This window comes from Enhygromyxa salina, from assembly GCF_002994615.1.
Taxonomy (GTDB): Bacteria; Myxococcota_A; Polyangia; order Nannocystales; family Nannocystaceae; genus Plesiocystis; species Plesiocystis salina_A.
This window is the reverse complement of the sequence record NZ_PVNK01000263.1, coordinates 1-57,671: the sequence shown is the minus strand read 5'-3', so window position 1 is coordinate 57,671 and position 57,671 is coordinate 1. Positions and strand designations below refer to the sequence as shown.

43 protein-coding genes and 1 pseudogene (1 of these 44 running past the window's edge) are annotated in these 57,671 nt (G+C 69.3%); 24 read left to right on the top strand and 20 right to left on the bottom strand.

What is annotated here, in order from left to right; all coding sequences use genetic code 11:
• Positions 1-574 carry the final stretch of an AAA family ATPase gene (locus tag ENSA5_RS30230; protein ID WP_106395183.1) on the top strand. It extends 4,490 nt beyond the left edge of the window, so only the last 574 of its 5,064 coding nucleotides appear in the window; the start codon falls outside the window, past its left edge; its stop codon occupies positions 572-574.
• 629 nt (positions 575-1,203) lie between these two features.
• On the opposite strand, the gene ENSA5_RS30225 is transcribed toward ENSA5_RS30230, so the two are convergent.
• Both ENSA5_RS30225 and ENSA5_RS30220 read right to left on the bottom strand, forming a co-directional pair.
• Entirely contained in the window at positions 1,204-1,422 is a 219-nt protein-coding gene (locus ENSA5_RS30225) for a hypothetical protein (RefSeq protein WP_106395182.1), read from the bottom strand.
• A gap of 559 nt (positions 1,423-1,981) precedes the next feature.
• Positions 1,982-2,614 carry a hypothetical protein gene (locus ENSA5_RS30220; RefSeq protein ID WP_106395181.1) on the bottom strand — a complete coding sequence of 211 codons (633 nt, stop codon included), beginning with the start codon at positions 2,612-2,614 and terminating at the stop codon, positions 1,982-1,984.
• A 497-nt stretch (positions 2,615-3,111) separates the two neighbouring features.
• Here ENSA5_RS30220 and ENSA5_RS39860 point away from each other — a divergent pair.
• From ENSA5_RS39860 to ENSA5_RS30210, 3 genes and pseudogenes are all read left to right on the top strand, one after another.
• Positions 3,112-3,357: pseudogene (locus ENSA5_RS39860) on the top strand (FHA domain-containing protein); the annotation flags it as partial.
• 1,182 nt (positions 3,358-4,539) lie between these two features.
• Positions 4,540-7,419 (top strand): WD40 repeat domain-containing protein, encoded by a 2,880-nt coding sequence (locus ENSA5_RS30215; protein ID WP_258183064.1) that lies wholly within the window; start codon positions 4,540-4,542, stop codon positions 7,417-7,419.
• Between the two features lie 285 nt (positions 7,420-7,704).
• Positions 7,705-8,079 carry a hypothetical protein gene (locus tag ENSA5_RS30210; RefSeq protein WP_146156265.1) on the top strand — a complete coding sequence of 125 codons (375 nt, stop codon included), beginning with the start codon at positions 7,705-7,707 and terminating at the stop codon, positions 8,077-8,079.
• A gap of 87 nt (positions 8,080-8,166) precedes the next feature.
• Here the strand turns inward: ENSA5_RS30210 and ENSA5_RS30205 are convergent, their stop codons facing one another.
• The 4 genes from ENSA5_RS30205 to ENSA5_RS30190 form a co-directional block, all read right to left on the bottom strand.
• Positions 8,167-8,700, bottom strand: a complete 534-nt coding sequence (locus ENSA5_RS30205; protein WP_146156264.1) for a hypothetical protein — start codon at positions 8,698-8,700, stop codon at positions 8,167-8,169.
• 88 nt (positions 8,701-8,788) lie between these two features.
• The gene (locus ENSA5_RS30200; protein WP_106395177.1) at positions 8,789-9,235 is read right to left on the bottom strand and encodes a hypothetical protein; all 447 of its coding nucleotides are present in this window, start codon (positions 9,233-9,235) and stop codon (positions 8,789-8,791) included.
• Positions 9,236-9,336: 101 nt separating this feature from the next.
• A complete protein-coding gene (locus ENSA5_RS30195) occupies positions 9,337-11,205 on the bottom strand; it encodes a hypothetical protein (protein WP_106395176.1) in 1,869 nt (622 codons plus the stop codon).
• 263 nt (positions 11,206-11,468) lie between these two features.
• Entirely contained in the window at positions 11,469-12,524 is a 1,056-nt protein-coding gene (locus tag ENSA5_RS30190) for a hypothetical protein (protein ID WP_106395175.1), read from the bottom strand.
• A gap of 411 nt (positions 12,525-12,935) precedes the next feature.
• Between ENSA5_RS30190 and ENSA5_RS30185 the strand changes: the two genes are divergently transcribed.
• Positions 12,936-13,841 carry an SDR family oxidoreductase gene (locus ENSA5_RS30185; RefSeq protein ID WP_258183063.1) on the top strand — a complete coding sequence of 302 codons (906 nt, stop codon included), beginning with the start codon at positions 12,936-12,938 and terminating at the stop codon, positions 13,839-13,841.
• Here ENSA5_RS30185 and ENSA5_RS30180 read toward each other — a convergent pair.
• Positions 13,819-14,658 carry a hypothetical protein gene (locus ENSA5_RS30180; RefSeq protein WP_146156263.1) on the bottom strand — a complete coding sequence of 280 codons (840 nt, stop codon included), beginning with the start codon at positions 14,656-14,658 and terminating at the stop codon, positions 13,819-13,821. The two genes, ENSA5_RS30185 and ENSA5_RS30180, sit on opposite strands and share 23 nt — an antisense overlap.
• 14 nt (positions 14,659-14,672) lie before the next feature.
• On the bottom strand, positions 14,673-15,941 hold the full coding sequence (locus ENSA5_RS30175) for a DUF5777 family beta-barrel protein (RefSeq protein WP_106395173.1): 1,269 nt from the start codon (positions 15,939-15,941) through the stop codon (positions 14,673-14,675).
• A gap of 102 nt (positions 15,942-16,043) precedes the next feature.
• On the opposite strand from ENSA5_RS30175, the gene ENSA5_RS36535 reads away from it, so the two are divergent.
• Positions 16,044-16,784: a hypothetical protein gene (locus ENSA5_RS36535; RefSeq protein WP_146156262.1), complete on the top strand. Its 741-nt coding sequence runs from the start codon at positions 16,044-16,046 to the stop codon at positions 16,782-16,784.
• Complete coding sequence (locus ENSA5_RS30160) at positions 16,781-17,284, top strand: low molecular weight protein-tyrosine-phosphatase (protein WP_106395171.1); 504 nt, start codon at positions 16,781-16,783, stop codon at positions 17,282-17,284. The genes ENSA5_RS36535 and ENSA5_RS30160 overlap by 4 nt, the downstream gene beginning before the upstream one ends.
• A 101-nt stretch (positions 17,285-17,385) precedes the next feature.
• On the opposite strand, the gene topA is transcribed toward ENSA5_RS30160, so the two are convergent.
• From topA to ENSA5_RS30140, 3 genes are all read right to left on the bottom strand, one after another.
• On the bottom strand, positions 17,386-20,400 hold the full coding sequence (topA, locus tag ENSA5_RS30155) for a type I DNA topoisomerase (protein WP_181198308.1): 3,015 nt from the start codon (positions 20,398-20,400) through the stop codon (positions 17,386-17,388).
• Positions 20,401-20,735: 335 nt separating this feature from the next.
• Complete coding sequence (locus ENSA5_RS30145) at positions 20,736-21,539, bottom strand: hypothetical protein (RefSeq protein ID WP_106395169.1); 804 nt, start codon at positions 21,537-21,539, stop codon at positions 20,736-20,738.
• Between the two features lie 82 nt (positions 21,540-21,621).
• Complete coding sequence (locus ENSA5_RS30140; RefSeq protein WP_106395168.1) at positions 21,622-22,455, bottom strand: hypothetical protein; 834 nt, start codon at positions 22,453-22,455, stop codon at positions 21,622-21,624.
• A gap of 114 nt (positions 22,456-22,569) precedes the next feature.
• On the opposite strand from ENSA5_RS30140, the gene ENSA5_RS30135 reads away from it, so the two are divergent.
• Both ENSA5_RS30135 and ENSA5_RS38535 read left to right on the top strand, forming a co-directional pair.
• Positions 22,570-24,843, top strand: a complete 2,274-nt coding sequence (locus ENSA5_RS30135) for a L,D-transpeptidase family protein (RefSeq protein ID WP_106395167.1) — start codon at positions 22,570-22,572, stop codon at positions 24,841-24,843.
• 44 nt (positions 24,844-24,887) lie between these two features.
• Positions 24,888-25,706, top strand: coding sequence for a hypothetical protein (locus ENSA5_RS38535; protein WP_181198307.1), 819 nt, complete (start codon positions 24,888-24,890; stop codon positions 25,704-25,706).
• A 181-nt stretch (positions 25,707-25,887) separates the two neighbouring features.
• Here the strand turns inward: ENSA5_RS38535 and mutY are convergent, their stop codons facing one another.
• Entirely contained in the window at positions 25,888-26,979 is a 1,092-nt protein-coding gene (gene mutY / locus ENSA5_RS30125) for an A/G-specific adenine glycosylase (RefSeq protein ID WP_181198306.1), read from the bottom strand.
• A gap of 157 nt (positions 26,980-27,136) precedes the next feature.
• Here mutY and murC point away from each other — a divergent pair, with 157 nt between their 5' ends.
• From murC to ENSA5_RS30110, 3 genes are all read left to right on the top strand, one after another.
• Positions 27,137-28,540, top strand: coding sequence for a UDP-N-acetylmuramate--L-alanine ligase (gene murC / locus ENSA5_RS30120; RefSeq protein ID WP_106395164.1), 1,404 nt, complete (start codon positions 27,137-27,139; stop codon positions 28,538-28,540).
• 10 nt (positions 28,541-28,550) lie between these two features.
• A complete protein-coding gene (gene murB / locus ENSA5_RS30115; protein ID WP_258183061.1) occupies positions 28,551-29,525 on the top strand; it encodes a UDP-N-acetylmuramate dehydrogenase in 975 nt (324 codons plus the stop codon).
• A 114-nt stretch (positions 29,526-29,639) separates the two neighbouring features.
• A complete protein-coding gene (locus tag ENSA5_RS30110) occupies positions 29,640-30,989 on the top strand; it encodes a class II 3-deoxy-7-phosphoheptulonate synthase (RefSeq protein ID WP_106395163.1) in 1,350 nt (449 codons plus the stop codon).
• Between the two features lie 270 nt (positions 30,990-31,259).
• Here ENSA5_RS30110 and ENSA5_RS30105 read toward each other — a convergent pair whose 3' ends face one another.
• The 3 genes from ENSA5_RS30105 to ENSA5_RS30095 form a co-directional block, all read right to left on the bottom strand.
• Complete coding sequence (locus ENSA5_RS30105) at positions 31,260-32,618, bottom strand: DUF1552 domain-containing protein (protein WP_258183060.1); 1,359 nt, start codon at positions 32,616-32,618, stop codon at positions 31,260-31,262.
• A 20-nt stretch (positions 32,619-32,638) separates the two neighbouring features.
• Complete coding sequence (locus ENSA5_RS30100) at positions 32,639-34,204, bottom strand: DUF1592 domain-containing protein (RefSeq protein WP_258183059.1); 1,566 nt, start codon at positions 34,202-34,204, stop codon at positions 32,639-32,641.
• A 131-nt stretch (positions 34,205-34,335) separates the two neighbouring features.
• Positions 34,336-36,273, bottom strand: a complete 1,938-nt coding sequence (locus ENSA5_RS30095) for a nucleotide-binding protein (RefSeq protein ID WP_181198305.1) — start codon at positions 36,271-36,273, stop codon at positions 34,336-34,338.
• A 372-nt stretch (positions 36,274-36,645) separates the two neighbouring features.
• Between ENSA5_RS30095 and ENSA5_RS30090 the strand changes: the two genes are divergently transcribed.
• Both ENSA5_RS30090 and ENSA5_RS30085 read left to right on the top strand, forming a co-directional pair.
• Entirely contained in the window at positions 36,646-37,509 is an 864-nt protein-coding gene (locus tag ENSA5_RS30090; RefSeq protein ID WP_146156259.1) for a TapB family protein, read from the top strand.
• 39 nt (positions 37,510-37,548) lie between these two features.
• On the top strand, positions 37,549-39,102 hold the full coding sequence (locus tag ENSA5_RS30085) for a CotH kinase family protein (protein WP_146156258.1): 1,554 nt from the start codon (positions 37,549-37,551) through the stop codon (positions 39,100-39,102).
• A gap of 137 nt (positions 39,103-39,239) precedes the next feature.
• On the opposite strand, the gene ENSA5_RS30080 is transcribed toward ENSA5_RS30085, so the two are convergent.
• The 4 genes from ENSA5_RS30080 to ENSA5_RS30065 all read right to left on the bottom strand — a co-directional run bounded on the left by ENSA5_RS30080 (position 39,240) and on the right by ENSA5_RS30065 (position 44,420).
• Complete coding sequence (locus ENSA5_RS30080; RefSeq protein ID WP_106395158.1) at positions 39,240-39,935, bottom strand: helix-turn-helix transcriptional regulator; 696 nt, start codon at positions 39,933-39,935, stop codon at positions 39,240-39,242.
• Between the two features lie 123 nt (positions 39,936-40,058).
• A complete protein-coding gene (locus ENSA5_RS30075) occupies positions 40,059-40,469 on the bottom strand; it encodes a VOC family protein (protein WP_106395157.1) in 411 nt (136 codons plus the stop codon).
• A 115-nt stretch (positions 40,470-40,584) separates the two neighbouring features.
• The gene (locus ENSA5_RS30070) at positions 40,585-41,991 is read right to left on the bottom strand and encodes a hypothetical protein (RefSeq protein ID WP_146156257.1); all 1,407 of its coding nucleotides are present in this window, start codon (positions 41,989-41,991) and stop codon (positions 40,585-40,587) included.
• Between the two features lie 245 nt (positions 41,992-42,236).
• Entirely contained in the window at positions 42,237-44,420 is a 2,184-nt protein-coding gene (locus ENSA5_RS30065; RefSeq protein ID WP_106395155.1) for a catalase, read from the bottom strand.
• 142 nt (positions 44,421-44,562) lie between these two features.
• Here ENSA5_RS30065 and ENSA5_RS30060 point away from each other — a divergent pair, with 142 nt between their 5' ends.
• From ENSA5_RS30060 to ENSA5_RS30050, 3 genes are read left to right on the top strand one after another with little or no spacing between them, the layout of a single operon-like run.
• On the top strand, positions 44,563-45,186 hold the full coding sequence (locus ENSA5_RS30060) for a DUF924 family protein (RefSeq protein WP_219906891.1): 624 nt from the start codon (positions 44,563-44,565) through the stop codon (positions 45,184-45,186).
• Between the two features lie 60 nt (positions 45,187-45,246).
• Entirely contained in the window at positions 45,247-46,170 is a 924-nt protein-coding gene (locus ENSA5_RS38530) for a hypothetical protein (protein WP_181198304.1), read from the top strand.
• 31 nt (positions 46,171-46,201) lie between these two features.
• The gene (locus ENSA5_RS30050; RefSeq protein WP_106395152.1) at positions 46,202-46,447 is read left to right on the top strand and encodes a BolA/IbaG family iron-sulfur metabolism protein; all 246 of its coding nucleotides are present in this window, start codon (positions 46,202-46,204) and stop codon (positions 46,445-46,447) included.
• A 92-nt stretch (positions 46,448-46,539) separates the two neighbouring features.
• On the opposite strand, the gene ENSA5_RS39450 is transcribed toward ENSA5_RS30050, so the two are convergent.
• Entirely contained in the window at positions 46,540-46,662 is a 123-nt protein-coding gene (locus tag ENSA5_RS39450) for a hypothetical protein (protein ID WP_258183058.1), read from the bottom strand.
• 610 nt (positions 46,663-47,272) lie between these two features.
• Here ENSA5_RS39450 and ENSA5_RS30045 point away from each other — a divergent pair.
• The 7 genes from ENSA5_RS30045 to ENSA5_RS30015 all read left to right on the top strand — a co-directional run.
• Positions 47,273-48,421, top strand: coding sequence for a metallophosphoesterase (locus ENSA5_RS30045; RefSeq protein WP_146156256.1), 1,149 nt, complete (start codon positions 47,273-47,275; stop codon positions 48,419-48,421).
• Positions 48,422-48,590: 169 nt separating this feature from the next.
• Positions 48,591-49,844, top strand: a complete 1,254-nt coding sequence (locus tag ENSA5_RS30040; protein ID WP_106395150.1) for a metallophosphoesterase — start codon at positions 48,591-48,593, stop codon at positions 49,842-49,844.
• 262 nt (positions 49,845-50,106) lie between these two features.
• Complete coding sequence (locus tag ENSA5_RS30035) at positions 50,107-51,390, top strand: TolC family protein (RefSeq protein ID WP_106395149.1); 1,284 nt, start codon at positions 50,107-50,109, stop codon at positions 51,388-51,390.
• On the top strand, positions 51,387-52,523 hold the full coding sequence (locus ENSA5_RS30030) for an efflux RND transporter periplasmic adaptor subunit (protein WP_106395148.1): 1,137 nt from the start codon (positions 51,387-51,389) through the stop codon (positions 52,521-52,523). Before ENSA5_RS30035 ends, ENSA5_RS30030 begins: the two co-directional genes overlap by 4 nt.
• Entirely contained in the window at positions 52,520-55,723 is a 3,204-nt protein-coding gene (locus ENSA5_RS30025; protein ID WP_106395147.1) for an efflux RND transporter permease subunit, read from the top strand. The genes ENSA5_RS30030 and ENSA5_RS30025 overlap by 4 nt, the downstream gene beginning before the upstream one ends.
• Positions 55,723-56,403 (top strand): response regulator transcription factor, encoded by a 681-nt coding sequence (locus ENSA5_RS30020; protein ID WP_106395247.1) that lies wholly within the window; start codon positions 55,723-55,725, stop codon positions 56,401-56,403. Before ENSA5_RS30025 ends, ENSA5_RS30020 begins: the two co-directional genes overlap by 1 nt.
• 16 nt (positions 56,404-56,419) lie before the next feature.
• Positions 56,420-57,671 (top strand): sensor histidine kinase (locus ENSA5_RS30015; RefSeq protein ID WP_106395146.1); only part of this gene is annotated, 1,252 nt, incomplete at its 3' end.

Sequence of the window (57,671 nt, the reverse complement as noted above, 5' to 3'; positions counted from 1 at the left end):
GAACGCGCTGCTGTACCGCAACGTGCTCGACATGAGTGCCGCGCAGGCCCGAACCAACGAGCTGCTCGAGCAGGAGGTCGAGTTGCGCACGATCTCGCTGAGGGAGGCCAACGAGCGGCTGTCGGCCGAGCTGCAAGAGCGCGAGCGGGCCGAGCGGGTCCGGGCCGAGCTCAACGAAAAGGTGATTCGCATGCAAGAGGCGATGCTCGAGGAGCTGTCGACGCCGCTGATCCCGATCACCGACTCGATCATGGTCATGCCGCTGATCGGGACCCTCGATACCCGCCGCGCCGAGCGGGTCCTGGAGACGATCTTGGAGGGCGCGCAGCGCCGGCGCGCGCGGGTGGTGATCCTCGACATTAGCGGGATGAAGACCATCGACACCCCCGGGGTAACGGTGCTGGTGCGCAGCGCCTCGGCCCTGCGGCTGATCGGTACCCGTGCGATGTTGACCGGCATGAGCCCGATGGTCGCGCAGATCCTGGTCGAGCTTGGTGCCGATCTTCGCAGCCTCGACACCTTTGGCAGCCTGCAAGCCGGCATCGCGTTTGCGCTCAATTTGCTCGAGAGCTAGCAGCCCTTCGCGGCGGAGGGCCCGAGCGAAGCTGAGGTCCTCCGCCTTGCTCGGCTCGCTCGCGGAAGAGCGGCCAGTACTGCTCGACGGTCTGGTGGAGCAGAGTCTCCTCGGGCCGACGGCGCTCGTAACCATCCCGGCGTGAGGCCGTCGAGCACGTTGCAGACGCATGAGCCACGACCACAGCTCCTCGGCCGTGGCGCGTTCGAGTTGCAGAACTTGTACGGCGTCAGCCGAGGTGGCCGGGAGCTGGGCCAACCATCCGCGCGTCGGTCGGCTCGACCTCGGCCTCGCCGTTTGACCGGCACGACCAACTCGCTCACAAGGGCGTGATGGGGACTCGCGTGCGCTCGCCCAGCGACGGCCAGCGACGGCCAGTCGAGCGTGACCCCGCGCATGCTGAAGTGTCGCTTGGCGCTCTGCCCCCGCCCCAGACCTGCACAACAACACACTCTCCACCACCCGAGGGCATCTTGCTCCTCCTCCGCCCCCCCCTGATGTGCCCTAACCGCACGAGCTCGCTGTCGGCGTCGACGCACTCGCGCTGGGCTTCGAGCTCATCGTCCGGAATTGCCCGTTCGGATGTCGTAGGCACCGGAGTTCGAGGATAAACTCCACTACTGAGGCACTCAGGGGAGCTTGACTCGCGTCTGCTGGTTGGTGTCGACACTCACCTCGGACATTCCGCCACCCGACCATCCGCGGACCACGAGGGAGGCCTTGGGCAGGCTCTGAAACTCGACGCTCTGCCGCGCGCCGTACAGGCTCGCCTGAGCGATCGGAAAGACGCCGCCGGGGCGATATAGGTCGAGCGCACGCCCATCCGCCCGGACAACGGTGCCGCTCACGCCGGTCGGACGATGCGGTGCTCGCTCACTCAAGGCCTTGCTCGGGCGGAGCTCGAAGCGAACGGGAGCCGGGGGCCCGTCGGGCTCGTCTACTCGATCGCTCGACTCGGTGTTTCCCCAAGCGTAATAGACCGCGATCGAAATGAGCGTAACGAGTACAACTGTGATGCCAATGCGCTTTTGCATTATGGATAAGCGCCGGAACGAGTATGTCACACACTCCGGCGCACAAGTGTTCAGATGCTAGCGATCAGGCCGGAGTGCACGAGCCTCCGCCCCCCGTTGGATTCCACTCGAAGTCCCCGCCCTGGCAAGCGCACCATGGGATCAGGGTGTCGTTACAGCTCTCGTAGCCGTCGCAGGTGAAGGAGCCTCCGCCCGTGGGGTCGGTGCCGATCCCGGGGCTCTCGCGTAGGAGAACGCCTGGTCGAGGGCGACCGGGACCGCGACCGAGACCAGGCGAGTCGCGCCCGCTTCTTGGGTCGGCTCCGTGAGCTCGGTCTGCTCCTCGCTGCGCTCGTCTTCCGCCAAGCTTCGACCTCGCTGAGATGCCCGCGAGTCAAGGTCGGCGATCGCCGGACGCCCGGGCCCGCTCGCGGGCCTGTGCGCGGGTCAGGTGCAATCCCTGCCACAGGCGGCGGGCGCTGACCAGTCGCTCGATCACACCGACCAGCGCGGCGACCAGGGCCAGGGTAAGCAGCCCGCGCCCGCTCCACCCCGCCCAGACCACCCAGAGGCTCGCCCCGCCGCCAAGCTCGGCGTCGACGCTCCGCGCGGCGCCAGCCAGGGCCGGCAGCAGCCCCCCGGCGACCAGGACGAGCGCCCCCACACACCAAGCCAGTCCCAGGCCGGGCGGGATCTCGCCGATCTCGGGGTCCACCCCCAGCTCGCGCCGGGACCGTCGGCGCCCACCGAGGACGACGACGGCGATCCCACCCCCTCCGAGCAGGGCGGCCAGCGCCGCGGCCAGGGGCGCTGGATCGGGCGGAACCGGGACCCGGCCCGCGAACGCCCCGTCGAGCGCGGCGCCGAGCCAGGCGGGCGCACCGGCCCCGAGACCGGCCAGCGGACCGAATACCGCCCAGACGATCAGGGCCAGGCCGGCCAGGACCAGCCCCCGCGAGCGCGGGCGGAGGCCGGCCGCCCGCGCGCTTCGCAGACGACGCTGGCTCGGAGGGACCCCAGCAGACACCCCAGGGTCCTCGCAGCCCCGCGGTCCAATCGCAACAAAACAGCCGTGAGGCGAGCGTTTGGGGGGAGCGGAGGGGCTTCGCCGCCGCAGCGAGGGGCCTCTTCGAAAGGCCTCTTCGAAAGGCCCCTTGAAGACGAGAAGATCTGGGTCGAGCGCGCAGCGCTTGATTCAGGGCGAGTACGAGCCGTGAGGCGAGCGTTTAGGGGGAGCGGAGGGGGCTTCGCCGCCGCAGCGAGGGGCCTTTTCGAAAGGCCCCTTGAAGACGAGAAGACCTGGGTCGAGCGCGCAGCGCTCGATTCAGGGCGAGTACGAGCCGTGAGGCGAGCGTTTGGGGTGAGCGGAGGGGGCTTCGCCGCCGCAGCGAGGGGCCTTTTCGAAAGGCCCCTTGAAGACGAGAAGACCTGGGTCGAGCGCGCAGCGCTCGACCCAGGTCTGGGAGGGCCAGTGACCCCGTGGCTTTGAGGGCGATCGCCGGGTTAGTCTCTCGGTTGAACGCCATGATTCGCATCTCGCTCAGCGAAGAGGGCAAGCCGCCACGGCTGCTGACCTTCGATCGGCCGGCCGTGACGATCGGACGCCGTGAAGGTAACGACCTGCGCCTCCAGACGGCCGGCATCTCCGGACGGCACTGCCAAATCAGCCGGGTCGGCAACGGCTTTCAGGTCCAGGACCTCGGCTCGACCAACGGGACCTATCTAAACCGCCAGAAGGTCGTGCAGCCGAGCCCGCTCAAGCCCGGCGACGAGATCGTCATCGCGCGCTGGACCCTGAAGGTCATCGCGGACCAGCAAGGCGCTGGCGCGAGCGCCGGCGCGATGGCGCAGCCGATCGTCAACCGCGGCGGACCCGGAGGGCCTCCGCCCAACATGCGCGGCCCCGGTGGACCTCCGCCCAACATGCGCGGCCCCGGTGGACCTCCGCCCAACATGCGCGGCCCCGGCGGACCTCCGCCCAACATGCGCGGCCCCGGCGGGGCCCCGCGCCCCGGCGGAGCTCCCAACATGCGAGGGCCGGGCGGACCGCCTCCCAACATGCGCGGCCCCGGTGGACCTCCTCCCAACATGCAGGGGCCCCCCTCCAACATGCAGGGGCCACCCTCGCTCGGAGGTGGACCTCCGGGACCCCCGAACCTCGCCGAAGGCCCCCCCAGTCCTCGACAGGGCGGCAAGACGCTTCCCCCGATGATGGGCGGCGGCGGCGGTGGTGGTGGCGGCGGGCTCCCGGCCGATGCCGGTCACACGGTGCCCCCCGCTCTCGGTGGAGCGCCCAAGCTCCAGGGTGGTCCTGGCCTCGGCGGGCCTCCCGGGCTCGGCGGCGGGCCTCCCGGGCTCGGCGGTGGGCCTCCCGGACTCGGCGGCGGGCCTCCCGGACTCGGCGGCGGGCCTCCCTCCCTCGGTGGTGGCGGGCCACCCTCGCTCGGCGGCGGCGGTCCCCCCTCGCTCGCCGGCGGCGGTCCCCCCTCTCTCGCCGGCGGCGGTCCCCCCTCTCTCGCCGGCGGCGGAGCTCCTTCCCTTGGTGGCGGTGCTCCTTCCCTCGGTGGCGGCGCTCCCTCCCTTGGTGGCGGGGCTCCTTCCCTCGGCGGCGGTGCTCCTTCCCTCGGTGGCGGTGCTCCTTCCCTTGGTGGCGGTGCTCCTTCCCTTGGTGGCGGTGCTCCCTCCCTCGGTGGCGGTGCTCCTTCCCTCGGCGGCGGTGCTCCCTCCCTCGGCGGCGGTGCTCCCTCCCTCGGCGGCGGCGCTCCCTCTCTCGGCGGCGCCGCTCCCTCTCTCGGCGGCGCCCCCTCCCTCGGCGGCGCCCCTTCCCTCGGCGGCGCCCCTTCCCTCGGCGGCGCCCCTTCCCTCGGCGGCGCCCCCTCCCTCGGCGGCGCTCCCTCCCTCGGCGGCGCCCCTTCCCTCGGCGGCGCTCCGCAGGGGGCATCCGCGGGCGGCATGCCGAGCCTCGCGGGTGGCGGCCTCGGTGCGATGCCGGGCGCCGACGGGGGCTCGAAGATCCCGGCCCGCCGCGAGCGTCGCAAGCCCGGCGAGCCCGACGACGAGTACATGCGCTGGGACGAGCTCGCCAACGCGTGGGACGACAGCGGCCGCAGCGACAACATGTTGCTCGGCGGCAAGACCATCAAAGAGGCGGAGCTTTGGTACGCGCGCTCGCGCAACCGCGACCCCAAGCCCACGACCCTGCACCGCGAGTTCATCGAAGCGAGCAAGAACCTCAAGCGCAAGAAGGCGATCAGGATCGCGGGCTTCGTCGGCGCGGGCCTCGGGACCATCGCCCTCGGCGGGCTCGTGGCCAAGCTGCTGATCGGCAGCGGCCCCGGCGAGCCCGACAAGGACGACGACGACGACGACAAGAAAAAAACGACGATCCGCGAGGACGAGCCCGAGGTCTACGCGGTCGCCAACAAGGCCGCAGCCGACGCGATCGCAACCGCCGAGACCGATCCCCGGACCGCCGCGCTGATCGCCGCGGCGGCGCTCCACATCGTCGCGGGCACGCCCGTCGTCGCCGGCTCTGATCCCGACCGCGCGCTCCGGACCAGCCTCGGCCAGACCCGCGGCCGCGCGCTGGTCGACGAGCTCAACGCTGGCAGCGGCAAGGCCGTGACCGCCGTCGCGCTCTCGCCGACCGGCGACAAGGCCATCGCCACGACCGGCAAGGACGCCAAGGTCTGGGATCTCGCCAAGGGCAGCACCAAGCCCCTCAACCTCCGCGGCCACCAGGGCCCGATCGAGCTGGCCGAGGTCTCGCCCGACGGTCGCTGGCTGGTGACCACGGCCGAGGACCGCACGATCCGGCTGTGGGATCTGCGTGCCGACGACCCCGGGACCGACTCCCGCATCCTCCGCGCGCACTCGGGCAAGGTCGACGCGCTCGACTTCTCGACCGACGGGCGCTGGATGATCTCGTCGTCGAGCGAGGACGGGCGGCCGCGGATCTGGGATCTGCACGCCGCCGATCCAACCACCCCGACCGCCTCGCTCTCGGGCCACGAGGGCACGATCACCGACGTGGCGATCGCAGGTGACGGCAGCGCCGCGTACACCTGCAGCGACGACATGAGCGTCAAGATCTGGGCGCTCGACAACGGCCGCGTCGGCAAGCGGATCACGCTCAACGGCCACGAGGCCCCGGTCCTCGCCGTCGACGTCAGCAACGACGGCCACTGGCTGATCAGCACCAGCCAGGACATGACCGCGCGGATGTGGAACCTGAGCTCGGCGGCGCCGTGGCGCAACCCGATCGTGCTGCTCGGGCACAAGGGCCCGGTCAACAAGGTCGCGATCACCCCGGACTCGAAGCTCGCCGTGACCGCGTCGAGCGACAACACCTTGCGGATCTGGGAGCTCGGCGCCAAGGACCCCTCGGCCAGCGGCGTCACCTTCAAGGGCGGCCACACCCAGGGCATCAACGACCTGCGCGTCGACGCGAGCAGCAGCTGGGCCGTGACCGCGGGCAAGGACGCCAAGGTCATCGCCTGGAACCTGGCCAAGCGCGCGCTCGTGGTCGAGAGCGTCGAGTTTCCGGGCCACACCCGCGACGCCAAGGCCCTGGGCCTCTCGGCCGACGGCCGCTGGCTGATCTCGGGCTCGAGCGACGGCAACGCCTACGTCTGGGACTACCGCGGCGGCCAGGACTCGTCGAACGGCAACTACTTCGCCGCGCGCTCGCACACCGGCCCGATCAACGACATCGACGTGAGCCGCGACGGCAAGCGCTTCTTGAGCGTCGGCGGCGACAACCGGGCGGTCCTGTGGGAGTTCGAGCCCAGCGGGCGGCCCTACCCCCACGACGTCCTCGTCGGCCACGAAAAAGCGATCAACGCGGCCGCGCTCGCGCCTGGAGGCCGCTACGCCGCGACCGCCGGCCAGGGCCAAGACGTGATGGTCTGGGACATCGTCAAAGACAAGCCCAGCGAGACGGTCAAGAAGCTCGAGGGCCACGAGGGCGAGATCATGGATCTCGCGTTCACCTCCGACGGGGCGCGGCTGTTCTCGTGCGCGACCGACAAGTCCGTGCGCGCCTGGACCGCCGAGGCAGGCTGGGCCGGGACCGAGCTCATCGGCCACAACAGCGAGGTCGTGCGCCTCGCGGTCTCCCCCGACGACCGCTACTTGATCTCGGCCGACATCACCGGCCAGGTCATGACCTGGAACCTGGAGAAACCCCTCGGCAAGTTCGAGAAGGGCTACCAGCCTCACGAGGGCGAGATCTGGGCGCTGGAGTTCAGCGGTGACGGCAAGTGGATGCTGTCGGGCAGCGCCGATCGCAACGCGCGCTTGTGGACATACGGCGCCAACGGCCTCGCCCAGAAGACCGTGATCCTGCGCGGCCACGACGACACGATCAACAGCGCGAGCTTCTCCAACGACGGCAAGTGGGTCGCAACCGGCAGCCGCGACGGCACCGTGCGGCTGTGGGACCTCGCCTCCGAGCACCCCGAAGAGAAGCCGCGGATCTACGAGATGAGCAACTCCAACGGGGTCGAGTGGGTCCACTTCGGGCCCGACTCCGAGCGCCTCTACACGGGCAACGGCGACGGCACCGTGCACATCTGGTACCCCACGCCGTCGGTCGAGGGACGCGACGATCACCAGGTGCTCGAGGGCCACGAAAAGAAAGTCTCGGCCCTGGCCATGCCCATCGACGGCAGCTTCTTGCTGACCGGCAGCTACGACGGCACCGCGCGGGTGTGGCCAATGAGCGCGCCCGAGATGGTTCGGCTCGGCTGCTACGCGGCCGGGCGGAGCCCGAGCGAGCAAGAGTGGCAGACATGGCTGCCCAGTCAGCCCTACAACGCGATCTGCGGATAATACGCAGCTGATACGCAGCACCCGAGAGGGGCCCAGGGGCGCACTAAATTCGGCGCTCCCGAGCTGCGCGATCCTGAACTTTCGCAAGCGATGCTCGGGATCGCGCGTGAGCTTTCTATCATTTTTACTCAGAAGCACCCACGTAGCGCATCATTTTCGCCATCTTTTGATCGAAAGATCGAGATCCTGACCCCGGGACCAGTGTTGGGGCCTGCCAGCGATGCATTGATCCTCACCGCGATTGCTTGAACAATGGCTGGGCTCCAGCGGCGGGCTCCCCGGCACATGTACAAGCTGACCACATTCTTCGTCTTGCTGTTTGGACTGGCGCTCGCGCCGGTGCTCAGTGGTGGCGTCGAGGACAAGCGCGACGACTTCAAGCAGTCGGTCGGCCAGCCGGAGCAAGACGCGCACTCCGAGCAAGACAACTCCCCCTCCGCCTCCAACTACGCCAAGTACGCCGACTACGCCGACCACGCCGGGGCCGACAAGGCCCGCGCCTGCGAGTGGCAATGTCAGGCGTGCGCGTCCGATGAGGGCTGCAGCCAGACCTGCGTGGAGATCGGCGACTGTGGCAGCACCTGCAGCGTGGTCGCGCAGTGCGACGCCACGCACGTCTGGGACGAGGGCAGCTGCGCCTGCCTCCCCCGCCCCGCCTGATTGGTCTTTCGACCACGGGCTGCCTGTCAGACCACCCCGAGTCCCGGCCGCCTCGCCCGCCTCGCCTCGCCTCGCCCGGGTTGCGGGTCAGCTCGGCGCGTCGAGCCCGTCGAGCGCGTCGTCGAACGCGCCGAGGACCTGCTCCGCCACGCCGAGCAGCGCGTCTGCTCGCTGAGATGCATCGGCGACGACGCGAGCCGAGGCCAGCGTCCCCTCGAGCTCGACGAGTCGATCGCCGTCGAGCGCGAGGGGGTGGACCTGGCGCAGGAGCTCGTCGCTGAGTCCGCGCAGATCATCGATCTCGTCATTGAAGGCCTCGACCCGACGCGCGAGCGCCTCGTGCTCATCGGTTCCGGGCGCGGCGCCAAACAGCTGCAGCGCCACGGCCTCACGGCTGCACACGAGCTCCATGTGGGCTCGCTCGAGCAGCTTGAAGGTCCGGCGCCGACGGAGCTCCTCGTTCGGGGCCGTGACGATCGTGGTCCCCGGGTCGACGTCCGGCGCCCTGGTCCCCGGCACCAGGCGCGCGACCGCCCGCTCGGCCCGACGACGATCTCGCTCGGCCTGCCGCTGCGCCCGCCGCTGCGCTCGCGCGGCCCTTCTGGTCTGTCCCTCAGTCATGTCTTCATCGTCTCCAAGACTCGGGCCTCCGCCCCGACAACCTCGCTCCGCTCGGCCCCTAGGTCCTGAGTGTCGATACAGTACCGCATCAGTCGCCGCTCGAGGCCGTCCATGAGGCGCCCGCGGCGGCCGCTGCCTCGGCGCCGACGCGCAGGTAGAGCTCGACCTCGGCGCGCCTCGAGCCCTCGGCGAGGCGCTGAAGCAGGACCCGCAGCGACTCGAGCTCGTCGATGTGGCCGAGGTAGCCGGCCTCGATCTCGCGCCGCTCGACCTCGTCGGCCATCGTCGAGACGAAGCGTGGGTCGGCGTCCTCCTCGGTCTTCCTGGCCAGGTTCAGGAACGCAACGCGCAGGTACTGGAGCTCGTTCGGCCGATCCGCCTGGCGCCCGGCGGCCTGGGCCGCGATCTCTGCCTCAACGCGAGCGATGCGGCTGGCGGTCGAGCGCGCGAGCTCTGTGCGCAGCTGCTGTTGATGCTCGACGTCAACCCGCAGCTCGCCGACGGCGCCCGCGACGGCCGAAGCGCTGTCCCGCATCTGCCCTCGCGCGCAGCCCAGCGACGCACACAGCCCGACCCCGAACCAGAGCCCGAACCAGAGCCCGGGTCGTCGAGCCCCGCAAAGATGAGCGAGGCCACTCATGGGATGTAGACCCCCGCAGCGATCGCGGTGCCGAGCCCGACACCGACGACCGCGCCGACGATCGCCGCGAGGTCCTGGCCTTCGAGCCCGCCTGCGTTGAAGCGCTGGAGCGCCGCGACCGAGGCCGCGATGTAGGTGACACGGATCTTCAGCCCGGCCTCGGCCCGGATCAGCTCGGCCTCGTCGTGGCGACGGGCGACCCCGCGCTGGAGCGACTCGAGCCGCGGGACGACCACGGTCCACATCTCGGTGTGGAGGCTGACGAGGCGCTCGATCGGCTCGATGCAGGCCCCGTCGCGCAGCCAGCTTTGGAGCACGGTCCCGCTGCGTCGGCACAAGACCGCGCCGTGCTCGGCGATCAGCTCCGCGTAGGCGTCGCTGGCCGCGTCGAACCCCGCCTGCGCCTCGGCGACGCGCCGCGTGGCCTCGACGAGCTTGGTCGTGTTGCCCCGAGTCTTGGCCGCGGCCTCTGCTCGGGCTTCCTCGGCCTCGCCGAGCGCCGCCTCGGCCACCTGCAGCGCGAGCCCGCGCCGGTCGAGCTGCTCGCGCGCGGGGCTCGACGGACGCGTCGCCGGGATCCAGTCGTCGCGCAGGCGCGCGCGCAGACGCGAGAGCGCGAACAGCTCGGTCTCGACGGTCCCGAGCTCGAGCAGCACCCGCGCGTTGGCGAGCGCGAGCCGCCGGGAGATCGCGTCGATCTGCACGCGCTCGACCTCGGCCGAGAACAGCAGCGTGGTCCGCTCGGCCCGAGCCTGGAGCGACTGCAGCTCGACCCAGGCCTCGCCGAACACCGGCCCGAGCTCGCGCCCGAGCTCCTCGACGATCGTCCAGTCCGAGGCTTCGCCCGGGCCCTCGCCATCGTCGGCGCCGGGATCGTCGGCTCCGGGCGCGGCGTCCTCGGCGAGCGGCAGCGGTGAGGTGTAGATCTCGACCGGGACCGCGATCACGCGCACGAGCGCATCGTAGTGCTCGCGGGCGATCAGCAAGGTGCCCTCGAGGCCCAGATCGCTGTAGTCCCCTGCGCGCGCCCGCGCGAGCTCGAGGCCAAGCTCGCGCTGAAGCTCGTCGTAGGCGACGGCCTTGGCCGGGAGCCCGTCCGGGTCCGGGCGCTCGAGCTGGTCCCAGGTCTGCGGGCTCAGCTGTGCGACGGCCATGCGCAGCTGTCGACGATAGCGATCGCGGGCCGCGATCAAGCGCTGGAGCCGCTCGATCCGCCCGCGCAGCCCGGCGTCCTCCGGGAGCGCCGCGGCGACCCGCGCGAGCGCGAGCTCGTAGCCATCGCAGGCCCGCTCGAGCAGCTTGGCGTCCTCGTCGAGCGCGCTCGGAACCCGGGTTGGGACCGGGCACTGGGCCGCGGGCGCCAGCCGGATCGAGCGCCCCGCCAGCGCGCGCGCGCGATCGTAGGCGGCGAGCTGTTCACGCAGCGCCGCGCTCGCCCCCCGCAACCCGCCGAGCGCGTCGATCCACGCGCAGCTGTCCCCGCTGCAGTCGTCGAACACCAGCGCCCGGGCGCGCTCGAGCTCGGCGTCCGTGCCCGAGCCGCGACACGCTCGGGCGCTGTCGACCCCCTCGAGCAAGCAGGCCGCGAGCTCGACGAAGCCGAGCTCGAGCTTGGCCCACGAGCGCTCCCCGACCGACTCGTTGAGCACGTCGAACAGCTCCGCGTCACGGCGGGTGTGCGCGTAGCTCCATGACAGCTCGGCCTCGCGCTGGTCGAGCTCGTCGCGCTGCGCTCGATCGTTGGCGAAGCTCTGGCTCCAGTCGAGGCCCTCCGCCGTCGCCGCCGCACTGCTCGAGACCTCGTCATCGTGCGCTCGATACAGGTGGGCGCCGCACCCCAGCATCGGAGCGAGCAGCCCGAGCATCGCAACCACAGTCCTCAGCGACGCTCCTCCCCGAACAACCCCATGCACCTACTTAGTTAGTCCCGGCCGGGCCCAGCGCGCAAGCGCTCTAGGACCCCCGCAGGCGTCAGCGACTCTGCCACGCACTGCCGCAAGCGGCAGGTCGGTCGGTCGCTTCGCTCCCTCCCTCGGTGGGCTCGTATGTGCCTCGCAGTCGTCTGCGTGGCCCCCTAAAGGGGGCTATCTAGGACCCCCGCAGGCGTCAACAACTACGCCTGGCAAGCTCAGTGCGTGAGCGAGAGCTCGCCCTCGTAGGCCTCGACGCGATCCGAGCCCGGCTCGCGCCGGAGCGTCACCGTGCTGCCGAGCGCCGCGGCGTGGGCCAGGACCGGGCTGGCCGTGCCCAGCACCCACTGGACCTTGGGCAGCACCCTCCGCAGGGTCGCGGGCAGCTCGAGCTGAACCGAGGTCGATACGTTGAGATCGACGTCGTCGATCAATACGGTGCCCTCGCAGTGGCGCGGGTCGGCCCCGCGATTTGCGACCCACATCTGATGAACGGGGAGCGTGGCGAAGCTGACCAGCTGCCGGGCCTGGATCGGCAGGGCATCGAAGGGCAGGATCCCGCCGCCGGGGGTCTCGAAGCGCGGCTCGAAGGTTCGCGGTGACAGCCCGCGGTAGCTGTAGCCGATCAAGCCGAGCAGCTCGTCGAGGGCCTCTTGGATCACGACCCCGAGACAGCGCGGGTCGGCGCCGCTCTCGCCGCGACGGTCACCCGCGAGCGCGGTCGAGAGCCCCGCGTAGGCCAGGATCAGCTTGACCGGCCGTGTGAGCTCGACGCCATTTTGGTCCTGGAAGCCCGGAGCGCCCCGCGTATCCACCCGCAAGACCGTGCGCGCAGGGTCGCCGATGACGATCGTGCTGCGCGGAAACCGACGCGAGCCCGGAATCCCGACGAAGGCGAAGCCCCCCTTCTCAGCCAGCGCGCGGTCAAAGTGGACGACTTCGCGCCTGCGCAGCTGCTCGAGCTGATCGTCGGCCTCGATCGTGACCCCGGGGGTCGCGACCTTGAGCGGGTGCGGTCGCTCGGGATCCTCGGCGCCGAGCCGCCACTCACACAGGGCGTGCGGCTTGGTCCCCGGTCGCCGCCAGATCGAGGTCTGGACGACGTGGTTGGCCGGGCGCGTGGCCGAGATCGCCGACAGCAGCGAGGTCTTCCCCGTCCCTCCGTCGCCGTGAATGACCGTCAACAGGCGCGGCTCGCCCGGGCGATCGCAGAAGTCGACCTCGATGGTCTCGAAGGGCCCGAGCCCAACGACGCGTGTGCGCTCCAGGTACATGCCGGGTTCCAGGCTAACAGCGGGCCTCCAGACCAGCCAGCACACACTCGCTGATCCAAAGATCGCGCGCGCGCGCGCTCGCAGCGGCAGTGCGTAGCAGGTGCCCGGGGGCCCCCAACACCTCAGGCCTTCGAATCTTCGAGGGGCCTTTCAAAGAGGCCCCTCGCTGCGGCGGCAAAGCCCCCTCCGCTCCTCCCAAACGCTCGCCTTGCGGCTCGTACTCGACCGAAATCATTCAGCTTTTTAAATTCAGCGCTCGATTTAGGTCTAGGGGGCCACGCAACCGATTGCGCGGCACATCAGGGCCCACCGAGCGAGGAACGAGCGACCTGCCGCGCAGCGGCAGTGCGTGGCAGGGTCCAAGGAACCCCCGTCGACCCGCGTGACGCCTGGGACTATGCTCCCGTTCCCGTGGCTGACGTCGACATGAGCGGAAAGACCGTCCTGATCACCGGCGGAAATTCCGGCATCGGAAGTTTCACGGCGGTCGGCCTCGCGCGGATGGGCGCCAGGGTCGTGTTCACCAGCCGCAACCCCCGCAAGGGCGACGTGGCGCGAGCCGAGCTCCGCGAGGCCGCCGAGACCAAGAGCATCGACTACATGGCCCTCGACCTGGCGAGCTTCACCTCGATCGCCGCGTTCGCCGATCAGTACCTCGCCAAGTACGACCGCCTCGACGTCCTGATCCTCAACGCCGGCGTCATCCTCGACGCGCGGACCGAGACCAAAGAGGGGTTCGAGACCACCTTCGGCGTCAACCACCTCGGCCACTTCTACCTGACGCAGTTGCTGCGCGAGCGCCTCGAGGCGTCGGCGCCCGCGCGCGTGGTCGTGGTCGCCTCCGATGCCTATCGCGGCGCTCGCGAGGGCCTCGACTTCGACGATCTGATGGCGACGCGCGACTACAAGCCCCTGCGCGCGTACGCCCACTCGAAGCTGGCCAACATCTTGTTCACCAACGAGCTCGCCCGCCAGCTCGAGGGCAAGGGCGTGACCGCCAACTCTCTCCACCCAGGCGTCGTCCGCACCGGGCTCGGCCGCGACGGGGACGTCCGCAGCCTCCTCGGGCGCGTCGCGCTTTCGGTCATGCGCCCGTTCTTGATCAGCCCCGAGCGCGGCGCCCGAACTTCGATCTACCTGGCGAGCTCGCCCGAGGTCGAGGGCGAAAGCGGCGGCTACTACGTCAGCTGTCGCCCGGCCAAGCGCATCGCGCCGGCCACGGACGAGGGCGCGGCCCGGCGCCTGTGGCAGGTCAGCGAAGAGCTGGTCGCCGAGGGCAAGGCGACGGCCAAGGCTAAAGCTCGGCGCCCGTCGTGATCCACGCGTAGACGGCCTGGAGCTCGATCGAGCACATCGAGCTGCCAAAGGGCATCGTCGAGCCGCTGCCGCCCATGACCGTGGCCTGGGTGCCCGTGAGCTTGTGCCACAGGTAGCTCGAGTCCGGGGACATCGGCTCGACAAAGTCGAGCGCGGCCGCGCCCGCGGGGATGTCGACGAGGTTGTCGTAGGTCGTGATCGCGTCGGGCATCAGCGGGCCGCTGAGGTCGGCGTGGCAGCCCGCGACCCCGCAGCGGTTCTCGACGATCGGCCAGATGTCGGTCTCGAAGCTGGGCATCGCCGGGATCGGCGCCTCGATGTAGCAGGTCGGCGCGGGGTCGCCGTCGCCGTCCCCCGTGTCGCCGTCGCCCGCGTCGCTGTCGCCGTCGCCGTCGCCGTCGCCGGTCCCGCCGTCTTCGATCGGCACCCCGGCGATCCAGCCAATGATGATGGCCTGGTTGAGATCGTCGTTGTCGCTCTGGGGCGAGGGCGGCATCGTCGCGCCTGCGACCGTGGGGCCGCCGAGGATCTTCTGGGCGATGTACGAGGCCTCGAGATCGCCGAGGGTCACGAAGGGCCCGCCGCCGCTGCTCGACGTGCTCGTCAGGATCTGGCCGCTCTCGGGCGCCTCGAGCACGACCAGCGAGGACCCGACGGCGTGACAGCCCGCGCTCGTGGCACAGCTCTCGTCGAAGGCCTGCTGGACCGCGGGCGGGATGTCCTCGCCATCGCCGCCGTCTTCACCGACGGGCTCGAGGCCGCAGCCGAAGGCGAGCAGCGACAGCCCGAGCAGCGCAGAGGTCTTGCGTGTGTACATGGCTCGCTCCTGCATCACAGCTTCCACTTGCGGGTGATGTTGAAGCCGAAGAAGAAGTCACCGAAGGGCGAGAACGGGTTGGCCGTGTCGCCGCCCGGGGCGACCAAGTTGGTGTGAATGTTGCGGGTGTTGGTCACATACACCTGGAAGATGTGGAGGCCGGTTCGCGCCGACCAGCCCAGGCCCCACGAGCCGATCTTGGTGCCCGTCGGGTCGACGTCGCCGCCGTGGTAGTAGAACGCGTCGACGGGGATCGGGAGCTGGTACTCGAGGTCGATGCCGTGCCGCTTCTTCTTGCCCAGCCACACGGTGCTCGCAAGCCCGACCGAGAGCGTGCCGCGGTCGTCGGTCACCGGCTCGGGGCCGTTGCCCTCACCAAAGTCGTAGAGCACCGTCGGCGAGTGGTTGGTCAGCAGCGAGTAGTTGACCGTCAGCTGCGTGCTCCAGCGCTCGAACCACAGCCGGCTGAGCATGGCCTGGAAGTTGCCCGTGAGCCGGTTGACCGAGTTGGTCGGGAAGTCGGTCAGGGCCTCGAAGCTGGCGTACATGCCGAAGGACACCGCCTTGCCCTCCTCCTGGCGCACGGGCACGTACTTGAGCCCGAGCTCCCAGTCGAGGCGCGAGTTGGTCCAGCGCGCGAGCAGGTCGAGACCGTCGATGATCCCGTACTCGATGCCCATGCTGATGTTGGCGCTGCCAGCGAGGCCGAGATAGGTCCGATCTCCCGGGCCACCGACGAGCCCGAGGCGGTGGTGGATGCGATACGAGATGGTCTTCTTCCCGAGCGTCGTCGTGGTCGGGAGGTTCATCTGGAAGGTGCCGAAGAAGGGCTGCTTGGGCTTGCGCTTGGGCACCTTCGGCGGCTCCTTGACGGCCGCGCCGGTCCCGCCTTCGGCCGCTCCTTGTCCGGTCTCGCCCTCGCCCTCCCCGGAGGCGGCCGCGCCCTCGGCCGGGGGCAGCGCGGCGATCCACGCCTGGACCGCGCTGAGCTGATCGACCGGCAGCAGATCGTCGCCGAGCGGCATCGACTCCCCCTCGATGCCCTCGGCCCCGACCATCTTCAGATAGATGTAGCTCCCGTTCGGGTTGCCCGGGTCGACGAGCGGCGTGCCCGTCGTCGAGGGCACGCCGACCAACGCGCCGGCGTCCTCGAGGTTGAGCTCGGAGGTCGAGTCGTGACACATCGTACAGGCGTCGTCGAAGATCGCCTGGACAGCTTCGAGCTGATCGCCACCTTCGGGTGGCGCGAACGCGAGCGGGAGCAGCAAGGTCGCGAGGAGCATGGGCGTCGAGATCTTACGTCAGGTCCAGGACCAGGTGGGCGCGAAGTGGCGGTCGCTCGGGGCCGACTGGTCGGCCGCGCCCGCAGTGGGTAGCATCCCGGCATGCAACGCCTCCCGAGCGGCTTCGCGACTGTCCTCTCGATCATCACGCTGATCGCTGTCCCAGCCTGCAAGAGCGGGCAAGACGACGCCAAGGCCGACCGCGCAGGGGCCAAGTCGACCGACAAGGCCGCCGCAGAGGCAGGGGCGGCCGCCGAGGCGGGGGCGGCCGCAGAGGCTGGAGCTGCCGCAGAAGCGGGGGCCCCCGACGCCGATCCCGGCGCCGCAGAGGCCGGGGTCGCGGGCGCCGAAGAGGCCGGGGCCGCAGCCGGAGAGACCGGCGCTGCCCAAGCGGCCGCCGCAGAGGCAGGCGTCGCTGAGCCCGCCGCGGCAGAGACAGGCGAAGAGGATCCCACCGTGGCGCTGTTCGAGCTGGCCAAGAAGCTCGACACCGACGACGAGGCCGCGAACAAGGCCCTCGCCGACGCGATCGCGGCCGGGGCCCCGAAGCTCGACGCGGCCAAGATCGCCAACGAGCGCGGCGAGGCGCTGATGATCAAGGGTGAGAGCGAGCGCGCCGAAGCGTTCTTCGTCTGGTCCCGGGACGCCCACAGCCTCTACGCCGATCCGGTCTACAACCTGGCCAAGCTCGCCGCCTACGCGGGCGACCTCGAGATCGCCAAGGAGCACCTGCAAGAGCTCGAGAAGCGCGGCAACCAGAGCCTCATGAAGAAGGTCGGGGTCGAGCCCGCGTTCGCCCCCCTGCACGACGATCCCGACGTGCGCAAAATCTACGAGCAATGAGCGGTGCGCCCGAGCGCGTCGGCGTGCTGTTCGTCTGCTACGCCAACATGTGCCGGTCTCCCCTGGCCGAGGGTGTGATGCGAGCGCTCGCGACCACCCGCGGGGTCATCGATCGCCTCCACATCGACAGCGCCGGAACCGACGCGATCGAGGGCTGCGCTCCGCACCCGAACTCGTGTGAGATCGCCGCAGCCCACGGGATCGCCCTGACCGGCGAGGGCCGCCAGCTACGCCGCCACGATCTGAGCAGCTTCGACCACGTCGTGGTCATGGACCGCCGCAACTACGACAAGATCGCCCGCCTGTCTGGCTCGGCCTTCGGCGAGCTCGAGGGCTTCCGCGCGCGCCTCCGGACCCTGCGGTCGATCGCCAACCCCAAGGCCCGCGGCGCCGCCCTCGACATCCCCGACCCGATCGGCAGCGGCCCGGCCCGCTACGCCGAGATCTACGAGCTGATCGCCGAGGGTTGCACCGCCCTCCTCGACGAGATCGCGGGCTGACCCCCTGCGGACCGAGCCCCCTCAGGGGCCCGCGCACCGAGCGAGGAACGAACGAACGAGCGATCGGCCGCTCGCGGCCGTGCAGGGCGCCTGCGGGGGGATCAAACAGCCGCGGGTCGCGGACTGGGGACGGTGTCACCGAGCTCGGCGGCCGCCTCGGGGTGGATCTCGAGCTCGGCGACGCCCCCCGACATCAGCAGGTCCGCGACCGGCGTGCCCTCGGGGATCACCGTACCGTCGTGGCGCGCGATGGTCGGCAGCGGATGCTGCTTCTCGTGCTCGGCGAGCTCGGCTTCGAGCTCGGCCCGGCGCTCCTCCGAGAGCTTCTTCCAGCCCATGCGTCCGCGACACTTGGGGAAGCGCGAGCACCCGAGCCACGGGCCCTTCTTGCCCCGACGCAGGTTGAGCGCGGCGCCACACTTCTCGCACTTGATGCCGCCCTCTTCCTCTTCGACGGGGATCACCAGCGGCGGGATCGCGGGGTACTTGAGCTTGCCGCTGCGGTCGAGGTTGAGCACGAAGGTGCTGACCGGGTAGTTCTCCGAGGCCAGGAAGGGCCCGAAGCGACCGTTGCGGAGCTCCATGTTGGAGCCGTCTTCGGGGTTGCGGATGTCGACCCGCTCGGGCAGCAAGGGCCGCCCGCGGCGGTCGATCGGCGCCGCGTAGTCGCACTCGGGGTAGGCCGTGCACGACAAGAAGCGGCCGTTGCGACCGAAGCGGTAGCAGGTCCGCGAGCCGCACTTGGGGCACTTGTAGAGCGCGGGCTGGATCTCGGCCTTGGCGTGGGCCATGCCCTCGTGGGCCTCCTCGAGCGAGGTCGAGAAGCTGCCGTAAAAGCGCCGCAGCATCGCGACCCAGTCGACCTTGCTGTCCTCGACCTCGTCGAGCTCGCTCTCCATCTGGCGCGTGTAGCCGACGTCCATCAGATCGGGGAAGGCCTCGATCAGCTTGTCGGTCACGACCTCGCCGAGGTCGGTCGCGTAGAAGCGACGGTCACGCTGCTCGACGTAGTTTCGGCTCTGGACGACCTGAATGATCGACGCGTAGGTCGAGGGTCGGCCGATGCCCTCGGACTCGAGCGCCTTGACCAGTGAGGCCTCGGAGTAGCGCGGCGGCGGGTTCGAGAATTTTTGCTGCGGCGCGATGTCGAAGGGCGCGTAGACGTGGCCCTCTTGGAGCTCGGGCAGGGTCTGCTCGTCGCTCGCGGTCGGGACCCCGGTCGCGCGATAGAAGCCGTCGAAGGCCAAGACCCGGCCGGAGGCCTTGAGGACCGCGCCGGTCGGGCGGTCGCTGCGGCGCAGCAGCACCGTGGTCGAGTCCCAGCGCGCGGGGGTCATCTGGCAGCCGACGAAGCGGCTCCAGATCAGCTTGTAGAGCTTGTAGTGCTCTTCGGCCCGCGGCCCGTGGAGCCGGGCGCGGATCGTCTCGGGGTCGCGCGCGACCTCGTTGGGCCGGATCGCCTCGTGGGCCTCCTGCGCGTCCTTGTTGCTCGACGAGTACTGCTTGGCCTTCTTGGGCAGGTAGGCCTCGCCGAAGCGATCGTCGATGTACTCGCGCGCGACCTTGATCGCCTCGGGCGACAGGTGGGTCGAGTCCGTGCGCATGTAGGTGATCAGCGCGACCTGACCCTCGCCCGACAGGTCGACGCCCTCGTAGAGATCCTGGGCCAGGCGCATGGTTCGCTGGGCCGAGAAGCCCAGCTGCGTGGCCGCGGCCATCTGCAGGGTCGAGGTGATGAAGGGCGCGGGCGCCTTGGTGCTGGTCCGGCGGGTCTCGATCGAGGCGACCTCGTAGCGGACGTCGAAGTCGACGGCCCCGCTCGCGGTCCGGACGAAGCGCGCCGGGCCCTTGGCCTCGAGATCCTCGACGGTCTCGATCTGGACCTCGCGCATGCCCACGGCCTCGACCGCGGCCTCGACCTCGGCCGACAGATCCCGGGCCTCGTCGGCCTTGCAGCCGAGCTTGAAGCGCTCGCCGCCGAGCTCGTAGAGCTCCGTCGCGATCGAGGCGTGCTCGGCCATCCACTGGTTTTGGCGGCGCTTGTTGGGCCCGCGGCCCTTGTCGTCGGTGGTCGCGAGGAACTCCCGCCACTGCGTCGCGTGCTCGGGCGCGGCCGCGACCTCGCTCGCGAGGCGGACGTCGATCCGCCAGCTCTCGTCGGGCACGTGGGCCTCGATCGCGCGCTCGCGCTCGACGACCAGGCGGACCGCGACCGACTGCACGCGCCCGGCCGAGAGCCCGCGGGCGACCTTCTTCCACAGCAGCGGCGAGGCCTGGTAGCCGACGATCCGATCGAGGATGCGGCGGGCCTGCTGGGCGTTGACCTTGTCGACGTCGATCGCTCGCGGCTTGGCGAACGCGCGCTGGATCTCGTCGCGCGTGATCGCGTTGAAGACCACGCGCTTGGCGACCGTGGGATCGACGTCGAGGACCTTGGCGAGGTGCCAGGCGATCGCCTCCCCCTCGCGGTCGAGGTCGGTCGCGAACCACACGACCGTGGCCGCCTTGGCGTCGCGCTTGAGCTCGGCGACGGTCTTGACCTTCTGGCTGAGGATCTCGTAGGTCGGCGCGAAGTCGTTCTCGATGTCGACGCCCGGGACCGGCTGCTTGGTGCCCTTGGGCGCGCGGCTGGGCAGATCGCGGATGTGGCCGACCGAGGCCTTGACCACGAATTCGCCGCCGAGGTAGCGGTTGATCGTCTTGGCCTTGGCCGGACTCTCGACGATCACCAGCTGCTTGCCGGCCGCCGCGGACTTTCCGGGGGCCGCCCGCACGGTCTTGACCGTGGTCTTGCGCGCGGTCTTCTTCTTCGCCGCGGTCTTCTTCTTCGCCGCGGTCTTCTTTTTCGCCGCGGTCTTCTTCTTCGCCGCGGTCTTCTTTTTCGCCGCGGTCTTCTTCTTCGCCGCCGGCTTCTTCTTCGCCGCGGTCTTCTTCTTCGCCGCGGTCTTCTTCTTCGCCGCGGTCTTCTTCTTCGCCGCCGGCTTCTTCTTCGCCGCGGTCTTCTTCTTCGCCGCGGTCTTCTTCTTCGCCGCGGTCTTCTTCTTCGCCGCCGGCTTCTTCTTCTCCTCAGCCGCGCTGGTCTTCTTGCTGGGCTTCTTGCTCGCTTTTTTGGCCATGAGGGGCTGGGCTTTCGGCTAGCCGGAGGGGTAGCGTCGGTAGCGCCTCGGGTCACCGACTCGGAAGATTGCGCTTATTGCGCGGCCTCGCGCGCTCGTGAGGCATTAAAGAAGGTTCGAGCGCCGGGTCTCGGGCCGTGGGGGCAGCATCGATGCGCTGGGCGCTTGCCGCTGTCAAGCTGTTCGCCACCGTCGGCCAAAAATGCGGCGCTGTCGGCCAATCGAGGCAGGGCATATGGTTCGCCCAGACAACCTAGCGCGACTCACGCCCCCCCCCGACAACAAGGCGCGGAATGCGATCGGCGCTGCCGGCGCAACAGCGTACCCAGTACCGTCTAGCCGCAGCCGGTCAGACCCTGCTCGTCGTTTTTCTGTTCGCACGCGTCACGATAGGCGGGGTTGGCGAGCGGGCAGTCCATCGCGCCCTGACAAAAGCCGCGCTGATCGGCGACGCTGAGCTGTCGGAAGCAAGCGAACAGCGCCTTCTGGGAAGACAGTCCGGCCCCCGAGATCGCGGCGGCCTGGGCCGTGACGAATTCTTGGCAGCCACCGCCGCCGGGGTCTTGGTGGGTCACGTGGTCGCTGGCGCTCCAGTCGGACACGTCGATGCCCCCGAGACCCTCGATGTCGCCGCCGGTGACCGGGCGCCAGCAGCCAGCGTCGCCGAGGCTCGGGTCGAAGCCGCAGTCCGCCTCTTCGATCTCGACGCTCGCACAGCATGAGGTCCCCGCACCGCACACGGCCGAGATGTCGGCGCTGTCCCAGGTGGGGTTGCACGGCAGCGGGCAACCGAGCCCGGCGCCTGGCTCCTCGATCCCGGCCCCTGGCGGCACCTGTCCGGTGTCGATGCAAAAACCCGAGGAGCTCAAGTTGTTGTTGGCAGCCGCGAACAGCGGGATGCCCGAGCCGCCGCCGTAGTTCGGCAGCGCGGCCATGTCCGGGTCGGACAGGTCGAGGGCCGCGGGGTCGTCGGAGCAACACACGTAGGTGCCCGTGCCGTACTTGGTCGGGCAGTCGGGGCTGCTCGGGTCACAGCGAAAGGTCGTGATCCCGTAGCTAGGATCGCAGGCGGTCGCAAACACGGCAGCCGTTGCGAACGCGGAGACGTAGAGGGCAGCAGTAGTAAGCCAGCTCGGCACGGCTTGATCCTAACAGGATTCGAGTGAAGGTGAAGCGCCCGCATCGAGGACGGGCGATCAGTTTGAAGGCGCGTCGTGGGGTCTAGGGGAACTCGACGTCGCCGCAACCCTGAAGGAAGTTCGCGTCGTTGAGTTGCTCGCACGCGTCGCGGTAGGCCGGCTGGGCGAGAGGACAGACGTTCACCCCCGCACCACCGAGGCAAAAACCGCGCTGGTTGGCCACGGTCAAGCGACGCCAGCAGGCTCGCTTCACCTCCTGGGCCGAGATGTTGTTCTCGCTGAGGACCGATGCCGGCAGGCCCTGGACGAAAAACTCGCAGTTGGTCCCGCTCGGGTCCTGGTGAGTCTTGTGCGCAGTGCCAGCCCAGTTGGTCAGGTTGGTCGAGCCGACACCGTCGATGTCGGAGCCCGTGACCGGGCGATAGCACCCGTCGTCGCCGGCGCTGGGGTCGAACACGCAGTCCTCGGGCTCGAGCTCGGTGGTCTGGCAGCAGATCGTGTTGGCGCCGCAGACCGAGGCGATGTCGCCGCTCGACCAGGTCGGGTTGCAGGGCACGGGGCAGCCCTGGGCGTTGATGTCGGCGAGCGCGCCAGTCGGCGGGACGCTGCCGAGTTTGACGCACATGCCGGACGTGCTCAGGGGGTTGTTGCCGCCCGAGAACAGCGGCGTGCCCTCGCCGCCGCGGCCTTGGTAGTCGGGCGTCACGAACTCCTCGAGCTGCTCGAGGTCCAGGGCCGCCGGATCGTCGGAGCAGCACTGGTAGGTAGCCCCACCCTCGGTTGGGCAGTTCGGTGAGTCCCCGCCGGGCGAGCAGCGAAACGCCGTCGTCGGGTAGGTGACTCCACAAGATGACGACACGAGGATCGCGACGCCGAAGACTACAGTGTGACCGAGCAGTATGTTCAGAAGACGCAAGGCAACCGCCTCCTTGGGCTGCCGAAAAGTGGCACGTGGCCCCGCGCTTGTAAAGTTCTGCGTTTTCGGGATTTTGGGGGAGTTTTGGCCCGTCTAGGGCGCGGAGCTAGAATCATGGATGTGCCGACCAACGCCGACTCGAGGCCCCCGACGCCGAGCCGCCGCCCTACGCAGCCGAACTCGGCCAATTCCCAGAACCTGCGCGCCCGCGCAGGGCTCGATCTGAACCGACGCGCAGACCGAGGACGATCCCGCCTCGGCCTCGCCGCGCTCGCGCTCGCCGCGGTCTGCTCGGGTGCGTGCTCCAGCGACGGCGCGCGCGAAGATCCCGTCGATCCCGCGCACGGTGGCGCCGCCGAGCCCCCCAGCGCCGAGGCCGTCGCCGACACGTTCTGGGAGCAAGAGCTGGATCCCGGCCCGGTGACCAAGACCAGCCTCCGCGAGCACGAGCTCGGTGAGGCCTGGGTCATCGATCCCGACGAGCTCGACGAACCGCGCAAGCTGGCGATCGATCAGGCCGAGGCCCGCGGGTACACCGTCATCGACCTCGGCGACAGCTGGCGCCCCTACATCTTCTCGCACAAGACCCCCGGCGCCGAAGACCACAGCGACAACGCCTACGCCAGCCGCTACATCGATCTCGCCAACGACCGGACCGACCACGACGGCGACCCCCTCGCCGAGCACGAGCACAACTACCTCGAGCTCTACGGCATCCCGCCCTCGCTCTCGGTCGTGCTCGACGAGTGGCGCGCGCTCCCCGAGCTCGAGCAGTGCCTGACCGACGCCGGCTACGACGGCAGCAGCTTCGATCCCAGCATCGGATCCATCATTTACAAGAGGAACGCGGGCGGCAAGCGCCTGCGCAAGTGGAAGTCGGCGAGGTCCCGGCTCGAGAAGGACATGCGCAAGGCCAAGCTCGACGACGCCGTGGCCGCCAAGGACTACGCCGCCGCCGCCGAGGTCGAGGGGCTCGAGAAGCGCTACCAGCGGTTCGCGGCCATCGATCGCGAGATCCAGGTCATCCGCAACGCCCAGATCCGGTTCCGCTGCGAGGAGCTGTTCAACGAGCGCGACGGCCAGGGCAAGTTCGAGGCCGGCAACTTCGACAGCAGCACGACCCACGCCCTGGCCAACTTCGAGAAGAAGCACGACGTCATGGGCTGGGGCCACATCACGGCCGACAACCTCGCGGTCCTCGCCCTCTCACCGCGCGAGGCCGTCTACGCCCGGCTCGTGCGCGTGCTGACCGAGCGCGTCGTGTCGGCGGCCGGGATCGTCGAGGACGGCTCGGCCCGGGACTGGAAGCCCGACTTCCGCTACGAGGACGCCGAAGGCAACGAGCACGCGCTGCGCGACCTCGCGACCGAGTTCACCGCGGCCGCGATCGAGACGCTGACGCTGACCGATCCGGACACCGCCTTCGCCCAGCTCGAGCGCCTCGAGCAGCTGGCCAAGGACGACCCCGACCACCCCGAGGCCTTCGGCGAGCTGCTGGTGGCGATCAAGCTGCCCGAGCTCCCGCCCTACTACTCCGACGAGATGGCCTTCTCGACGGTCATCGACCGCGGCGACGTCTGGTACGACTTCCCCTGGGACGAAGAGGGCAACAAGAGCTCGCAGCCGCGCAGGCGCAAGCCCAAGCTCACGCTCTACGTCAGCTATGAAGGTCAGCGGATCCCGCTCGTGCACTGGGGCACGACGATCGGCTCGTGGCGGTCCGAGCTCCACGAGGGCAAGGAGTACTACGCGTACAAGAACTCGGATGTCGGCGATCGCGTGTGGCAGACGATCATGGCCGCGCCGGTCTGGATCCCGCCCGAGGGCACGCCGACCAAGTCCCTGACCAAGCGCAAGAACGTCGGCGGCAAGATGAAGCGGGTCGTCAACTACGACGAGACCGGCCCGGGCTACATGTCGGCCTACGGCCTCGTCGCCGGCTACCACGTCAAGCTCCACACGAAGAAGGACGGCACGGTCTCGGCCTTCGACAACCAGATCCGGACCCACGGCAGCGTCGACTACATGTCGATCCTGCGCCGCTACTCCCACGGCTGCCACCGGCTCTACAACATGAACGCGGTGCGCATGTTCTCGATGATCCTCCAGCACCGCGAGTACCGCCGCGAGGGCCAGACCCAGGTCGGGGCCGGGCGCAAGTTCGAGTACAACGGCAAGCAGTACTCGATGAGGCTGCCGACCCGCGGCTACAAGTACGAGCTCGTCGAGCCGGTCCCGGTGACCGTGACCGAGGGCCGGGTCCGCGGAACGCGGCAACACCCCTACAAGGAGATGATGCCCAAGCCCGGCGTCGACTACTCCGACGAGGATGACGCCGACGAGCCCCCGCTCGAGCCGGGGGAGGCGCAGGGCACCGCCGCAGAGTGAGCCCGCTGGCCCCGGGTCCATGCCTGCTATATAAGTCCCGGGCCGTGCCGAGTGACCACAGCAGGTTTCAACAGGCCTACAAGACCCACCTCCTGCCCGCGCAGCGCCGAGAGGTCTTGCGGGCAATCCGCGAGACCCTCGACTCGGAGACCACGCTCGGTGAGATCGTCGACGCGGCCGAGTCGCTCGGCTGGGGTGAACCCTTCGGTGACATGAGCCTCGCCCAGCTCGCCGACGCCCTCCTCGACGAAGCGAGCTCGCAGGCGCCGGAGCCCGCGCCCGCGCCCGCGCCTGCACCCGCGGACGACGAAGACGAAGACGCGGACGAGGACGCGGAGATCGCCGAGGCGGCCGAGCCCGAGCCCCGGCCGGTCGCCAAGAAAAAGACCTCCAAGCGCGTCGCCAAGAAGAAGACGTCCAAGAAGGTCGCCAAGAAGAAGACCGCGACCAAGAAGGTCGCCAAGAAGAAGACCACCAAGAAGGTCGCCAAGAAGAAGACCGCGACCAAGAAGAAGGCCGCGACCAAGAAGAAGACCACCGCGACCAAGAAGAAGGCCGCGGCCAAGAAGAAGACCGCGACCAAGAAGAAGGCCGCGGCCAAGAAGAAGACCGCGGCCAAGAAGAAGACCGCGACCAAGAAGAAGAAGGCCGCGACCAAGAAGAAGACCACCGCGACCAAGAAGAAGAAGGCCGCGACCAAGAAGAAGAAGACCGCGACCAAGAAGAAGGCCGCGACCAAGAAGAAGACGACCGCGACCAAGAAGAAGAAGGCCGCGACCAAGAAGAAGAAGACGACCGCGACCAAGAAGAAGAAGGCCGCGACCAAGAAGAAGAAGGCCACCAAGAGGAAGTCCCGCCGCTGAACGCTTTGCGCGGGTCACCTGCGCCGAGCGAGAGTCAGCTCGGCGTGCAGAAGATCCTCGGCAACAACAGCGGGAGCGGGTCCGACGCTGCGTCGACGGCGGCGCGGCGGCACCTCACCGCGCCACGAAAGCCGGCCCCAACCTTTCGCCCCTGACGGGTCCGGCCCCTCTGCTGTTCTCGTCAGCTCGACGCGCGCAGCAGCTTGCGTGTCAGCGTCGGCACGCCGCCCTCGGGCTCCGAGTCGGCCTCGAGCCACGCGAAGCTGCGCCCGTCGGCGCGGGCCTTGATCTTCACGGCCCGCCGCGCGCGACCGGACCACGGGAGCACGTGCCACACCCGATGACTGAACACGTGCTTGACCGCGGGCTTCGGCTGCTCGTCGAGGGAGATCGCAACCCCGATCGCCTCGCTGGCCGCGGCCGCGAGCGCCTCGCGTCGGGCGGCGAGGTCCCCTGCCCCGAGCTCGAACAGAGGCAGGCACCACAACCCCGCGAGCAGCCCTTCGTTGGGCCTGCGCTCGATCAAGATCCGCCGACCAAAGCGGAGCGCGAGCCCGTCGAGCTGGATCTCCGGCGACTTCTTCTTGACCTTCGCGGCCGGGATCAGCTCCGAGCGTCCGCTCGCGTGGGCGCGACACTGGCGACGGACGGGGCAGCTCGCGCAGCTCGGCGAGCGCGGCGTACACACGGTCGCGCCGAGCTCCATCAGCGCCTGGGCGAGGACCCGCGGGCGGCCGTGGCCGAGGACCCGCTCGACGAAGGTCCAGTGGTGCTTGGCCTTGGCATCTTGCGCCGCCGGCTCCTCGATCGCGGCCAGGCGCGAGTGGACGCGCGCGACGTTGCCGTCGACCAGCGGCGCGGGCTGATCGAACGCGATCGAGGCGATCGCCCCCGCGGTGTAGGGGCCGACGCCGGGGATCTCCCGCAGCCGCGCCGCGGTCTCGGGCAGCGCTCCGCCGAGCTGCGCGTGGACGTGCCTGGCCCCGCGATGCAGCAGCCGCGCGCGGCGGTAGTAGCCGAGCCCGCTCCACTGGTTGAGGACCGCGTCTTCGTCGGCGGCGGCCAGGCTCGCGACGTCGGGGAAGCGCTCCAAGAACCGACCCCAGTAGTTCTCGACGGTCTCGACCCGCGTCTGCTGGAGCATGATCTCCGAGACCCAGATCGCGTAGGGGTCGCGGGTCCGGCGCCAAGGTAGGTCGCGGGCGTTGGTTTCAAACCACCGACTCAGCCCGCGCGCGACGGCCTTGACGCTGCGTTCGTCGAGCTCGTGCACCGCGGCCAGCCTCGCCGATGCGGGCGCGAGATGGAATCTCAACCAAGCGTCGGCACGTCGTGTCCACGTGAGTCCACTCGACGTCTCTTTTCGCGTTCGTTACGAGCATGTAGAGTCCGCCGATCCGGCCCTCGCTGTGGCCGCCCTTCGACCCGGCATGTTCCGCAAGCGCCACACCCACATTCACTTCGTCGGCATCGGCGGCATCGGCATGAGCGGCATCGCCGAGGTCCTCGTCAACCTCGGCTACCGTGTGACCGGCACCGATCTCGCCGACAGCGAGACCACGCGCCGCCTCGTCGGGCTCGGCGCCACGATCCACCGCGGCCACGACCAGGCCCACCTCGGCGACGCCGACGTGGTCGTGACCTCGAGCGCGATCCCGGCCCACAACCCCGAGGTCATCGCCGCGCGCGCGCGCAAGATCCCGGTCATTCCCCGGGCCGAGATGCTCGGCGAGCTCATGCGCCTCAAGCAGGGCCTGCTCGTCGCCGGGTCCCACGGCAAGACCACGACCACGAGCATGGTCGCCGCGGTCCTCCACGAGGCCGGCCTCGACCCGACCGTGGTCATCGGCGGCAAGGTCAACAGCTTCGCGTCCAACGCCCGGCTCGGCTACGGCGAGGTCTTTGTCGCCGAGGCCGACGAGAGCGACGGCAGCTTCCTGGTCCTGTCGGGGACCCACGCGATCATCACCAACATCGACGTCGAGCACCTCGACCACTACGGCGATCTCGACCACCTGCTCGACGCCTTCGTCGGCTTCGCCAACCGCGTGCCCTTCTACGGCATGGCGGTGATCTGCGTCGACGATGCCAACATTCGAAAGATCCAGCCGCGCCTGAGCAAGCGGACCGTGAGCTACGCGATCGACCAGGCCGACGCCGACTACCGCGCCGTCGACGTCAGCATGGCCGACGGGCGCAGCCACTTCTCGGTCCTCGCCCACGGCGAGCGGCGCGGCCGCTTCGAGCTCGCGATGCCCGGGCGCCACAACGTGCTCAACGCCCTGGCCACGATCGCGCTGTGCGACGAGCAAGGCGTCTCGGCGGCGGTCTGTCGCAAGGCCCTGCGCGAGTTCTCGGGTGTCCAGCGCCGCTTCACCCTCCGCGGCGAGGTCGAGGGCGTGACCGTGGTCGACGACTATGGCCACCACCCGACCGAGCTCCGCGCGACCTTGTCGGCCGCGCGCGACGCCTACCCCGGCCGGCGGATCGTCGCGGCCTTTCAGCCCCACCGCTACACCCGCGTGCGCAACCACCTCGAGCAATTCGCGGCGTCCCTCGACGAGGCTGATCTGGTCGTGCTCACGCCGATCTACGCGGCCGGCGAGGCCCCGATCGAGGGCATCGACAGCGAGCACCTCGCGGCCCTGTGCCGCGCCCGCAAGCCCGCACGCGAGGTCCTGCTCGTCGAGGCGGGCGGCGATCCGGTGCCCGCGACCACGGCCCTGCTCCGCGCCCAGGTCCGGCCCGGAGATCTGACCCTCACGCTCGGCGCCGGCAGCATCACCAAGGTCAGCCACGCGCTCGTCGAAGCCATGGCCACGCCCGCAACCTGAGGAGCGCCCGGTGAGCCACGGTCAAGCCCTGCTCGAGCGCCTCGCGGGCGTCACCGGAGCCACGAACCTCGCGGCGATCGAGCTCGAGCCCGACAAGCTCGAGCTGCGCCTCGACGAGGCCATGGCCCGACACACGACCTTGCGCCTCGGCGGGCCCGCCGACATCTGGGCGCGCCCGGCCGACGTCCCGACCCTGGCCGCGCTCCTCGCCCGCTGCCAGGCCCTCGCGGTCCCGGTCCACTTCGTCGGCAGCGGGACCAACTTGTTGGTCCGCGACGGCGGCCTGCGCGGGGTCGTGCTCAACCTCGGTCGCATCAACCGGGTCTGGCGCCCCGACCCCGACCGCTCGCCCGAGCTCGTCGAGGTCGAGGCAGGCGCGTCGACCGGCCGCTTGCTCCGCCAGACCACCGCCTGGGAGCTCGGCGGCGTCGAGTTCCTCGGCGGCGTCCCGGGCAGCGTCGGCGGCGGGCTGATCATGAACGCGGGCACCTACCTCGGCGAGTTCACCGACGTCGTCGCCGAGGTTCGCAGCCTCGATCTGGGCGGCGCCGAGCTCGTCCGCGACCACGCCGCGTGCGGGTTTCGCTACCGCGACTCGGATCTGCCCAAGCACGAGATCGTCGTCGGCGCGCGCCTGCGCCTCAGGCCCCGCCCGCGGGCCGAGATCGACGCCGAGGTCGCGGCCCTGCGCAAGCGCAGGCACGAGCGCGAGCCCAAGAAGGTGCCCAACAACGGCAGCACCTTCAAAAACCCCACAGGCGAGCACGCCGGGCGCCTGATCGACGTGGCCGGGCTCAAGGGTGCGCGCCGCGGCGGGGCCGTGGTCTCACCCAAGCACGCCAACTGGCTGGTCGTCGATCGCGAAGTTGCGCCGCCGTGCACGGCCGCCGACATGCTCGAGCTCATCGAGTTCGTGCGCGCGGAGGTCGAGCGCGTACATGGCGTGCGGCTCGAGACCGAGGTCAAGATCGTCGGCGAAGGCTGAGGGCGCGCGCTCGTCCAACCCACGACCGCTCCCCGGGCCCGGGCCGAGCGCACCCGAGCTCGAGCTCGGACCTCGCTTCTCAGCCCAGAGGCCGGGCGCTATGCTCCGCGCGCCGTGACCGACTGGACCCCAAATTCCTGGCGCAACAAGCAAGCGACCCAGCAGGCCGTCTACCCCGACCCCGACGAGCTCGAGCGCGTGCTGGCCGAGATCGCTCAGCTGCCGCCGCTCGTGACCTCGTGGGAGGTCGAGGCGCTCAAGTCCAAGCTCGCTCGCGCCGGCCGAGGCGAGGCCTTCTTGCTCCAAGGTGGCGACTGCGCCGAGTCCTTCGATGATTGCCGCTCGGACGCGATCACGGCCAAGCTCAAGATCTTGCTGCAGATGAGCCTCGTGCTGGTCCACGGCGCGCGCAAGCCCGTCATTCGTGTGGCGCGGATGGCCGGGCAGTACGCCAAGCCGCGCTCGCGCGACAGCGAGACCCGCGACGGCGAGACCCTGCCCGCGTACCGCGGCGACCTCGTCAACCGTCACGGGTTCACGAGCGACGATCGGATCCCGAACCCGAACCTGATGCTGCGCGGCTACGAGCGCGCGGCCGTGACCTTGAACTTCATCCGCGCCCTGGCCGACGGCGGGTTCGCCGATCTCCACCACCCCGAGAACTGGGATCTGGACTTTGCCAAGCAGGCCGCGCGGGGCGAGGACTACGAGCAGATCGTCAACTCGATCCGCGACGCGATCGATTTTCTCAGGGTCGTCGCGGGCGGGGCCATGCCCAGCCTCCAGCGCGTCGACTTCTACACCTCGCACGAAGCCCTGGCCCTCAACTACGAGATGGCCCAGACCCGGAAGGTGCCCAACCGCCGCGGCTGGTACAACCTCTCGACCCACCTGCCGTGGATCGGCATGCGGACCGCCGCGGCCGATGGCGCCCACGTGGAGTACTGCCGGGGGATCCGCAACCCGATCGGCGTCAAGGTCGGGCCGGGCATGACCGCGCAGTGGCTGACCGAGCTGCTCGACCTCCTGTGCCCCGACGACGAGCCCGGGCGGATCGCGCTGATCCACCGCATGGGCGCCGAGAACATCGCCGAGCTGCTGCCGCCGCTGATCGAGACCGTGCGCAAGACCGGCAAGACCGTGACCTGGGTGTCCGATCCGATGCACGGCAACACCGAGACCACCGAGGATGGGATCAAGACTCGGCACTTTGACAATATCCTGAGCGAGCTCGAGCAGGCCTTTGATATTCACGCGAAGATGGGCTCGACGCTGGGCGGCGTGCACTTCGAGCTGACCGGGGAGAACGTGACCGAGTGCGTCGGCGGGGCCCGGGGGCTCGAGCCGGCGGATCTGGGCCGGGCGTATCTCTCGCGGGTGGATCCGCGGCTCAACTATGAGCAGTCGCTGGAGATGGCGCTGTTGATCGCGCGCCGCGCTGCGCGGGCGCGCGCGGGCTGCTAGCGCGGCGATCTCTTTGGAGTCGTTGATGAGGCTGTGTCGTGGCCGTTGGGGTCCGCGCAGGGCCGGAGAATATCCGAGTTCGGGGCGTCGCCTCTCCATCTGGGATGCAGAAGGCTCTTGGTGCCGCCCTGCCATGTCGCTCGGCTGGGCGTCGCAGGTACTTTTCGTACGGCGATACCCCGAACTCGGACATCCTCCGGCCTTTTTGCGCTCGGCTCTTTGCGGGGGGTGACCCCGCTTCGACGAGCAGGCCACAGTCGAGCGCGCTCCTCAGGTCAGCCCGGTCAGCGGTCCCGTACCGTAGACCGGGTTGCCAAACTCCTCGACCTCGACGCCCATGGAGTGGAGCAGCGTGATCAACAAGTGCGTGTGCGAGGTGTCGCCGCCAAACTCCACGTAGCGACCGGTCTTGAAGAAGCCCCCAGCGCTGCCAGCGATCACGTAGGGCAGGTCGTGGCGGTCATGGTTGTTGCCCCGCGCCTGCTCGTTGGTCCACACGATCACGGTGTTGTCGAAGACCGTCCCGTCTCCTTCGGGGATCGCCTTGAGTCGATCGATCAATGACGCGAGCTGGCTCGCGAACCAGGTGTTGACCAGCGTGTTGTGGTGGACCTTCTTCGTGTCCTCATCGCCCTTGTGGGCGAGGCCGTGGTGACCGTCCTTGATCTCGGGATCCACGAAAGAGTACACGGCGCCGGATGTCGAGTTGGTCCACATGAAGGTCGCGACACGGGTGAGGTCGCAGGCGAGCGCCATGGCCAACAGGTCCATCTGGAGGCCGCCGATGACCGGCATGTTCTCGACCTTGTTGACGTCGATCACCTGGCCGAGATCCAGCGGCTGGCAGGCGCCGTCGAATTGGACCACGGCCTTGTCGAGTCGATCCCGGATCGCGTCGATGCCCAAGAGGTGATTGTGGAGCTTCTCCCGGTCTTCGCTGCCGAGCCGGTCACGCAGCTTCTTGTAGTCGTCAGCGACCACGTCGAGGACCGACTCGCGCCGCGCGACCCGCTGCGCGATCTCGACGGGATCGCCGAGCGAGTCGCCAAACAAGCGCTGGTAGGCGGCGTAGGGGCTGTTCTCTGGCGGGAGGGGCTGGCCCGGGCCGCGGTACGCGATCCGGCCCCCGACGTTGGCGCCCATCACGGCGACGCCGAGCTCGAGCGAGCGATAGAGCGTGTCCTGGCCGATGTGCTTGGCGATCTCCTGGTCGACGGAGATGCCTCCGGCCCAACCCGCGGACTGCCCGCCGCCACCGAGGAAGTTGCCAGGTAGCAGCTCGGTGGCGGTCAAGCACTGACCGGTGCCCTTTTGGTGAGCGTCGCCGGGGTTGCTGCCGCCCTCGTTGGGCGCCATCGCCGAGAGCATGTCGACCCCGCCGACAATCAGCAGATCGTCCTTGTGCGCGGCGAGCGGGGCGAGGATCGGCGCGAGCTGAAAGTCGGTCTCCGATTTCACATTGGTCGGCCAGAAGTTCTTCGCGATCGTGCCATTGGGCGTGTACATGACGATGAATCGCTTGGGGTACACGGGCGCCCCGGCGCGGGCCGAAGACCCGCGCATGGCGTCGAGCAGCGGAAGACTAATGGCGAGGCCCCCGAGGCCCCGCAGGACCGTGCGTCGTTTCATGGGCTTACGGCGAATGAGGGTCATGGTGAGTCCTCCCGGACCGCGTGGCGGTAGCGGAACGCGTCGGTCAGCGTGAGCGCGACGATCAGCTCCTTGATGTCGTAGTTGGAGGCGGCAAACGCCGCGTGGATCTCGTCGACGGTGCAGGCGTCCTCCTCGGTCTCGAACCGGCCATAGCCAAATCGAAACCACTGGCTCGCCACGCAGTCCTTGACTTGATCGCTGCTCGCGAGCAAATGGGCCAGCTCGACGGCGCCGTTGAACGCGCCATCGACGTCGGTGCCCTTGAGCTCGCCGGCCGCGTCGACGGGCAGCCCCCACTCGGTCGCGCGGTAGCGACCGAGGCCGTCGAAGTGCTCGAAGCCAAAGCCGATCGGATCCATGAGCGCGTGGCAACCTGCGCAGACCGGGTTCTCGGCGTGCTCGGCGAACTGCTCCCGGGTCGTCTGGCTCTCGTCGACCGCGGGCGGCTCGGGCACGTTGTCCGGCGGCGGCGGCGGGACCTGACAGAGGATCGTTTCACGCACGAACTTGCCGCGGTGGATCGGCGAGGATCGATCGGGCTTGGCGAACAAGGCCATGAGCCCCGGCTGGGTCATGAAGCCCGCGTACTTGCTGGGGTCGAGCTCGACGCGGGTGAACTCGACGCCCGCCGGGCCGTCGATGCCGTAGAACTTGGCGAGCTCCGCGTTCATCATCGTGTAGGGCGCCGTGAACAGGGCCTCGACGTTGGCGTCTTCCTCGAACACCAGGTGATCGATGAAGGCCTCGGTCTCGGACCGCCACAGATAGGGCAGGCCATCATAGAACTCGGGGTAAATGTCGGAGTCCTTTCCGCTGGCCAAGATCACCGGCTCGATCTCGTCGAGGTGCAGCCACTGGCGGTGGAAGTTCCTGACCGCCTCGCGGGCTCGCGGCGTGTCGAGCATCCGTCGGGCCTGGGCCTCGATCTCGACGGGATCGCGGAGCAGGTCGGCGTCGGCGGCCGCGAACAAGACCGCGTCGGGCATGGTGTTCCACAGCAGATAGGACAAGCGCGAGGCGATCTCGTAGGAGCTCAGCTCGACGACCTCGCCCCCGCTGGGGTCGGCCATGCCGAACTCGACGCGATAGAGAAAGTTGGTCGACTGCAACAAGGCCGCGACGACAAGCTGGACCCCCATGCTCGGCGAGTAGGGCGCCTGGTCGAGGGCCGTGCCCTTCGCGAACAGGTTGACGTAGGTCTGGACCTCGTCTTCGGTCAGCGGGCGACGAAAGGCGAGCTTGCCAAAGTTGCGAACAAAAGCCTCCGCATCGACCGCGCAGGCGGCCTCGTCGACCCCGCCGCCCTGACAGTTGGGCAATTGCTGCATCAGGGTCGGCGTGTGGGTCGCGGCGAGGTTCTCGGCGGCGCTCAGGTAGTTCTCGGCGAGCAGCGGGCTGACCACGAGCACATCGGCCTGGTTGTCGAAGCCCCCGGCCTCCTCATCGGGCGGAAAGGCGTTGGCGGGCTGGCTGTTGTCGCCAAACAGCTGGTAGACCGTGTTGTTGTACTCGACCCGGGTCAGGCGGCGGATCGGCGCGGGCCCCGGGTCCAGAGACGCCACGCATTCCCCCGACACTCCGTCCTCCTGCTCCGTCTCTGGCTCCACGTTGCAGGCGAGCACGGGCAGCACCGCGAAGGTGAGTAGGGTAATTCGTGATACCGACATGGTCATGGCCTCTGGTGGTTTGAGGATCACAGCGGCGGCAACTTGACGATGAAGCCGTCGCTGCGACCGACGTTCTCGAGCAGCCCGGGCGCGCCAAAGTCAACGTGCTTGCCGCGGCTGCGCCCGACTTGGACCACGTGGCCCGAGTCGGCCACGGCGATGTCGAGCCCGAAGTCCGAGCCCGTACCGCCAAAGCTCCAGCCGCCGATGTAGTCGCCGCTGGCGCTAAACTGGGCGTGGAAGGCGTCGGGCTTGTCGTTCATGGCGACCAGCGGGCTGTCGCCGCCAAAATTGACGACCCCGTAGAGCGAGCCGCCGACGTGGATGTCGCCGTTCGGACCGAGGGCAAGGGTCAGCCAGCTCTCGGTCCCGTCGGTCTCGAACTGGTCGAGGGCGTCGCCGTAGCTGGCGCTCCACAGGTGATTGCCCTGGCCATCGAGCGAGGCCAAGAAGATGTCGCGCACGCCGGCGCTGGTCAGGAAGCCGCCGCCAAAGTCGACGCTGTCGGAGATCGCACCGAGCAGCACGATGTCTCCGTTTTGCTGGAGGCGCAGATCGTGGACCTCGTCGACCCCCGAGCCGCCGAAGGACTTGGCCCAGAGGACCTGGCCGGCACCGTCGAGCCGAGCGACGTAGATGTCGAGCTCGCCGACGTGGGTCAGCATCTGATCGCCGACCTCGAGCGACGCGCCGAAGCGACCGGCGATGACGACGTCGCCGTTTTGATCAATGTCGACGCCGAAGCCGTAGTCATCGCCTTCTCCGCCGATCTGCATGGCGAAGGTGGGCGCGCCAGTGTCGCGATTGAGCTTGGCGACGAAGGCGTCACGCTGGCCCAACGAGACGAACTCGTCCACGCCGAAGTCTGTCGTCCCCGTGAAGGTGCCGGTGAGGATGATGTTGTTTTGCGCGTCCAGGGCCATCCGCGCGGCCCGGTCGGGCTCGTTGCCGCCGAAGATCTGGCTCCAGATGTGATTTCCCTCGCCGTCGAGCTTGAAGACGAGGATGTCATTCCCGCCGGACGCGTGAAGCTTGCCGCCGCCGACGTCAATTGTGCCGTACATGCGAGCGAGACAGATGAGGTTGCCCTCGCCGTCCATCACCATTTTCAGCGCGATCTGGGTGCTGCTGTCTCCAAACCTGCGGCTCCAGATCGGATTTCCGTAGAGGTCGTGCTTGGTCACAACGAGATCTTGCTTGAGCGGCTCTGACGGCTCCGCGGTCAAGGGCTCGGCGCCGAAGCTGACGGTCCCCTCGAAATCACCGAAGCTGTAGATGTCGCCGTTGGCGTTGTCGACGACCACCGAGCGCATCGCGTCGTCGTCGGGGTCGCCGAAGCGACGGGCCCAGATCTCGGTGCACGCGGGGGTCTCACCGTCGCAGTCCTCGTCGATGTCGGCGGTGAAGCAGTTCTCGCCGAGCCCGCGGGTCTCGCCCTCGCACTCGGTCCAGCCGAACCCGTTCGTTTGACATGTGTGGGTTCCGCTCTTGCAGATGCCGACGTTGGCCGTGCCCTCGGGCCCGGTGTAGCAGTCCTCGACCGCGCCCGGCTCGCACACGCAGTCCACGCACTCTTCAGCCGGGGGCACCAGACCGGAGATCCAATACTCCATACACGTCAGCTCATCTTCGCTCAGGGCCTCACCATTCATCGGCATGAGCACGCCGCACACGGGCACGCTGAGCTTCGTGTAGAGCAAGCTCGCCCGGGGGTTGGCGGGATCGGCGAGGACTCCGTTGCAGTTTGTGCCCAACGCACCCGAGACTCGATCTTCGACGCCCGGCGAGACCAGATCGAGGCCAGACGCCGGGGTCACGCCGTTACCATGGCAGGTTTCACCATCGCAACGCTGGACGAAGATTTCGGGAATATCGCACTCGACCTCCGACTCCGGCTCGTCCGGTTCGTTCTCCGTCTCGGGATCGAACATTATCTGCTCGGCGTCGGGCTTGCAGCCGAGCACGAGCAATAAGGTCGCCACAGGTAGAGCGGGCCCCTTACTAGCACGAAGAATCGTCATCGTACCTATTGGTAGTATCAAAAAATATGGCACTCAAGCTCAAATTTTGCGCGAACAATCGCCGACTGCGCCACAAACCTAGGAGCCAAGGGCGCGAATGGCCGTACATGAAACCACGCATGATTGCGCTCAGCGCATTGTGTGAATTCAGTGTTCGGCCCGCGCGCCGACGGGCGGGGCGCGACCGCCGATGCGAGGCTGGCATGCAAGGAGCGCGCTTGCGAGCACCCGACCTGCAAGCTACGTTGCCACCGGTCAGGTTTCAACATCCATACGACTATGTGCAGCTACCCTCAAACAATCAACGGTTTCTTCATGATCACCCTCGCGGGCACCTTGGCCTGCAATCAGCCCTCGCCGCCGCCCGGCGCCGACGAGAGCACGGGCGCGGTAACCACAATAGACGACGACGCGACCTCGAGCGCGGACGAGGACGGCGACGAGTCGGACACTGGCGTTGAGCCCGACACCGGCGACGAGTCGGACACCGGCGCCGAGCCGGACACCGGCGCCGAGCCGGACACCGACTCGGGGGGCGAGGGCCAGGGCGAGCTCGAGCTCGGCGATTTCGAGGGGGTGATCTACCCCCTCGCCGACGGCGCGACCTGGACCTACGCCAAGCTGACGACCCAGGGCCAATTCCTCGGTGACGAGATCGTCACGGCGAGCGAGATCGAATGGGACGACGAGCCGGCCTGGATGCTGAGCGACAACCCCAACGGGGACGGCGAGTGGACCGAGAGCGTGATCATCCGCGACGAGGAGCTGACGGCGCGCGTCCACAAGGAGATCCAGACGATGAGCGCGACGATGTCGATCGTCGACTACGATCCGGGCTTCCTCCGCGCCAACGATGAGTGGCTCGACGCCGAGGTCGGTGACGAGGAGGAGTTCCTCTACGAGCGGACCGAGACCGACGGCGAGGGCGACAACGAAGAGACCGAGCCCCGCGGTCACGTCTACACGGTCATGGCGGTCAACGAGCCCGTCGAGGTTCCGGCCGGGACCTTCGACTGCGTGAAGGTCATGCGGGTGCGCTCGGCCGGCGGCAAGGTCGGCGAGATCGTCTACTTCTGGTACGCAGAGGGTGTGGGCAAGATTCGGGAGGAGCGACCGGCTGACACCCGGGTCGAGGAGCTCGTTAGCGTGCAGCTCCCGGGAGGAGTCAATCTACCGTGAGTCCGATCGTGGCAGGCGCGCTCAATGGATGACTGACATATGGCCAACCCCCAACCACAATCAAACAATCTGGCCTTTGCGTCGCTGGCCCTGTGCTGCGTGGTGGCCTGCTACGGTGGTGTCCCCGACTCGGAAGAAGGCCCGGTGTACATCGGCGACGGCTCTTTGAGCGTCACCAGCGGCGCGATCGGCGACGGCGTCGAGAGCAGCGGCGACTCCGACCCGAGCGACACCGGAGGCTCGACTGACAGCGCTGCGTCCACCGACACCACCGACACCGCCGACACCGCCGACGCCACCGACACCGCCGACACCGCCGATACCGCCGACACCGCCGATACCGCCGACACCACCGACACCACCGACGACCCGGTCCCCGACCTCCCCGGCGAAGAGGTCGATCCCAACGAGCAGATCCCGCCGGTCGACGAGGACGGCTGCCACGCGATCTACGCTCAGGATCTGCTGCCAACCTTCGAGCTGACCATCCACCCTGTCGTGTGGGATCTACTTCAGTGGCAGTGGGACAACGGCGACAAACTCTACGACATGGGGTTGAACCCGAAGGAGTATCACCCGCTCGAGGAATTTCGCTACGGCGACATCGTCATCACCGACGCCGAGATCCGCCTGCGCGGCAACGCGAGCAACTGGGATCCGCTGCCTGGCGACAAGATGCAGTTTCAGATCGGCTTTCACCAAAATGACCCGGAGAATGGCCACTTCCTGGGGCTCAAGCGCATCCTCTTCGACGCCCACACCTCCAACCATCACCTGCTCCGTGATCGCCTGTCCCTCGCGGTCATGCGCGACGTCGGCATCGCCGCGCCCTGTGCCAACAACGCGCGCCTGAACATCAACGGCGAGTACTACGGCATCTTCACCAACGTCGAGAAGATCGACGAGGTCTTCGTCGAGCGGGTGTTCGACGACCCGACCGGCGACCTGTGGAAGCGCCACGGCTGGGAGCTCAAGACCAACAAGGACACCGCCAACGACGAGCGCCTCGAAGCGCTCAAGGACGCGAAATCGACGGAGGAGGTCTACACCTACTTCAAGTTCGAGCAGGCGCTGCGCGTTTATGCGGCCGACGCGGTGATCCCCAACGCCGACGGAAAGTGGGCGGGCGGGCTCAACTTTTACCTCTACGACCACCCGATCGACGGAAAATTCTGGCTCCTGCCCTGGGACATGGACAACACCTTCGAGCGCTTCAACGACGATCCCGACGGGCCCTTCCCGCTCAACCCCGACCCCGTGGTCTGGCAGCGGGAGACGAGCCACGGCCGGCCCTGGTACGACGCGGCCATCGCGGATGACATGTGGTTCGAGCACTACCTCGCCGAGATCGAAGACGTGCTGTATCAAGCCTACACGCCCGAACAGATGCACGCGCAGATCGACGAGATGAGCGCGCAGATCGAGGACTCCGTGCTCGAAGATGAGAACAAACCGTGGACCAACGAGAAGTACTTTGACGAGGTCGAGGAACTGCACGATCACGTCGAGTCGCGCTACGACTTCCTCGAGGAGTGGCTGCAGTGCTGGAAAGACGGGGGCGAGAAGAACGACCAGGGCTACTGCGAGCCCTAGCAGCCAGGGCTACTGCGAGCCCTAGCAGCCCGGGGTGCAATGCCTCGCGCCGCCTCGCTTGGCCTTTTCGCCGAGGACTTTGTCGCCAAAACTTGCAGTCTAGCAGCCCGTGGTGTGACCCCCGCGGGCGCGGAGCGTCAGGCCGACGCGCCCGCGTCGCGGCGCATGGCCTCGACGTAGTCCTCGAGGGTCACCGGCGGAGCCAGCTCGAAGTGCTCGGCCTGGGCGTCTACGGCGTCGAGGCGATCGAGGCGAAAATTGCGGAAGTCCTCGCGGAGCTCGCACCACGCTCCGAGGGTCCAGGTCGTGCCCCAAAAATACAGACCGAGGGGTCGCACGACCCGCGCGCTGGCATGGTCGTCAACGTCGCGGTAGCGCAGCTCGAGCTTACGGCGCTCGCCGACGGCCCGGCGGATCGGGCCGAGCCACTCGCGGACTCGCTCGGGCACGCGAAAGGACCGCGCGAACAGGGCCGTGTCGTCGATCTGTGAGCGAAGCTTGGGCGGGAGCATGGCCTCGGTCTTGTCGAGCACGCTCCTGGCCGCGCGGCGCAGCTCGTCGTCGCCCCAGGTCTCGACCATGCGAGCCCCGAGCACCAGCGCCTGGATCTCATCGACGTTGAACATCATCGGCGGGAGGTCGAAGTCCTTGCCCAGGCGATAGCCGACCCCGGCCTCCCCCTCGATCGGGACGCCCGAGCCCATGAGGTCACGAACGTCGCGGTAGATGGTCCGCTCGCTGACCTCGAGGCGCTCGGCCAGCCACGCCGCGGTCACGAAGCGGCGGCGGCGAAGCAAGGAGACGATCTGAAACAGGCGGTCGGCGCGGCGCATTCGAGCTCCACGCCGACCCTAGCAGCCCGGGGTGCATGGCTTCGCGCCCTCGGCGAAAAATCCGGCGCGAGGCGACACGATGCATTGCACCACGGGCTGCTAGCAGTTCGGGTTGGGAGCGAGTCAGCTCGGCGCCACCGCAGGCGCGGCGGCGACGTGGAAGAAGTCCAGGATCACGCCGTTGGGGTCGCGCAGGGCGTAGCTACGCCACCCCCAGGGCTTGACCTCGGGCTTCGAGACCGGCGCGAGCCCGCGCTCGCGCGCGCTCGCGTAGTGCTCGTCGGCGTCGTCAACGGGGACGCTGACGACCACCCCGGCGCCCGCGAAGCTCGGCATCGGCGAGGGGCCCGCGTCGGGTGCCATGAACGCGATCTCCGGCCCCTCTCGCTCGGCGCTGCGGACTTGGAGGTAGGCCTCGGTGTCGTAGCTCGCGGTCCAGCCGAGCTTGTCGACATAAAACGCCCTGGTCGCGGCGACCTTGTCGGTGATGAACATCGGGAACAGCTTGGTGGGGTTTTGAAGCTTGGTAGCCATCGTGGAGGCAAGCTACGCCGAGGCTCCTGACAGCGTGGTGTCAGGAGCGCGGAGCGCGGCCCGAGGCTCCTGACAACGTGGTGTCAGGAGTGAGCGACTCGGCCCTCGCCGGCCGTCAGGGGAGCAGCGAGCTGAGCGGGACCGAGAGGCCGAGGATCCCGAGGCACATCTCGTCGAGGGTGTCGTCGCCGAGGTAGACGTCGACCGGGGCGTCGAGGCCCTGCTCGGCGAGGACCTCGGCGACGAAGGGGTTGCCGAGGCTGTTGTCGTAGTGACAGCGCATGTAGATCCGGTCGGACGCGCTGAGCTCGGGGTAGTCCTCGAACGCCGCGTCGTAGGAGTAGCCGCGCTGCCAGTTGAAGTCCCAGCGCGGCGTGTGGATCAGGCACTCGGCTTCGTTGGTCTCGGCGTTGACCCGGCCCATCAGCATCTCGGTGCCGACGTAGTGCATGTGGGTGCCGACCGACCACAGCTTGATCGGCCCGCTGCCGCCGATGGCGTTGAGCAGGCCCGAGACGTTGACCATCTGCTCCTCGATGTGGTTGGGCTCGCCCGCGGGGATCTCGAAGGGCGGCGACATCAGGCCGCTGCCGTTGCCGTCGAGGTAGAGCAGCGCGACGTTCTCGGGCGGGATTGGATCGCCCTCGTCGTCTTGCAGCCACTCGATGTCGATCGAGGTCGAGTCGTCGACCTCCGCGCCCCCGCCGGTCGGATGGTAGTGGACGTTGATCACGATCTGGGTGTCTTCGGGCACGGCCATGCCCATGCCGTCGGGGACGATCGCCGGGACCGAGCCGGGCGCCCACGCGGCGAGCAGGCCCGTGATGTTGCCGGACGGGGCGCCAAAGCAGTCGTAGCGCCCGTCCTCACCGGTGTCGGGCTGGTTGGTCGCGGTGTAGACGAGGACGTGGTGGACGACGCGGCTGTTGCCCGGGTTGACCTGAATGCCCTTGAGGAAGCGGTAGCCGAACAGCCCCTCGCTGAGCTCCGGATCGACGACCCAGCACACGTGCTGATCGTCGTTGCCGTCGACGGTGATCGAGCCCGGGATCGTGTAGCGGTCGTGCTTGGTCGTCAGCTCGAGCGAGGGCGGGGCCGGGAGCGGGGCCGCGGTCTCGGGGTCGCCCTCGGGCGCGCCGGCTTCGGCCCAGACGCGGAGCATCTCGAGCTCCTCGTCGCTGAGCGTCGGGTCGTCCTCGAAGCCGTGCGGGGGCGTGCACTCTTCGGTGGCCTGGGCGAGGAAGGGCGGCATCTCGCGGCTCTCGGTCGCGGTCACGATCGCGTCGGCGAACTGGGCCGCGCTCGCGTACTCGGTCAGCGCGAAGGGGGCGATACCGTCGGCGGTGTGGCAGCCCGTGCAGCGCTCGTAGATCAGCGGCGCGACGTCCTGGTGCCAGGTCGGCGGCGGCGCCTGCTCGCTGCCGGTCTCGGACTCCCCGGTCTCGGCGACGTTGGGCTCCTCGGCGGGTGCGCACGCGAGCGGAAGGAGCAACAACAACGCAGCCGGAAGTCGACGAGACATGGGCCTCATCCTACCGCCTCGTCGCGGCCAGACCAGCCCCTAGCAGCCCGGGCTGCAATGCCTCGCGCCGCCTCGCTTGGCCTGTTCACCGAGGGCGTTGTCGCCAAAACTTGCAGTACGCCCGGTACAGCGGCGTTTTGGCTTCGCGCCCTCGGCGAAAATTCCGGCGCGAGGCGACACGATGCATTGCACCCCGGGCTGCTAGCAGCCCGGGCTGCTAGCAGCCCGTCGAGCGCCCTGCCCGGTCACGCTGGCTTCCGCTTCCAGTGGCGCAGCTCCCGGCACGCGTCGATGAAGGTCGTCGCCGACGCGTCCTCGTCGAGCGGGCAGTAGCCATCGTCCCGCACGGCCGGACCGAGCCCGGCTTTGTCGAGCAGCTCCGTGGCCGCCGCGTCGTGGGCGATGAACTTGCAGTGATTGTGGGCGTCGCTGACGAAGGCACGCGCGGCGGGCTTCATGGCCATCCGCTTGGCCCCAGCCTCCGAGAGCACGAGCGCGATCGCGTCGAACAGCACCGAAGGGCCGCCCTCGAGCTTCTCGGCGATCTCCAGCGTGTTGCCCTCGCTGTCCTCGACGCCGCCGCGGGTCGGACCGACCAGGGCCACCTCGGCGCCCTCGTCGTTGGCCGCGCGCACCAGCGCCGCGAGCATGTTCGCGTCGCTGCCCTGGTCGACGAGCACGCCCACGCGGCGGCCATGAAAGCGCTTGGGCCCGTTCCTCACGATGCTCAGCGCCGGGGACTCGTCGAGGTCGTCGCGGGGCGGGACGGCGGGCGGCATCGCCTCGGGCACGCGCGCGAAGCCCAGCCCCTCAGCCACCCGCGAGGCGAGCTCCTCGTCGACGTTGACCACGCTGGCGACGACCCGCTCACGGATCTCGACCCGATCGACCTTGGACAGCTCGAAGATCATCGCGCTCGCGATGTGGGCCTGCTCGACCTCGGTCTGGCTCCGGTAGAACTGCCGGGCCTGGCTGTAGTGGTCGGCGAAGGACTCGGGTCGTATGCGCCGCTTGTCGCCCGAGACGCTCGCGCGAAACGAGCGGTAGCCCCGGCTCGGATCCTCGCGCGGGCCCCCCTCGGCGCCCCACGAGTTCGGCTCGTAGTTGGCGCGGCCCTTGGGGTTTTGCATGGCCATGTGTCCGTCTTGCTGGAAGTGGGCGAAGGGGCAGCGCGGAGCGTTGACCGGGAGGAAGGTGAAGTTCGGCGACCCGAGGCGTTTGAGCTGGGTGTCGAGGTAGGAGAAATTGCGCCCCTGCAGGAGCGGATCGTTGGTGAAGTCGATGCCCGGGACCACGTTTTGGGTGCAGAACGCGACCTGCTCGGTCTCGGCGAAGAAATTCTCGACGTTCTGATCGAGGATCATCCGACCGATCGGCCGCACCGGGACCTGCTCCTCGGGGATGAGCTTGGTCGCGTCGAGCACGTCGAACTCGAAGCGGTCGGCGAAGTCGTCGTCGAAGATCTGAACGCCGAGCTCCCACTCGGGCGGGTCCCCCGACGCGATCGCGTTCCAGAGATCGCGGCGATGGAAGTCCGGGTCGGCGCCGTTGATCTTGACCGCCTCGTCCCAGACCACCGACTGGAGGCCGTACTTTGGTTTCCAGTGAAACTTCACGAAGCTCGAGCGCCCGCTGGCGTCGACGAAGCGGAAGCTGTGGACGCCGAAGCCCTCCATGAAGCGGAGGCTGCGAGGGATCGCCCGATCCGACATGATCCACATGACCATGTGCATGGCCTCGGGCATCAGCGAGATGAAGTCCCAGAAATTGTCGTGGGCGGTCTGGGCCTGGGGAAACCCGCGGTCGGGCTCGGGCTTGGCCGCGTGGATGAGGTCCGGGAATTTGGTCGCGTCCTGAATGAAGAACACCGGGATGTTGTTGCCGACCAGGTCCCAGTTGCCCGCTTTGGTGTAGAACTTGACAGCAAAGCCACGGACGTCGCGCGCGAGGTCGGGCGAGCCCTTGTTCCCGGCGACGGTCGAGAAGCGAACGAAGACCTCGGTCACCTCCCCCGCGCGCTGAAACAGGTCGGCGCAGGTGAGGTCCGCCAGCGACTCGTAGGTCTCGAAGGTCCCGCGCGCGCCAAAACCACGGGCATGCACGACGCGCTCGGGGATCCGCTCGTGATCGAAGTGGAAGATCTTCTCCCGCATCACGAAGTCTTCGAGCAGCTGGGGTCCCCGCGGGCCGGCGGTGAGCGTGTTCTGATCGTCGGCGATCGGCGTGCCGACCTGGGTTGTCATCGGCTCCTCGCCCGCGGGGCTGAGCTGGTGGGTCTCCCCGCCCGCGCCCCGATGGACCTCGACCTCGCCGTAGCGCAGCTTGGTCAGCTCCGGCGGGGTCTCCTCGCCGCTCGACTCTTGCCGCTCGCTCGTGTCTTCGGACGCCTTGGCCTTGTTGGTCGCTTCCGTCTCGCTCGGTCGGGTCATCTCGCCCCTCCTGGTCCAGACCAGGGATTAGAGCACTCGAATCGACATGAGCAGCACCACGGCACGCGAGAATCCTGCCGGATGCGAGCGGAGGGGCGCGCAGGGGTTTCGATGCGCCCCGATCGGCGTGTATACGCAATCGGTGACCGACACCGACCGCGAGCAGATCAACACCATCCTCGTCTACTGGTTTGGACAACTCGACGGCCCGACCGACGTCGACACCAGCAAGAACGCGCTGTGGTGGGCCGGCGACCCGACGACCGACGCCGACATCCGCGAGCGCTTCGGCGACGCCGTCGCCCGGGCCCTCGATGGCGCCCTCGACCACTGGGCCGAGTCGGCCCGCGGCGCGCTGGCGCTCGTCATCCTCCTCGATCAGTTCACGCGCTGCCTCGGCCGCGGCAGCGCCGAGGCCTACGTTGGCGACGCCGCGGCGCTGTGCATATGTCGGGGCGCAATCGAGCGCGGGCAGGACCGCGAGCTGCGTCCGATCGAGCGCAGCTTCTTGTACATGCCGCTGATGCACGCCGAAGACCCCGAGGTCGCGCGCCAGAGCGTCGAGGCCTTCGCCGAGCTGTCCAAGGAGGTCGCCGGGGTCGAGGGCTACCCAGACTTTAGCTCCCACGCGCGCGGCCACGCCGACATTGTGCTCCGCTTCGGTCGCTACCCCCACCGCAACGAGCTCTACGGCCGCACGCCGACCGCCGAGGAAGAGGCCTTCCTCGCCGACGGTGGCCCGACCTTCGGGCAGCGCAAGCGCTGACGAGCTCGGCAGCTCCGATCGCGCTTCTGTCCGGGACCGGCCGCCGCTACCATCGCGCTGATGCCTGCGCACTCGTCGCTCCTTCGCGCCACGCTCATCAGCGCCAGCCTGATGCTCGCGCCGCTCCCGAGCCTCGCGGCGCCCGAGCCCGCCGAGACCGCGGACGCCCCCTCGCTCGTGGGTCCCGAGCGCCCCCCGCTCGACGCGACGAGCGAGCCGCCCCCGGCCAGCGACAGCGACAGCGACGAGCCCGAGCCCACGCCCGCCGCCGAGCCCGAGGTCCCGCTGCCCTCGGTCGATCCGAGCGCGGACGCCGAGCCGGGCATCGAGTTTGCCGTCCCGCTGGAGGCCGAGCCCGAGTCGGTCGCCAAGCCCGAGCCCGAGCGGAGGCCGACCTTCCCCGACCCCGGCATCGCCCCAACCGACGGCGCCAGCATCCTGACCCTCAGCGTCACGACGATCGCGCTGACGCTGGGCGGTCTCAGCGCGGGCCTCGTCGTCGGCCTCAATCGTCAGACCCCGCTCGAGTGGCTGCTGCCCACGACGATCGTCCCGACCGTGGGGCTGCTCGCGTTCTCGGGCGGCGGCCTCTACCTCGGGATCCAGCGCGCCCGCGCCTACCGGAGGTGGGAGATCGGCTACCGGGTGATCGGCAAGCCCCAAGGCGGCGGCCTGATGATCGGCGGCGCGTTCGGGCTCCTGGCCGCGATCGGCTTCATCCCGTCCGGCGCCTTCGCGTTCCAGTCCGGTCAGGTCGAGCTCGGCGCAACCCTGATCGCGATCGGCAGCGCCGCGGCCGTGGCCACGCCGATCATGTATGGCGTCGGGCTTCGACGCCAACGCGAGCACCAGCGCACGGGCGGCTGGAAGCGCAAGCCGGTCCCGCCGCTGCCGCCTGGGGTGTCCGGCGCTCGCCTGCAATTGACGCCGATCGTCGCGCCGCTGCCCGGGGGCCTCAGCCTCGGCGCCGCGGGTCGGTTTTGACGGACCAGGGCCCCGTGTCATCATCGCGGCCATGAGCGAGCAGATCGCCAAGCAGCTCCACGAGGCCATCTCCACCAAGATCCCCGACGCCGTCGTCGAGGTCGTGGTCGGCTCGCCCGGGCACTACTCGCTCGACGTCACCTCGACCGAGTTCGCGGGCAAGAAGCCCGTGGCCAAGCAGCGCCTGGTCTACTCGGCGATCGCCCATCTGATGGCCGGGGACCAGGCCCCGGTCCACGCGATCGACAAGCTGATCACCCGCGACCCCGAGGCCTGACCCCGTCGCACGAGCCTGCTGCTCGAGCGTGTCGAGGCGCGCCTCGAGCTCGCGGAGGCGCTCACGCGCTCGCGGTTCTCGCCGTCGAGCGCCTAGCAGCCAACGAGCCTCCGTCGGCGGTCGGTCCCGCCGACCTCGAAGGCCGCGCGGACGTCCTGGGCGCTCGGCCCAATGTGGCGGGCGCCCTGCTCGTCGGCCCTGTAGCCCCAAATCATTCTTTTATTTCAATTCAGCGCTTGATTGAGGGCTCGCTGCGCGAGCGCCCACTGCGGATCGACCGGGGTGACGTCGCGCTCGAACTTGCGATCGCTCATTGAGCACATCGCGCTGCAGAATTTGGCGCCGGGCGGGACGCGAGCGCGAACTCCAGGGCCACCCCCGATTTGAATGCGCCAAGCGCCGGCAATGGCTGGCACGCAACGCCAAGCCCCCGAGCTTTAGTTGTGACACCCGCGGGGTTTGCAAGATCGTGCTGGAGAACTGCCCCACTGATGCGATAGACCCCGCTCAGATGTCAGATAGGTTGGTGTGTCAAATGTCCCGCTATGCAAACGTACCAAGAATAGGCGCATTTGCTTGACTGAATCATGCGTCTATGCGAGATCGAATTTATATGCGCCAAATACGTCATTGGTCCCGGAGTGTCATTCGGACGGAGGCGCAATACGCATTTCACGCAATCAGCAAATCATGGCACCGAGCTCCAATGTTGCCATTTAGATCATGATACGCAACCCACGCATCCCCCACATCGCGACTCCGTTCATTCTCGCCAGCCTCGTCGCTTGCGGCCAAAGTCAGGACAAAGTCACGAGCTACACCACCTTGGGTGGGGCTGAGAGCACCGGGTGGGGCGCCAGCGAGAGCGGCGACAACCAACCCGGAAACGCCGACAGCGACGATGCCGCGGATGACGACAGCGGCGACGGCGACAGCGACGGCGGTGGTGGTGATGACGGCGGTGCTGACAGCGGCGACGCCAACGGTGACGGCGACGGCGACGGGAGCGGTGACGGTGACGGCGACGATCCGCCCCTGCTCGGGACCCCGACCAAGGAGAACCTCCGCGTCGCATTCATCGGCGATCAGGGCCTCGGCGGGGACGCGGTTGACGTGCTCGACCTCATCAAAGACGAGAACGCAGAGTTCCTCGTGATCGCCGGGGACTTCGACTACGACGACGACCCGAGCGCCTGGGACGAGCAGACCGTGGACAGCCTCGGCGAAGACTACCCCGTGTTCGCGGTCGCCGGTAACCACGACGAAGACAAGTTTGACGGCGCAAGCGGCTATCAGTCGAAGATCGTCACGCGCATGCAAAATGCGATCGACGACGGAGCGACCTGCACCGGTGAGCCCGGCGCCAACAGCTCGTGCACCTACAAGGGCCTGTTCATGGCCATGTCCGGTGTTGACGTCATCGACGGCAAGTCCGAGAGCGCCGACTACTTGCGCGGGCAGCTGGCCGCCAACGACGCGATCTGGTCGGTCTGCGTCTGGCACAAGAACATGAACGACATGCAAGCTGGCGGAAAGTCCGACGACACCGGCTGGGGCGTGTACCAGGCCTGCCAGGACGAGGCCGGCATCATCATCACCGGCCACGAGCACAGCTACTCCCGGACCCTGACCCTGACCGACCTCGGCAACGAGGACGCTGGCCACGGCGCGACCGGCACGGCTGATCTGATGGTCGTCGGCCAGGGCAGCACCTACGTCAGCGTCGTCGGCCTCGGCGGCCGCAACATCCGCGACTACGAGGCAGACAAGCACGACGACGACACCTGGTGGGCGTCGATCTACACCTCGAACCTCTACTTGAAGAACGGCGAGCCCGTCGACGACTGGGAGACCGAGTCTGGCGCGCTGTTCATCGACTTCAACGTCGACGGTAATCCGAACAAGGCCCACGCCTACTTCAAGAACATCAAGGGCGAGGTCATCGACGAGTACGACATCACCCGGGGGGAGTGAGGCACAAAGCAGCGGGCGCGAAGCGCCTGATGTAAGAAAGTGCCAAATGTCGCGCCATGCATTCGCCGTGGGTGCCAACACCTCGACTTGATTGGGCAGGCGCACATGTGAGTTCAGCTCGCACGTGCGCCTGCCGCCAGCGATTGCTTACACCACGGGGCCCTCGGAGATGTCCCGCAATCCACGCACTCACGAGTTTTTATGTCCGCTCATCGTCATTGGCCTTCTCGCTTGCAGCGAAGCCGAGGGAGAGGGTCGAGATTTTGGCCCAACGTGGGGCAATGGCGATAGCACCGGCGAGGATGAAGAGGATGCCTCGCTCGAGAGCAACGGCGACGGCGACGGCGACGGGTTCGGCGACGGCGACGGCGACGACGACGGCGACGGGTTAGGTAACGGCGACGGTGACGGTGACGGGTTCGGCGACGGCGACGGCGACGGCGACGGCGACGGCGACGACGGCAGCGAGCCGCTGTCGGGGACCCCGACCGAAGAGAACTTGCGCGTCGCGTTCATCTCGGACCAGGGCCACAACAACAACACGACCGAGGTGCTCGAGCTCGTCAAGGCCGAGGGTGCGGCCTTCCTCGTGATCGCGGGCGACTTCGACTACAAGGACGAGCCGAGCGCCTGGGAGGCGCTGACCACGGCCACCCTCGGCCCCGACTATCCGATCTTCGCGGTCGTCGGCAACCACGACGAAGACGAGTTCTTCGGATCAGACGGCTATCAGTCGAAGATCATCCTCCGCCAACAAAACGCGATCGACGACGGGGCGAGCTGCACGGGCGATCCCGGCCGCAACAACTCGTGCACCTACAAGGGCCTGTTCCTGGCCATGTCCGGCGTCGGCGTGCTCGACGGCAAGGGCGACAGCGCCGACTACCTCCGCGAGCAGCTCGCCAACAACGACGCGATCTGGTCGGTCTGCGTGTGGCACAAGAACATGAACGACATGCAGGCCGGCGGCAAGAGCAACGCCACGGGCTGGGGCGTGTACCAGGCCTGCCAGGACGAGGCCGGGATCGTGATCACGGGCCACGAGCAGAGCTACTCCCGAACCCTGACCCTCACCGACCTCGGCAACGAGACAAGTGCTCACGGTGCCACGGGACAGCCCGAGCTCATGGTCGTCGGCCAGGGCAGCACCTTCGTCAGCGTGGTTGGCCTCGGCGGCCGGGCGATCCGCGACTACGAGGCGAAGAAGCACGACGACGACACCTGGTGGGCCACCATCTACACGACGAATTTTTACTTGAACAGCTGGCTGGAGGTCGAGGACTGGAGCCCCAAGCACGGCGCGCTGTTCATCGACTTCAACGTCGAGGGCGACCCGAACAAGGCCCACGCCTACTTCAAGAACACCGACGGGCTCATCGTCGACAAGTACGACATCGTCCGCGACGGGAACAGCGGCGGTTGAGCCCCGAGATGTCGGGGCGCAGCCCCGAGTCTTGGAGACGATAAAGACAGTCTCCCAGGACCTGGGGGCCGAGCGCAGCGAGGTTGTCGGGGCGCAGCCCCGAGTCTTGGAGACGATAAAGACAGCCTCCCAGGACCTGGGGGCCGAGCGCAGCGAGGTTGTCGGGGCGCAGCCCCGAGTCTTGGAGACGGTAGAGAACTTCCTGAGGATCTTCTCAAGTTCCTCTCAAACTCCCCGAGCGCGCTTGTGTCATGAGTCTGGCGTGCTCACCTCGACCCTGGTCCTGGCCCTCGCCTTGTCCCCGCCCGCCGCGGAGGCCAACGACGATCACCGTCACGGCGTCGCCGAGATCGCCAGCGCCGCGCTGAGCTTCGACGAGAGCCTCGGCGCGACGCCAGACACGGCCCGGGTCCGCGGGCTCGAGGAGTCGGCCGAGCGAAAGCGTGAGCTCGACGACGCGATCCCGGCGGTGACGGCCGGACCGAGCGTCCAGGTCATGCCCGGCGCCCGCGTGCACCCGAGCGGGGCGCGCGGGTTCGAAATTCAGATCACGGCCACGCAGTCGTGGAGCCTCGAGGGCTACGGGCGCAAGCGGATCGAGGCCGCGCGGGCCGAGACCGAGGTCCTCGAGGTCGAGGCCCGGGCCCAGGCCCTCGACCAGCGCCTCGCCGCCGCCCACGCGTGGATCCGGGTCCACGCGGCCGAGCTCGAGCTCGAGCTCGCCCAGGCCGAGTTCGCCCAGCTGACCGAGCTCGCGCAGACCCTCGAGCGCGCCCGCGAGGCCGGGGTCGGCACGCGGAGCGGAGTCGCCGACGCCCGCGCGCTCGTGGCCGACGCCGAGGGCCGGATCGCGGATCTGCGCGGCGTGATCCACGACCTCGGCCTCGTGCTCGCGCGCGAGACCGGCGGCGACACGAGCAAGCCCCTGCGGACCCGCGGCGACTACCCCGACATTCAGCTCCCGAGCGAAGCCGAGCTCCGCCGCCAATTTGCCGAGGTCGAGTCGCTGCCGCCGGTCGCCCAGCAGCGGCTCCTCGCTCGGACCGAGCGCGCGCGCGCTGCGGAGGCCAAGTCGGCCCGCGCCACGCGGATGAACGCCGGGCTCTCGTTTCAGCGCGAGGCGACCTCGGACGTCGTCCTGTTTGGGGTCATCGGCGCCAGCATCGGGGTTGGCGGGGGCGCGCGCGAGCGGGGCACGGCGGTCGCCGCGGCCCGGCGCGCCGAGGCCGAGGCCGAGGCCGTTGCGCTCGCGCTCCAGGCCACGCTGACGACCGCGCTGCACGACCTCAACCACAGCCAGGGCGTGGTCGAGATCCTCGCAGAGCACACGCTCCCGGCCCACGTCGAGCTCGTCGACAGCCACGCGCAGGCGCTCGAGCTCGGTGAGGGCACGCTGCCCGAGCTGCTCCGCGCCCGCGCGCGTCACAGCGCCGTCGCCCGCGAGTTCGCCGCTGCGCGGGCCGAGTGGGTCTGGGCTCGCGTCCAGGTCTGGCTCTACTACGAGGCCTTCCTCAGCGAGCAAGCGCTCGGTCAGGAGGCCAAATGAGCGGCGCCCACAACAGGCCCGCGCCGGTCGTGGTCGGGCTCGTCGCGCTCGCGCTGGGTCTCGCCTGCGCGGAGCCAGCGGGCGGAGACGGCAGCGACGCGCCCCTCGACGACGGGCCCCTCGAGCACGAGCAAGTCACGACCTGGGTCACCGTCGAGCAGCCGCAGGACGCGAGCTTGGTCGAGCTTCCCGCGCGGATCGTCGCCTCGGCCGACAGCCGCGCCCGCCTCGACGCGCCCCTGCGCGGGACCGTGGTCGCGGTCTCGGTCCGCGTCGGTGACCGCGTGGAGATCGGTGACCCGATCGTCGAGCTGCGGATCCCGGCGGTGCTCGAGGCCGCGGCGATCCTGGCCGGGACCAGCAAGCAGATCGGCTCACACAAGGCCCGGCGCGAGCGCCTCGAGGAGCTGCGGGCCGCGGGGCTCGTCGGCGCCGACGAGGTCTTCAGCGTCGACAGCGGGATCGGTCGGCTGTCCGCCGAGCGCCGCGTCGCGCTCGCGACCCTGGCCGCGGTAGGACTCGACGCGAGCCAGCGCGGCGAGGTCCTCAGCCGCGGCACGGTGATCTTGACCGCGCCCGTCGCGGGCGTGGTCGCCAAGCTCGAGGCGATCCCCGGCGACGTGATCGAGCCGAGCGAGAGCCTCGCGCACATCCTCGGCCGGGGCCCAGCCCGGATCGAGGTCGCGTTCAGCGGCGAGCTGCCCGAGCTCGCGAGCGCGACGTTGGAGTTCGAGGGCCTCGACGGCAGCCACTTCGTGCTCGCCGAGGCGCCGGTCGCGACCGCCGTCGAGCCGGGCCTCGGCCGTCAGCTCGCCTGGTACGAGACCGCCGAGCCCCTCGCGCTCGCCGACGGCGTCCGTGGTCGCGTGCTGCTGCGCAGCAACGACTCCAAGCTGCTCGAGGTCCCGCGCGCCGCCCTGCGCCTCGACGGCGGCCGCGCCTGGGTCGGCCGCCAGCCCAAGGGCGGCGGGCCCCCCAAGATGATCGAGGTCGAGGTCCTGCGCAGCGTCGGGAGCTCGGCGCTGATCCGCAGCGAGGCCCTGGCGCCCGGGGATCGCGTGGCCGCCGACGCAGGCACGGTCCTGCTGCTCAAACGCGACGCTCTAGAGCTCGGCGAGGGGCAGGCACAGTGAGCGCCGCGCCCGAGCCCCAGCCCGAGTCCAAAGCGCCGCGCGGCGACCTACTCGGAGCGATCGTGGCCTGGTCGGTCCGCCACCGGGCCCTGGTCCTCGCCGCCGTGTTCGCGTTCGCCGTGGCCGGGCTGATCACCGCGCGCGAGCTCGAGCTCGACGCGCTCCCGGACGTGACCGGCAACCAGGTCCTGGTCCTGACCCAGGGCCCAGGCCTGACGCCCAGCGAGATCGAGCGGACCGTGACGCGGCCGGTCGAGGTCGCGCTCGGCGGCCTCCCGGGCCTCGTCGAGCAGCGCTCGCTGTCGCGCTACGGCATCTCGTCGGTCGTCGCTGTCTTCGATGACGACGTCGACCCCTGGCTCGCCCGCCAGCAGGTCGCCGAGCGGGTGGCCGTGCTCGAGGATCTGCCCGAGGGCGTCGCGCGACCCGAGCTCGGACCCCACACGGGCGGCCTCGGCGAGGTCGTGCAGCTGTCGATCCGCTCGCGCGATCGCTCCCCGGCCGAGCTCTACGAGCTGATCCGACTCCAGATCGCCCCGGTCCTGCGCGCGACGCCGGGCGTCGTCGAGGTCAACCTCTGGGGCGGCGCGCGGCGGACCCTCGACGTCGTCGCCGATCCCGTCGCCCTCGCCCAGGCTGGCGTGAGCCTCGACGAGCTCGCCAACTCGCTGCGTGACAGCACCGGGGCCGTCGCCGGCTCGACGCTCCCGGCCGGCCCGGGTCAGGTCCTGCTCCGCGGCGTGTTTTGGCCGACCCGCGCGGCCGAGCTCGGGGCCGTCGCCGTCGAGGCCATGCGCGCGGACCCCCTCGACAGTGACCCGGGCACGCACGAGCTCGACGACCACGGGCAGACCCTGCGCGTGTCCGAGCTCGCCGAGGTCGTCGAGGGCGCGCGCCCACGGATCGGCGCCGCGACCACCAACGGGTTGGGCGAGACGGTCTACGTGATGATCCAGATGCAGCGCGACGCCAACGCGCTGGCCCTGACCGACCGCATCCACGAGCTGATGCCCGCGCTCGAGGACTCGCTGCCCGACGACATCGTGGTCGACATGGTCTACGACCGCAGCGTGCTCGTCGAGGCGACCATGCACACGGTCGCGACCAACTTGCTCGAGGGCGCGGCGCTCGTGGTCATCGTGCTGGTCTTGATGCTCGGCAGCATCCGCGCCGGGCTCCTGGTCGCGACCGTGATCCCGCTGTCGATGCTCGGGGCCATGATCGGGATGGTGTCCTTCGACGTGCCCGGCAACCTCATGAGCCTCGGGGCGATCGACTTCGGCCTGCTCGCCGACGGCGCCGTGGTCATGGTCGAGCGAGCCTTCCACGAGCTGCGCGGGACCTCCGGCGGCGAGGCCCAAGCGACAAGGTCCCGCGTGGTCGCGGCGATGCAGGGGGTCGCGCGACCGATGGCGCTCTCGGTCCTGATCATCGTGCTCGTCTACGTGCCGATCCTGACCCTCCAGGGCGTCGACGGAAAGATGTTCCGACCGATGGCCCTGACGGTCGTGTTCGCGCTCCTGACCTCGCTGGTCGTCGCGCTGACCTTCATCCCGGCGGCCGCGAGCTGGCTGGGCGCGTCGAGCCTGCCCAAGCGGGAGCCGGCCCTGGTCCGCCTGGCGACCAGGATCTACGAGCCCCTGCTCAACGCCGCGATCGCCCGGCCCCTGCTCATCGCGCTCGTCAGCGTCGCGCTGCTCGTGACCGGCGGCTACGCGTTCAGTCGCAGCGGGACCAGCTTCATCCCCCAGCTCGACGAGGGCGATCTCGTGGTCATGTCGACCCGCCAGCCCGACGTCTCGCTCGAGACCGCGATCGCCGAGGCCGGCAAGCTCGAGACCGCGCTCCTGAGCGTCCCCGAGGTCCTCGCCGCGACCAGCCGGATCGGCAGCCCCGAGGTCGCAACCGACATCATGGGCCTCGAGCAGGCCGACGTGTTCGTCGAGCTGCGCCCGCGCGATCAGTGGCGCGCGGGCCTGACCCGCGAGGCCCTGATCGCCGAGATCGATGCGGCCATCGCCCGCGACGCCCCCGGCGCCGACCTGACCTTCACCCAGCCGATTCAGATGCGCTTCAACGAGCTGGTTGGCGGCTCCGTCGCCGACGTCGCCGTCAGCATCTACGGCGAAGATCAGGCCCGCCTCCGCGCGACCGCCGAAGAGCTCCTGGCGATCCTCACCGAGGTCCCCGGCGCCCAGGACGTCAAGATCTTCGCCCCGCCCGCGGTCTCGCTGATCGAGGTCCGCCCGCGCCTGCTCGAGGCCCGGCGCCTCGACATGACGCCGGCTCAGATCCTCGACATCGTCGGCGCCCTGCGCATGGGCGTCGAGGTCGGCGAGACCTGGGACGGGCCCGTGCGCGTGCCGATCCGCCTGCGCCTGGCCCACGAGGGCGACGGCTTCACCCTCGATCGGATCCCGATCGCAACCCCGGGTGGGGAGGTCGTGCCGCTCTCGCGCGTCGCCGAGATCGTCCAGCTCGACACGCCCGCGCTGGTCAACCGTCAGGCCGGTCAGCGGCGGATCGTCGTCGGCTTCAACGTCCGCGGGGCCGAGCTCGGCGACGTCGTCGAGGCCGCGCAGGCCAAGGTCGAGGCCGAGCTCGACCAGGACTGGGGCGCGCGCCTGGTCTGGGGCGGGCAGTACGAGCAGCTCGAGGAGGCCCGGGCCCGGCTGGCCATGGTCGTGCCGATCCTGCTGGTCGCGATCTTTGGCTTGCTGGTGATCGTGTTTCGCCGCCCCGGTCCGGCCGCGGTCATTTTCCTGAACGTGCCCTTCGCCGGGGTCGGTGGGGCGCTCGCGCTGTGGAGTCGCGCGATGCCCGTCTCGATCTCGGCCGCGATCGGCTTCATCGCGCTGTCGGGCATCGCGGTGCTCAACGGCGTGGTCCTGATGTCGAGCGTGGTCGCGCGCGAGGACGCCGGCGCCGAGCCCCGCGAGGCCGCCCGCGAGGCCGCCCGCGAGCGCATGCGACCGGTCCTGATGACCGCGCTGGTCGCCGCGCTCGGCTTCGTGCCGATGGCCCTCGCTACCGGGATCGGCGCCGAGGTTCAGCGGCCCCTCGCGACTGTGGTAGTCGGCGGGCTCGTGACCTCGACCTTCCTGACCCTGGTCCTGCTCCCGGCCTTGTATCCTTGGCTGAGGCTCGCGCGGCGCCGAACCCAGGTCGCCGCCGCGGCGCCGAGCGAGGACCCGAGCTGATGCAGCTTTTGCTCGTCGAGGACGAAGACCGCCTGGCCAAGGTGCTGATCCAGGGCCTGCGCGAGGAGGGCCACCAGGTCGACCTGTGCACGACCGGCGAGCAGGCCTTCACCCAGGGCCGCGACATCGACTACGACGCCGTGATCCTCGACTGGATGCTGCCCGACCTCGACGGCGTCAGCGTGCTGCGCCGCTGGCGTGACGCCGGGCTGCGCACGCCCGTGTTGATGCTGACCGCGCGCGGGAGCGTCGGTGAGCGGGTCACCGGGCTCAAGGCCGGCGCCGACGACTACCTCGTCAAGCCCTTCGCCTTCGCCGAGCTGCTCGCCAGGCTCGAGGCCCTGCACCGTCGCGGCTCCGGTCAGCTCGACCTGTTCCGGGCTGGCCCGGTGTCCGTCGACGGCCGCCGACGCGTGCTCGTTGGGCCCAAGGGCGAGCTCGGCCTGACCCCGCGCGAGTACGCCCTGGCCTGCGAGCTGCTGAGCCACGTCGGCGAGGTCATCGCCCGCAGCCACCTGCTCAGCGCGGTCTGGGGCTCGACCTTCGCCGGCGATCCCAACGTGCTCGACGTCTACGTCGGCTACCTGCGCGGCAAGCTCGACCGCGTCGCCGGGGACGCCGTCAAGATCAAGGCCGTCCGCGGCGTCGGCTTTCGGCTCCTCGCGGAGGGCTCGACATGAGCGCGGGGGCGTCGGCTTGAAGCTCCGCACGCGGCTGTTGTTGTTTGGCGCCGCGGTCCCGATCGCGCTGCTGATCGTCGCCGTCGTGAGCTCGGGCCTCGCGTTTGGGCGCGTGCTCCTGGCCGAGCACGATCGGGCGCTGCTCGCCCAGGCCGGGGTCGAGGCCGTGAGTCTGTTCGACCGCGCCAACGCGCCGCACCTGCACCTGGTCGACTCGCCGCTCGACAGCCAGATCCGGCAGTTCGCCCCGCGCGGGGCGCTGTACGGGCCCGACGGCGCGCCGATCAGCCAATACCCCGAGGATGTAGCGATCCCCGCGCGCGTCGAGCCGACCGGGCTCGCCCGGACCCCGAGGCTCGAGACCGTCGTCTCCGAGGCCGGCCACGAGCGGCAGCTGTGGGTCCGCGTCGACAGCCCCGACGGCCTGCCCCACGCGCTGTGGCTCGCCGCCTCGCTCGAGCGCCACGATCGCGAGATGGGCCAGTACTGGCGCATCGCCGCCCTCGTCGTCGTGCTCGCCGCGCTGGCCCTGCTCGCGGTCCAGATCACCCACGCGCGCCGCCTGAGCGAGCGCGTCGGCGACCTGACGGGGCACATGCGGCGGCTCCGGGCCGGCAACTTCGACACGCCGCCGCCGCTGGATTCGCAGACCGACGAGATCGGCGAGCTGCGTCGGGCGATCGCCGAGACGACCGAGCGGCTCGCGGCCGCGCGCTCGAGCCAGGATCGCCTGATCGCCGACGCGGCCCATGAGCTGCGGACCCCGCTCGCGGCGATGCGCGCGGGGATCGAGGTCGCGCTCCGGCGCGAGCGGCCCGCGAGCGAGCTGCGCGAGACGCTGGACCACACCCTCGTCGAGGTCGCCCGGCTCACGGATCTGTCGAGCAGCCTGCTGGATCTGGCCGCGCTGCGCTCGAGCCCGATCGAGCGTAGGCGCGGGGATCTGGTTCCGGTCTTGATCGATGCCGTTGACGCTGCGCGGGCGCTGGCCGAGGAGCGCGGGTGCCTGGTCAGCGTGCGGCACCCGGGCGAGGCGTCGGCGGAATTCTCGGCGACCGCGGTCCGCCAGGCTCTGGACAACTTGCTGCACAACGCGATCAAGTTCTCGCCGGCTGGGTCCGAGATCGTCGTGGAGCTGCGCGGGGTGGGGTCTAGCTGGGAGTTTGGTGTTGTGGATGCCGGGCCGGGGGTGCCGGCTGAGGCGAGTGAGGCGGTGTTTGAGCCCTTTCATCGCCTTGGGCGCGATGGGCCGGGGGGAGGGCTGGGGT

What these genes read in the sequence shown, in the direction of transcription:
- ENSA5_RS30215 (WP_258183064.1), top strand. Translation starts at nt 4,540, where the DNA reads ATGCCGAGCCTCGCGGGTGGCGGCCTCGGTGCGATGCCGGGCGCCGAC.
- ENSA5_RS30210 (WP_146156265.1), top strand. Translation starts at nt 7,705, where the DNA reads ATGTACAAGCTGACCACATTCTTCGTCTTGCTGTTTGGACTGGCGCTC.
- ENSA5_RS30205 (WP_146156264.1), bottom strand. Translation starts at nt 8,700, where the DNA reads ATGACTGAGGGACAGACCAGAAGGGCCGCGCGAGCGCAGCGGCGGGCG.
- ENSA5_RS30200 (WP_106395177.1), bottom strand. Translation starts at nt 9,235, where the DNA reads ATGCGGGACAGCGCTTCGGCCGTCGCGGGCGCCGTCGGCGAGCTGCGG.
- ENSA5_RS30195 (WP_106395176.1), bottom strand. Translation starts at nt 11,205, where the DNA reads ATGCTCGGGCTGCTCGCTCCGATGCTGGGGTGCGGCGCCCACCTGTAT.
- ENSA5_RS30190 (WP_106395175.1), bottom strand. Translation starts at nt 12,524, where the DNA reads ATGTACCTGGAGCGCACACGCGTCGTTGGGCTCGGGCCCTTCGAGACC.
- ENSA5_RS30180 (WP_146156263.1), bottom strand. Translation starts at nt 14,658, where the DNA reads ATGTACACACGCAAGACCTCTGCGCTGCTCGGGCTGTCGCTGCTCGCC.
- ENSA5_RS30175 (WP_106395173.1), bottom strand. Translation starts at nt 15,941, where the DNA reads ATGCTCCTCGCGACCTTGCTGCTCCCGCTCGCGTTCGCGCCACCCGAA.
- ENSA5_RS36535 (WP_146156262.1), top strand. Translation starts at nt 16,044, where the DNA reads ATGCAACGCCTCCCGAGCGGCTTCGCGACTGTCCTCTCGATCATCACG.
- ENSA5_RS30160 (WP_106395171.1), top strand. Translation starts at nt 16,781, where the DNA reads ATGAGCGGTGCGCCCGAGCGCGTCGGCGTGCTGTTCGTCTGCTACGCC.
- topA (WP_181198308.1), bottom strand. Translation starts at nt 20,400, where the DNA reads ATGGCCAAAAAAGCGAGCAAGAAGCCCAGCAAGAAGACCAGCGCGGCT.
- ENSA5_RS30135 (WP_106395167.1), top strand. Translation starts at nt 22,570, where the DNA reads ATGGATGTGCCGACCAACGCCGACTCGAGGCCCCCGACGCCGAGCCGC.
- murC (WP_106395164.1), top strand. Translation starts at nt 27,137, where the DNA reads ATGTTCCGCAAGCGCCACACCCACATTCACTTCGTCGGCATCGGCGGC.
- ENSA5_RS30105 (WP_258183060.1), bottom strand. Translation starts at nt 32,618, where the DNA reads ATGAAACGACGCACGGTCCTGCGGGGCCTCGGGGGCCTCGCCATTAGT.
- ENSA5_RS30090 (WP_146156259.1), top strand. Translation starts at nt 36,646, where the DNA reads ATGATCACCCTCGCGGGCACCTTGGCCTGCAATCAGCCCTCGCCGCCG.
- ENSA5_RS30085 (WP_146156258.1), top strand. Translation starts at nt 37,549, where the DNA reads ATGGCCAACCCCCAACCACAATCAAACAATCTGGCCTTTGCGTCGCTG.
- ENSA5_RS30080 (WP_106395158.1), bottom strand. Translation starts at nt 39,935, where the DNA reads ATGCGCCGCGCCGACCGCCTGTTTCAGATCGTCTCCTTGCTTCGCCGC.
- ENSA5_RS30075 (WP_106395157.1), bottom strand. Translation starts at nt 40,469, where the DNA reads ATGGCTACCAAGCTTCAAAACCCCACCAAGCTGTTCCCGATGTTCATC.
- ENSA5_RS30070 (WP_146156257.1), bottom strand. Translation starts at nt 41,991, where the DNA reads ATGTCTCGTCGACTTCCGGCTGCGTTGTTGTTGCTCCTTCCGCTCGCG.
- ENSA5_RS30065 (WP_106395155.1), bottom strand. Translation starts at nt 44,420, where the DNA reads ATGACCCGACCGAGCGAGACGGAAGCGACCAACAAGGCCAAGGCGTCC.
- ENSA5_RS38530 (WP_181198304.1), top strand. Translation starts at nt 45,247, where the DNA reads ATGCCTGCGCACTCGTCGCTCCTTCGCGCCACGCTCATCAGCGCCAGC.
- ENSA5_RS30050 (WP_106395152.1), top strand. Translation starts at nt 46,202, where the DNA reads ATGAGCGAGCAGATCGCCAAGCAGCTCCACGAGGCCATCTCCACCAAG.
- ENSA5_RS39450 (WP_258183058.1), bottom strand. Translation starts at nt 46,662, where the DNA reads ATGATTTGGGGCTACAGGGCCGACGAGCAGGGCGCCCGCCACATTGGG.
- ENSA5_RS30040 (WP_106395150.1), top strand. Translation starts at nt 48,591, where the DNA reads ATGTCCCGCAATCCACGCACTCACGAGTTTTTATGTCCGCTCATCGTC.
- ENSA5_RS30030 (WP_106395148.1), top strand. Translation starts at nt 51,387, where the DNA reads ATGAGCGGCGCCCACAACAGGCCCGCGCCGGTCGTGGTCGGGCTCGTC.
- ENSA5_RS30020 (WP_106395247.1), top strand. Translation starts at nt 55,723, where the DNA reads ATGCAGCTTTTGCTCGTCGAGGACGAAGACCGCCTGGCCAAGGTGCTG.